This is a genomic window from Stenotrophomonas sp. STEN030, from assembly GCF_056759995.1.
Window position 1 is genome coordinate 1 of record NZ_JBRREB010000003.1, and the last position, 57671, is coordinate 57671.

Annotated in this window: 35 protein-coding genes (1 of these 35 running past the window's edge); 29 read left to right on the forward strand and 6 right to left on the reverse strand. The window is 63.6% G+C overall.

What is annotated here, in order from left to right; genetic code table 11:
* Positions 1–129: 129 nt before the first annotated feature.
* The gene (locus ACVOLR_RS01310) at positions 130–1602 is read right to left on the reverse strand and encodes a leucyl aminopeptidase (RefSeq protein ID WP_481534844.1); all 1473 of its coding nucleotides are present in this window, start codon (positions 1600–1602) and stop codon (positions 130–132) included.
* A 105-nt stretch (positions 1603–1707) separates the two neighbouring features.
* Between ACVOLR_RS01310 and lptF the strand changes: the two genes are divergently transcribed.
* Both lptF and lptG read left to right on the forward strand, forming a co-directional pair.
* Complete coding sequence (gene lptF / locus ACVOLR_RS01315; RefSeq protein WP_481534845.1) at positions 1708–2793, forward strand: LPS export ABC transporter permease LptF; 1086 nt, start codon at positions 1708–1710, stop codon at positions 2791–2793.
* Positions 2790–3896 (forward strand): LPS export ABC transporter permease LptG, encoded by a 1107-nt coding sequence (gene lptG, locus ACVOLR_RS01320; RefSeq protein ID WP_481534846.1) that lies wholly within the window; start codon positions 2790–2792, stop codon positions 3894–3896. The genes lptF and lptG overlap by 4 nt, the downstream gene beginning before the upstream one ends.
* Positions 3897–4050: 154 nt before the next feature.
* Here the strand turns inward: lptG and ACVOLR_RS01325 are convergent, their stop codons facing one another.
* A complete protein-coding gene (locus ACVOLR_RS01325) occupies positions 4051–4512 on the reverse strand; it encodes an RDD family protein (RefSeq protein ID WP_481534847.1) in 462 nt (153 codons plus the stop codon).
* 71 nt (positions 4513–4583) lie between these two features.
* Between ACVOLR_RS01325 and xerD the strand changes: the two genes are divergently transcribed.
* Positions 4584–5561: a site-specific tyrosine recombinase XerD gene (gene xerD / locus ACVOLR_RS01330; RefSeq protein ID WP_481534848.1), complete on the forward strand. Its 978-nt coding sequence runs from the start codon at positions 4584–4586 to the stop codon at positions 5559–5561.
* 269 nt (positions 5562–5830) lie between these two features.
* Entirely contained in the window at positions 5831–6610 is a 780-nt protein-coding gene (locus ACVOLR_RS01335; protein ID WP_481534849.1) for a DsbC family protein, read from the forward strand.
* Between the two features lie 80 nt (positions 6611–6690).
* Here ACVOLR_RS01335 and ACVOLR_RS01340 read toward each other — a convergent pair whose 3' ends face one another.
* The gene (locus ACVOLR_RS01340; RefSeq protein ID WP_481534850.1) at positions 6691–8829 is read right to left on the reverse strand and encodes a glycosyl hydrolase family 18 protein; all 2139 of its coding nucleotides are present in this window, start codon (positions 8827–8829) and stop codon (positions 6691–6693) included.
* A gap of 329 nt (positions 8830–9158) precedes the next feature.
* Here ACVOLR_RS01340 and purL point away from each other — a divergent pair, with 329 nt between their 5' ends.
* From purL to pncB, 19 genes are all read left to right on the forward strand, one after another.
* Positions 9159–13040: a phosphoribosylformylglycinamidine synthase gene (purL, locus tag ACVOLR_RS01345; protein ID WP_481534851.1), complete on the forward strand. Its 3882-nt coding sequence runs from the start codon at positions 9159–9161 to the stop codon at positions 13038–13040.
* A gap of 441 nt (positions 13041–13481) precedes the next feature.
* Positions 13482–20405 (forward strand): ESPR-type extended signal peptide-containing protein, encoded by a 6924-nt coding sequence (locus ACVOLR_RS01350; protein ID WP_481534852.1) that lies wholly within the window; start codon positions 13482–13484, stop codon positions 20403–20405.
* Between the two features lie 133 nt (positions 20406–20538).
* Positions 20539–22365 carry a S8 family serine peptidase gene (locus ACVOLR_RS01355; protein ID WP_481534853.1) on the forward strand — a complete coding sequence of 609 codons (1827 nt, stop codon included), beginning with the start codon at positions 20539–20541 and terminating at the stop codon, positions 22363–22365.
* A 713-nt stretch (positions 22366–23078) separates the two neighbouring features.
* Positions 23079–31472 carry an ESPR-type extended signal peptide-containing protein gene (locus ACVOLR_RS01360; protein ID WP_481534854.1) on the forward strand — a complete coding sequence of 2798 codons (8394 nt, stop codon included), beginning with the start codon at positions 23079–23081 and terminating at the stop codon, positions 31470–31472.
* A 155-nt stretch (positions 31473–31627) separates the two neighbouring features.
* Complete coding sequence (locus ACVOLR_RS01365; protein ID WP_481534855.1) at positions 31628–33511, forward strand: S8 family serine peptidase; 1884 nt, start codon at positions 31628–31630, stop codon at positions 33509–33511.
* A 123-nt stretch (positions 33512–33634) separates the two neighbouring features.
* Positions 33635–35362: a type II secretion system ATPase GspE gene (gene gspE / locus ACVOLR_RS01370; protein ID WP_481534856.1), complete on the forward strand. Its 1728-nt coding sequence runs from the start codon at positions 33635–33637 to the stop codon at positions 35360–35362.
* Positions 35363–35393: 31 nt separating this feature from the next.
* A complete protein-coding gene (xpsF, locus tag ACVOLR_RS01375; protein ID WP_481534857.1) occupies positions 35394–36611 on the forward strand; it encodes a type II secretion system protein XpsF in 1218 nt (405 codons plus the stop codon).
* A 28-nt stretch (positions 36612–36639) separates the two neighbouring features.
* Complete coding sequence (gspG, locus tag ACVOLR_RS01380; protein ID WP_282268242.1) at positions 36640–37068, forward strand: type II secretion system major pseudopilin GspG; 429 nt, start codon at positions 36640–36642, stop codon at positions 37066–37068.
* Positions 37069–37074: 6 nt separating this feature from the next.
* Positions 37075–37587, forward strand: coding sequence for a type II secretion system protein XpsH (xpsH, locus tag ACVOLR_RS01385; RefSeq protein ID WP_481534919.1), 513 nt, complete (start codon positions 37075–37077; stop codon positions 37585–37587).
* Positions 37584–37976 (forward strand): type II secretion system protein XpsI, encoded by a 393-nt coding sequence (gene xpsI, locus ACVOLR_RS01390; protein ID WP_481534858.1) that lies wholly within the window; start codon positions 37584–37586, stop codon positions 37974–37976. Before xpsH ends, xpsI begins: the two co-directional genes overlap by 4 nt.
* A complete protein-coding gene (locus tag ACVOLR_RS01395; protein WP_481534859.1) occupies positions 37973–38632 on the forward strand; it encodes a prepilin-type N-terminal cleavage/methylation domain-containing protein in 660 nt (219 codons plus the stop codon). The genes xpsI and ACVOLR_RS01395 overlap by 4 nt, the downstream gene beginning before the upstream one ends.
* On the forward strand, positions 38629–39483 hold the full coding sequence (locus ACVOLR_RS01400; RefSeq protein WP_481534920.1) for a type II secretion system minor pseudopilin: 855 nt from the start codon (positions 38629–38631) through the stop codon (positions 39481–39483). Before ACVOLR_RS01395 ends, ACVOLR_RS01400 begins: the two co-directional genes overlap by 4 nt.
* Positions 39480–40607 carry a PilN domain-containing protein gene (locus tag ACVOLR_RS01405; protein WP_481534860.1) on the forward strand — a complete coding sequence of 376 codons (1128 nt, stop codon included), beginning with the start codon at positions 39480–39482 and terminating at the stop codon, positions 40605–40607. The genes ACVOLR_RS01400 and ACVOLR_RS01405 overlap by 4 nt, the downstream gene beginning before the upstream one ends.
* Positions 40582–41190 carry a type II secretion system protein GspM gene (gene gspM / locus ACVOLR_RS01410; RefSeq protein WP_481534861.1) on the forward strand — a complete coding sequence of 203 codons (609 nt, stop codon included), beginning with the start codon at positions 40582–40584 and terminating at the stop codon, positions 41188–41190. Before ACVOLR_RS01405 ends, gspM begins: the two co-directional genes overlap by 26 nt.
* Positions 41180–41860, forward strand: a complete 681-nt coding sequence (locus tag ACVOLR_RS01415; RefSeq protein ID WP_481534862.1) for a type II secretion system protein XpsN — start codon at positions 41180–41182, stop codon at positions 41858–41860. Before gspM ends, ACVOLR_RS01415 begins: the two co-directional genes overlap by 11 nt.
* A 9-nt stretch (positions 41861–41869) precedes the next feature.
* Positions 41870–44101 carry a type II secretion system secretin GspD gene (gene gspD, locus ACVOLR_RS01420; RefSeq protein ID WP_481534863.1) on the forward strand — a complete coding sequence of 744 codons (2232 nt, stop codon included), beginning with the start codon at positions 41870–41872 and terminating at the stop codon, positions 44099–44101.
* A complete protein-coding gene (locus ACVOLR_RS01425; protein WP_481534921.1) occupies positions 44098–44967 on the forward strand; it encodes a glycosyltransferase family 2 protein in 870 nt (289 codons plus the stop codon). Before gspD ends, ACVOLR_RS01425 begins: the two co-directional genes overlap by 4 nt.
* Positions 44964–45797, forward strand: coding sequence for a glycosyltransferase family 2 protein (locus tag ACVOLR_RS01430; RefSeq protein ID WP_481534864.1), 834 nt, complete (start codon positions 44964–44966; stop codon positions 45795–45797). Before ACVOLR_RS01425 ends, ACVOLR_RS01430 begins: the two co-directional genes overlap by 4 nt.
* Positions 45798–45920: 123 nt before the next feature.
* Entirely contained in the window at positions 45921–47093 is a 1173-nt protein-coding gene (pncB, locus tag ACVOLR_RS01435; RefSeq protein ID WP_481534865.1) for a nicotinate phosphoribosyltransferase, read from the forward strand.
* Between the two features lie 76 nt (positions 47094–47169).
* On the opposite strand, the gene ACVOLR_RS01440 is transcribed toward pncB, so the two are convergent.
* Positions 47170–47532 (reverse strand): hypothetical protein, encoded by a 363-nt coding sequence (locus ACVOLR_RS01440; protein ID WP_481534866.1) that lies wholly within the window; start codon positions 47530–47532, stop codon positions 47170–47172.
* A gap of 442 nt (positions 47533–47974) precedes the next feature.
* On the opposite strand from ACVOLR_RS01440, the gene ACVOLR_RS01445 reads away from it, so the two are divergent.
* The 5 genes from ACVOLR_RS01445 (at position 47975) to ACVOLR_RS01465 (ending at position 53997) form a co-directional block, all read left to right on the forward strand.
* On the forward strand, positions 47975–48514 hold the full coding sequence (locus ACVOLR_RS01445) for a fimbrial protein (RefSeq protein ID WP_481534867.1): 540 nt from the start codon (positions 47975–47977) through the stop codon (positions 48512–48514).
* A 69-nt stretch (positions 48515–48583) separates the two neighbouring features.
* Positions 48584–49300 (forward strand): fimbrial biogenesis chaperone, encoded by a 717-nt coding sequence (locus tag ACVOLR_RS01450; protein WP_481534868.1) that lies wholly within the window; start codon positions 48584–48586, stop codon positions 49298–49300.
* 124 nt (positions 49301–49424) lie between these two features.
* Positions 49425–52001 (forward strand): fimbria/pilus outer membrane usher protein, encoded by a 2577-nt coding sequence (locus tag ACVOLR_RS01455; RefSeq protein ID WP_481534869.1) that lies wholly within the window; start codon positions 49425–49427, stop codon positions 51999–52001.
* Complete coding sequence (locus ACVOLR_RS01460) at positions 51992–53023, forward strand: fimbrial protein (protein ID WP_481534870.1); 1032 nt, start codon at positions 51992–51994, stop codon at positions 53021–53023. Before ACVOLR_RS01455 ends, ACVOLR_RS01460 begins: the two co-directional genes overlap by 10 nt.
* 188 nt (positions 53024–53211) lie before the next feature.
* Positions 53212–53997: a DUF3667 domain-containing protein gene (locus ACVOLR_RS01465; protein ID WP_481534871.1), complete on the forward strand. Its 786-nt coding sequence runs from the start codon at positions 53212–53214 to the stop codon at positions 53995–53997.
* Positions 53998–54030: 33 nt separating this feature from the next.
* Here the strand turns inward: ACVOLR_RS01465 and ACVOLR_RS01470 are convergent, their stop codons facing one another.
* Both ACVOLR_RS01470 and ettA read right to left on the reverse strand, forming a co-directional pair.
* A complete protein-coding gene (locus ACVOLR_RS01470) occupies positions 54031–55347 on the reverse strand; it encodes an NCS2 family permease (RefSeq protein WP_481515225.1) in 1317 nt (438 codons plus the stop codon).
* A 353-nt stretch (positions 55348–55700) separates the two neighbouring features.
* Positions 55701–57365 (reverse strand): energy-dependent translational throttle protein EttA, encoded by a 1665-nt coding sequence (gene ettA, locus ACVOLR_RS01475; RefSeq protein WP_481534872.1) that lies wholly within the window; start codon positions 57363–57365, stop codon positions 55701–55703.
* Between the two features lie 220 nt (positions 57366–57585).
* On the opposite strand from ettA, the gene ACVOLR_RS01480 reads away from it, so the two are divergent.
* Positions 57586–57671 carry the start of an RcnB family protein gene (locus ACVOLR_RS01480; RefSeq protein WP_481534873.1) on the forward strand. It continues 400 nt past the right edge of the window, so the window shows 86 of its 486 coding nt (coding positions 1–86); the start codon lies at positions 57586–57588; its stop codon lies off the right edge, out of view.

A 57671-nucleotide genomic window follows, 5' to 3' on the forward strand; every position in this document is an offset into this window, starting at 1 on the left:
CCGCCGTCCCAGCGCCGCCCTCTGCGGGCGGGGTGGCGACCACCTCGGGCCGTCCTTGCGGCGTTGGCGGCCCAAAAAACCGCCCCCACCCGCTCTGGGCCCCAAACCCCGGCTTCATCCAGCGCTTACTTAGGCAACGCGATCCAGCAGCCACTGGGTCAGCAGGCCGACCGGGCGACCGGTAGCCATGCCGCGCTTGCCTTCATCGCTGGCCACGCCGGCGATGTCCAGGTGCGCCCAGCGCTGGCCTTCAGTGAAGCGCGACAGGAAGCAGCCAGCGGTGATGGCGCCAGCCCAACGGCCGCCGATGTTGTAGACGTCGGCGAAGCTGGAATCCAGCATGCCCTGGTATTCGTCCCACAGCGGCAGGCGCCATGCGCGATCGAACACGTTCTCGCCAGCGGCGGTCAGTTCGTTGGCCAGGTCGTCGTGCTTGCTCATCAGGCCGGCGGTCTGGTGGCCCAGGGCCACCATGCAGGCGCCGGTGAGGGTGGCCACGTCGATCAGTGCAGCCGGCTCGAAGCGCTGCGCATAGGTCAGCGCGTCGCACAGGATCAGGCGGCCTTCGGCGTCGGTATTGCCCACTTCGATGGTCTTGCCTGACATCGAGGTGATCACGTCGGACGGACGGTAGGCGTTGCCGTCGATGGCGTTCTCCACTGCCGGCACGACTACCACGAGGTTCAAGGGCAGCTTGGCCTTGACCGTGGCGACGAAGGTGCCGATGACGTTGGCGCCACCGCACATGTCGTACTTCATTTCCTCGATGCCGCCCTGGGTCTTCAGGTTGACGCCGCCGGTGTCGAAGGTGATGCCCTTGCCGACCAGCACGTAGGGCTTGGCGTCGCCGCCGTTGCTCCACTTCAGCACCACCAGCTTGGGTCGGTTGGCCGAGCCACGGGCCACGGCCAGCAGCGAGCCCATGCCCAGCGCTTCCATCTGCGCCTCGTCCAGGATCTCGGCCTCGGCACCCTCGTGCTCGGCGGCGAACTTGACCGAGGATTCGGCTAGGTAGGCCGGGGTGCAGTAGTTCGGCGGCAGGTTGCCCAGCTCGCGGGCGTACTCCACGCCGGCGGCAATGGCCTGGCCCTGCAGCAGTGCGGTTTCGTCGTTGCTTGCGATGGCCAGCGACTCCAGGCCCGGCGCTTCCGGCTTCTTCTTGCCCAGGGTGGCGGTGTAGCGGTAGCTGGCGTGGTTGGCGGTGATCACAGCCTGACGGACGTTCCAGGCGGCATCGCGGCCGCTGACTTCCAGTTCGTTCAGGGTGAACAGCGCGCTGCGGGTATTGCCGGCCTTCAGGGCGCGGGCGGCGTCGCCGGCGGCCTTCAGGTACTGCACCACGCCAAATTTGGCCGGCTCGCCCAGGCCAACCACCAGCACGCGGGCGGCGCTGACGCCGGCCAGATCGTGCAACAGGGTGGTGTTGCCGGTCTTGCCGCCAACATCGCCGCGCTCGATCAGCGCGGCCAGGCGGCCGCCGGAAGCCGCGTCCAGGGCCTGTGCGGCCGGCGTCAGCGACTTGTCAGAGAAGGCGCCAACAATGACGCAATCCACCTCGGCGGAGACCGGGGCGGCGTGGTTCAGGGTGAATTCCAGAGACATTGATCAGATTCCGTTGCCAAATCCGTACAATCGCAGGCTGTATACGCAAGGCCATCGAGGCCGGGCGTTCTGCGGACTAAACCGAGAGTTTAAACCACCGACCCTATGGCGAAGCTTGACCGCTACCTTCTGAGTGACTTCCTCCAGAGCTTTCTGGCTACTTTGACCGTACTTCTGGTAGTCAGCATGGGTGGTGTGCTGGTCGACATCCTCGGCCGCATTGCCGATGGTCGCATCCCGGCCGGCCTGATGCTGTCCCAACTGGGCCTGCAGTTCATCGTCTACCTGCCCATCATCCTGCCCTTGGCGTTGATGCTCGGGCTGGCCTTGTCGATCGCGCGGCTGTACCGCGATTCAGAAATGGCGGTGCTGACCGGCGTTGGCGTCGGTCCCAAGCGCCTGCTCAAGCCGATCCTGCTGTTGACGGTGCCAGTGGTGGCGCTGGTCGCGGCCTGCTCGCTGTGGCTGGGCCCCTGGGCCGACCGCAACGCCGAACGGATGTTGCAGGAAGCCAGCCGCAGCATGGTGGTGGCCGGGCTGGAGCCGGGCCAGTTCACCCCGCTGGCCGGTGGCGGCGTGGTCTACCTGTCTTCGTTGACGGGCGACGGCACCAAGATGGGCAAGGTATTCATGCAGCGTCAGAAGGAAGGGCGTATCGACGTGGTATCGGCAAACAGCGGCGCGATGTTCTTCGAAGGCGAGCGCCAGCGCTATCTGCGGCTGGAGGACGGTTATCGGGTTGAAGGTCCGGAGAGCGGAACCCTGGATTACCGGCTGATGCGCTATGCGCGCAACGAAGTGGCCTTGCCGGACCGCGAGGAAGTGCGCGACGAGAATGATCCGGAGATGCTGACCACCAGGCAGTTGCTCGGCGATGACCGGCCGGAGGCCAAGGCCCAGCTGCACTGGCGTATCACCCCGCCGTTGCTGGCCCTGGCATTTGCCCTGCTGACCTTGCCGCTGGCCCGCAGCGCACCGCGCCAGCAGCGTTACGGCCGCATCATGGTGGCGTTCCTGGCCTATACGGTTGGCGTGAGCCTGAGCATTCTCGGCCGCCAGTGGCTGGCTGCGGGCAAGCTGCCGGTGGACGCCGGTATGTGGTGGTTGACCCTGCCGTTGCTGCTGTTGGCGCTGTGGCTGTACTTCCGTGATGGGCGCTTGAGCCGTCGCCGTATGGGGGCAAAGGCATGAGGTTGCTGCCACGGATTCATGACGTTTACGTAGGCCGTACCGTGCTGCTCACGGTGCTGGTGGTGTGGATGGTGCTGCTTGGCCTGGACGCGATCATGGCCTTGTCCGGCGAGGCCGGGAAGATTGGCCAGGGCCATTACAGCTTCGGCCATGCCTTGGCGTGGGTGGCTTACACCTTGCCGCGCCGTGCCTATACGCTCTTTCCGATGGCCGCGGTGATCGGCGCGCTGATGGGTCTGGGCCAACTGGCGGCGACCTCAGAGCTGACCGCGCTGCGTGCAGTCGGTGTGTCGCGGCGGCGGATCGCGCTGTCTGTCGCGATCGCGCTGTCCTTGCTGACCGTGCTGATGGTGGTCAATGGCGAAACCCTCTCGCCCTGGGCGCAGAGCCGCGCCGATGCCTTGAAGGCCAGTGCACGCTTCAACACCGATATGGCCACCGCCCGCTATTCGGGCCTGTGGGCGCGTGAGGGCGACACCTTCCTCAACGCGCTGACCGGCGAAGAGCAGCTCAGCGCCGACGGTCAGTCGACCTTGCTGCTGCATGACGTACGCCTGTATCAGCTGAGCGAAGACGGGCGCTTGCTGAGCCTGACCTACGCCAAGACCGCACGCCACGACACTCAGGGTTGGGTGTTGGAAAGCGTGCGCCGCGATACCTTCGGCGAGCGCTCGGTCGCGCGTCAGGAGCTGCCCAGCGAAAAGTGGGCCTCCCAGCTGGATGCGTCTGCGCTGGCTTCCGGCTTGGCCAAGCCCCGCAACCTAGGCGTCGGCGAGCTCAAGACCAGCATCGACTACCGCAAGCGCAATGGCCTGGACGCGCGTGAGTACGAAGACACCTATTGGGGGCGCTGGTTCTACCCCTTGAACGTGTTGGCGCTGTGCCTGGCCGCGGTGCCGTTTGCGTTTGGTTCGCTGCGCAGCGGTGGCATGGGCAAGCGCCTGTTCCTGGGCATGCTGTTCGCGTTGGGCTTCCTGCTGTTGCAGATGTTCTTCGGCCGCATGGCCGGCGCGCTGAAGTTTGATTACCGCATCGCCTATGCCTTGCCGCCGCTGTTGATGCTGGCGATCTCCGGCTGGTTGTCGCGACGACGGGTGGGCTGATCGCGCGATTGTTGTTGTGGGAGCGGCGTTAGCCGCGAAGCCGCCACATCATCAGATTGCGGGAATGCCGGTGATTCCAACATTGCCAGCTTCGCGGCTTACGCCGCTCCTACACGGTTTGTTGGTAATGCCCCTTGCCGAGCATGGCTCGGCACTACAGTTTCTGTAGGCGGGTGCCGCTCAGGCGGTCGTGCAGGGTCAGGCGCTCGCGGTCGAACAAGGCCCAGAAGAAGCCCAGTCCGCCCAGCAGCAGCGACAGCGTGGCCAGTGCATAGCGCTTCCACAGCAGGGCCCGGCTGGGTGCTTGCCCGTCAGCGGTTTGCAGGCGCAGCCGCCACGGGCGCATGCCCAGGGTCTGCCCGCCGCGCTTCCAGCTCTCGGTGGCGTAGAGCCCGGCAATCAGCCAGCAGCTCAGCCACAACAGCCATTGCAGGGTACTGAACGGATGGATGTTGTCGCGGCTGGCATGCCCGGCCAGCGCGTAGCCGACGGTGAATAACGCCGAGACCAGCATCCACAGCGCCAGCACTGGCCACAGGTCGTAGAACAGCGCGGCCAGGCGGCGCAGCAGCAACGCGGAGGGGCGGGGCGATTCGGCAAAAGTGGGTGCGCTCATGGGCCGAGCATACGGTTTGTGACGGCATGCGTGCATGGGCAGTCGTGGAAGCAGGGCTTATCCTTGTGCCGATGTCCGCGCCCCTGACCCCCGCCGAACGCCGCCAACTGGTGCAGCAATTGCCACCGTTGCGCGATGCCGATGACCGTTTGATCCAGCGGTTTCTGGACGCGATCTGGGCCGAGCATGGTTTGGCGCGTGCCTCGTTGGATAGCTATCGACGCGATCTGGAAGGCCTGTCGCGATGGCGCGATGGCGGCAACGATGGTCTGGCCGGGATAGATCGGGCTGGCCTGTTCGATTACCTGGCCTGGCGCACCCGCCACGGCTGGACCGCGCGCAGCAACGCGCGTTTGCTGTCGGTGCTGCGTGCCTTCTTCGGCCAGGTGCTGAAACGTGGCGAGCGCAGTGATGACCCTGCTGCGCTGCTGGAATCGCCCAAACTGCCACGCTCACTGCCCAAGGCCTTGGCCGAAAGCCAGATCGAGGCCTTGTTGGCAGCGCCGGACGTGGAAGGCCCGGTCGGCCTGCGTGACCGCGCCATGCTGGAGCTGATGTACGCCGCCGGTCTGCGCGTCAGCGAATTGGTCAATCTGCCAGCCAATGCGGTCAATCTGCGCCAGGGCGTGTTGCGGGTGACCGGCAAGGGCAGCAAGGAGCGGCTGGTGCCCTTGGGCGAGGAATCGCAGTACTGGCTGGAGCGCTATCTGGCCACGGCGCGGCCGGCCCTGACCGGAGGCAAGCCGGTTGCGGCGACGCTGGCCGGGCAGGTGCCGCTGTTCGTCGATGTCGACCGTACACCCTTGAGCCGGCAGCAATTCTGGGCCCTGGTGAAAACAAGTGCAGCGGTGGCTGGCATCGACCCGGGCAAGATCAGCCCGCACGGCTTGCGCCACAGCTTTGCCACCCATCTGCTCAACCACGGTGCCGATCTGCGTGCGCTGCAGATGCTGCTTGGCCACAGTTCGCTGTCCACCACCCAGATATACACCCTGGTCGCCCGCGAGCACCTGCAGAAGCTGCACCGCAAGCATCACCCGCGCGGGTGAGTCTCCCCGGCCTGTGGAAGCTGCGCCTTTTGTAGGAGCGGCGTAAGCCGCGAAGCCGGTAAATTGTCAGATAGACAGCTGACATGGGGTGCCAAAGGCCTGTGGGAGCGGCGTCAGCCGCGAAGCAGATGGACCAGGAGATTGCAGTTGGTGTCTGTGTTCAGGCATTGCTGGCTTCGCGGCTTACGCCGCTCCTGCAAAACAGCGCCGCTCCCACACCGGTTCGGGCGGTGTGCGAGAATCCCGCTGTTCTCTTTCGATGGGTCGCCATGTTCCGATTTGCCATTGCCGCGCTGTTTGGCGCGCTCAGCCTTACCGCCTGCGCGCAACAGCCCGCAGCACCCAAAGCCGCTGCCAGTGCCGCCGCCTCGCCGGCCGATGCCGCAGTCGAAAAGCAGGTGCGTGATGCCCTCAAGGAGCTGGATCCCAACCTGAAGCCGGAATACATCGGCGCGGCGCCGTTTGCGGGTTTCCGTGAGGTACTGGTGTCCGGACAGGTGCTGTACGTGACCGATGACGGTCGCTATCTGCTGCAGGGCACGCCCTACGACATCGAGAAAAAGGCCCAGGCCACCAGCCCCGGCCTGCTGGCTTACCGCCGCAACCTGCTGTCATCGCTGCCGCATGCGGACCGCATCGTGTTTGCGCCGCCGAATGCCAAGCACACCATCAGTGTGTTCACGGATATCGAGTGCGGGTACTGCCGCAAGCTGCACCAGGACATCGCCGAACTGAACCGTAATGGTATTGCCGTCGAATACCTTGCGTTCCCGCGCATGGGCTTGGCCAGCAAAGACGCTACCGACATGGTCTCGGTCTGGTGTGCCAGCGACCGCAAGGCCGCGTTGACTGCAGCCAAGACCGGCCAGCCGGTTCCGGCCAAGAACTGCACCAATCCAGTGGCCATGCAGTACAACCTTGGCCAGCAGCTGGGCATCAACGGTACCCCGGCGATCTTTGCCGCCGATGGCAGCCAGCTCGGAGGCTATCTGCCGCCGGCACAGCTGAAGGCAGCGTTGGACCGTATCGAAGCCGGCGGCAGCCGCTGATAGCGTTGCCCGCCAAGGCTTGAACAGACAACGCCCCTCCCGGTAACGCGAGGGGCGTTGTCGTTTTGGCTGTCACTTACTCACTTCAGCCCTTTGCTGACGCTATTGACCAGCGTGCCCTGAGCATCGTCACCGCTGAACTCCCAGAAGAACGCACCGCCCAAGCCTTGTGCTTTGACGTAGGCCATCTTGCGGCCAAGCATCTCCGGTGTATCCACGCTCCAGAAGGTGTTGCCGTCGTACAGCCAGGTGGCCTGCGCGACGGGGTCGGTGTACACCGGCCAGCCGAGGTTCTTGAGCACCTTCCAGTCCTCGATGCCGGTCTCGTACTTGCCAGGCGCTGGCCGCCCGTTCTGGTACAGCCCGTTGTTGCCGCGGGCCACTTTTGTCCAGCCACGCCCATAGAAGCCGACGCCCAGGTTCAACTTGGCGGCAGGCACGCCGCGTTGCAGATAGGCCTCGATGGCATCGTTGCTGTTGTACAGCGCGGCGTCACCGCTTGAAGGATCTGCCGGGGAGTGGAACAGGGCAGTGTGGTGGTTGGTGGCGCCGTCCCAGGCGCCATGGAAGTCGTAAGTCATCACGTTGATGAAATCCAGATGGCGGTGATAGACGGCAGGATCGGTTGGGCGGATCTTGTCGATGCCGGCTCCCACCGCCACGGTCAGCAGCAGGCCCGGACGTACCGCGTCCAGCTGGCGGCGGAACTCGGCCAGCAGGGCGGTGAAATTGTCGCGGTCGGCCGGTGTGCCGCAGCTCAGGCCGCAGGCGGCTGGGTATTCCCAGTCGATGTCGATGCCATCGAACACGCCAGCAGCTACACCTTTGCCGCCGGCATGGTCGGTGAACGGCAGGTTGCCCTTGATATAGGCATCAATGCAGGAGGCGACAAAGGCCTGGCGGTTCTCCGCGCGCGCAGCGCTGGAGAAGCCGCGTGACCAGGTCCAGCCGCCCAGCGAAATCAGGGTCTTCAACTGCGGGTGCTTGGCCTTGAGCTGTTTGAGCTGGTTCCAGTTGCCGCGCAGCGGTTGGTTCCACTGGTCGGCGACGCCGCTGACGCTTTCGCTGGAGCCAAAGCTGCGGGTGTAATCGGCATAGGCATCGCCGCCAGCGCCGCTGGCCGGATCGGCGGCCTGGGTGATGCCAACTTCGCAGCGGTTGTTGCGGACGTTGCCGAAGGCGTAATTGATATGGGTCAGGCGCGCCGCCGAGCCGCTGCTGTCGATGTTCTTGACCCGGTAATTGCGGTCATAAATGCCCCATTGGGTGAAGTAGCCGATCACCCGCTTGCTGCCGTTGCTCGGAGTGCCCGGTTCTTCAGGGTCGCCGCCGCTGTCCTCGGCCAAGGTGCTGGCGCTGACGATTGGGCTGAGTGCCGAAGCGTTGCCTGCCTTGTCGCGGGTGCGTACGGCATAGCGATAGCTGGTAGCTGGGGTCAGCGCGGTGTCGGTATGCCCGGTACCAGCAATGGCGGCGATCTGCGTGCCGTCGCGGTACAGGTCATAGGCGGCGATGCCGCTGCCGCCGGGGTTGTCGCTGGCAGCGTTCCAGCGCAAGACAATGCTGGTTGGGGTGCGCGCCTGCACGCTGAGCCCGTCCGGGATCGAGGGTGCGGTGCTGTCCTTGTCCGGCGCGGCGACAGTCACGCTGACCGTGGCCGAGGTGGTGCTGGCATTGCGGTCATCGGTGGCGATGGCGCTGAGCAGGTAGTTGCCGGCTGCGGCGTTATGCCAGGAGAGGTTGTAAGGGGCGCTGCTGACGCTGCCCACGGAGTGGCCGTTGCGGAAGAACTCGACCTTGCGGATGCTGCCGTCGCTGTCGGCCGCAGCAGCACTGAAGGTGATGGTGCTGCCGGCGCTGAACGTGCTGCCCGTGCTGGGTGAGGTCAGGCGGACCTGCGGCGGCTGGTTGGCGGCCGGCGTGCCGTCATCGCAGCGGCCCAGGTTTTCGTAATAGTGGCGGCCAGCCGGATGATCGGGTGGCGCGTTCCAGATGGTCTGGCGTGCCTGGTACAGCACGCCGTCCTTTTGCAAGGTGTCGCCGGACTGGTAGATCGTCGTTCCCAGCCAGGGTTTTACCCCCGCGCAGTTGGCTGCCTGAGCCGTCGGTACGACGCTGGCTGAAGCGAGTACCAGGGTCAGTGCCCAGCCCAGCCGCGCGCTGCGGCTCGGCTGGCGGGTGTATCGGGGCCGGAAAGGGCCTGCGGGATGGTCCTTCATGGTGGGTCTCCTTCTGCGGTTGGCGGATGCTTTTTCCGTTGGTCGTGCGGCTTTTGCGGCACGCCTTCGGCGAGGCGGACGCGGTTGCGCCCGGCCTTGCGGCGGCGGGGAATGCTTGTTTGGCCCGGATCTGGACAGCTGAACCGACACGCTGGTACCGGCCGGTTGAGGATAACGTTGTCAAAATCAGTGGCGCGGTTTACCCCGCGCGGCAGGCTGTCGGTGTGAACCGCGTCAAGGCTGAGGACTTCCGGTAGCCCGGGCGCTGAGGCTTGGGGCGGCCGAGTCCGGTACAATCGCGGGCCGATTCCCACCATGGTCTCCCGGACATGATCGTCCTCGAGGGCGCAGCTGCCCTTTCGCCGTTCCGCCGCGAACGTCTTGAATCCCGCCTGCAGTCCATTGCCGCCGATCTGCGCATCACCGGTGCCTGGCACGTCTACTTCACCCAAGCTGCCGATGCCGGCGCGGTCGACCTGACCACGCTGGGCCGCATCCTGCAGGGCCAGCCACAGGCCGCCGAGCGTGCCGAAGGCGCAATCTCGCGCTATGTGGTGCCGCGCCTGGGCACGCTGTCGCCGTGGTCGAGCAAGGCCACCGAGCTGGTGCGCGGCGCCGGCCTGCCGATCCAGCGCGTCGAGCGCGGTACCCGCATCGACCTGAGCGGCTGGCCAGCTGATCCGGCCCAGCAGGCCGCGTTGGCCAAGCTGCTGCACGATCCGATGACCCAGTCGCTGCTGGCCGACATCGACCAGGCGCAGGCGCTGTTCAACAATGTTGGCCGTGGCACTCTGGAGCGCATTGCGCTGAACGACCTGGAAGGCGCCAACAAGCGCCTCGGTCTGGCCTTGGCCGATGACGAGATCGACTACCTGCGCCAGCGTTACAGCGAGCTCGGCCGTGATCCGTCCGACGTCGAGCTGATGATGTTCGCGCAGGCCAACTCCGAGCATTGCCGGCACAAGATCTTCAACGCCAGCTGGACCATCGACGGCAACGAGCAGGAGCGCTCGCTGTTCAAGATGATCAAGTACACCCACCAGCAGACCCCGCAGCACACGCTCAGCGCGTACAGCGACAATGCAGCTGTGGTGGAAGGCGAGCCGGCTGCGCGCTATCGCCCGGACCCGGCCACCGGCAAATACCGCAGCGAAGCGGTGGTGCCCAGTGCCTTCCAGATCAAGGTGGAAACGCATAACCACCCGACCGCGATTGCCCCGTTCCCGGGTGCTGCGACCGGCGCCGGCGGTGAAATCCGCGACGAAGGTGCCACTGGCCGCGGCGGCAAGCCCAAGGCCGGCCTGACCGGTTTCTCGGTCTCGCACCTGCGCATCCCGACCCTGCCGCAGCCGTGGGAGGCGCCGCGCGCGCTGAACCCGCGCATGGCGCCGGCCCTGGACATCATGCTCGATGGCCCGCTTGGTGGCGCTGCGTTCAACAACGAATTCGGCCGCCCGAACCTGCTCGGTTATTTCCGCAGCTTCGAGCTGCCGGAAGACGGCATCACCCGCGCCTACGACAAGCCGATCATGTTGGCTGGTGGCCTGGGCGCGATTGACCGCGTGCAGGTCGAAAAGCTGCAGCTGCAGGCCGGCGACGCGGTGATCGTGCTCGGCGGCCCGGCCATGTTGATTGGTCTGGGCGGCGGTGCGGCTTCGTCGGTGGCCTCGGGCGAAAGCGCCGAAGACCTCGATTTTGCCAGCGTGCAGCGCGACAACCCGGAAATGGAACGCCGCTGTCAGGAGGTGATCGACCGTTGCGTGGCCATGGGCACGAACAACCCGATCAAGTTCTTCCATGACGTCGGCGCCGGTGGCCTGTCCAACGCCATTCCGGAACTGCTGCACGACTCCAATGTCGGCGGCGTGATCGACCTGGGCAAGGTGCCCACCGACGATCCCTCGCTGTCGCCGCTGGAACTGTGGTGCAACGAGTCGCAGGAACGTTATGTACTGGGCGTGGCGCAGGAGCGTCTGGCCGAATTCGCCGCCATCTGTGCGCGCGAACGCTGCCCGTTCGCCGCGGTCGGCGTCGCCACCAGCGAAGAACACCTGGTCGTTGCCTATGGCGCGACCCCGGGCAACACCCCGGCTGATGCGCCTATCGACCTGCCGATGGACGTGCTGTTCGGCAAAGCGCCGAAGATGCACCGCGATGCCGTGCATCCGCCGGCACCGCGCTGGCCGTCGCTGAAGACTGCCGGTATCGATCTGCACGATGCAGGCTTGCGTGTGCTTGCACACCCGACCGTGGCATCGAAGAGCTTCCTAGTCACCATCGGTGACCGTAGCGTGGGTGGTCTGACCGCGCGCGAGCAGATGATTGGCCCGTGGCAGCTGCCGATGGCGGACGTTGCGATCACCCTGGCAGGGTTTGATACCTACGCCGGTGAAGCGATGTCGCTGGGCGAGCGTACGCCGCTGGCACTGTTGAACGCCGCTGCATCGGCACGCATGGCGGTGGGTGAAGCCATCACCAACCTGTGCGCTGCACCGGTGACCGCGCTGGATACGGTCAAGCTCTCCGCCAACTGGATGGCCGCCTGCGGCCACAACGGCGAAGACGCGCTGCTGTATGACGCGGTCAAGGCCGTTGGCATGGAGCTGTGCCCACAGCTGGATATCAGCATCCCGGTGGGCAAGGACTCGCTGTCGATGCAGGCGCAGTGGCAGGCCGATGGCCAGGCTGAGAAGTCGGTGTCGCCGGTATCGCTGGTGATCACCGCGTTCGCGCCGGTCAGCGATGCCCGCCAGCAGTTGACCCCGCTGCTCGACCGCGAAACCGAAAGTGAGCTGTGGTTGATTGGCCTGGGCGCTGGCAAGCAGCGTCTTGGCGGTTCGATCCTGGCGCAGACCCAGGCCGATCACAGTGCGTTGCCGGCATTCGCCGGTGAAGTGCCTGATCTGGACGACCCGCAGCGCCTGCGCGCGTTCTTTGAATTGATCTGCGATGCACGTGAGTCTGGCCTGTTGCTGGCCTATCACGACCGCAGCGACGGCGGCGCTTTCGCAGCACTGTGCGAAATGGCGTTTGCCTCGCGCATGGGCCTGGACATCGTGCTTGATGCATGGGGCGATGATCCGTTCCGCAGCCTGTTCAACGAAGAGCTGGGCGCCGTGGTGCAGATCGCCAAGGAAGACCGCGCTGCGTTCGCCGACCTGGTCGAACGCCACGCGCTGACCGAATGCGCACAGCGCATCGCCCGCCCGACCACCGCACCGGTGGTGCGCGTGCAGCTGGCCGGCGACAGCGTTGTGGAATGGCGTTGGGAAGAATTGTTCGATGCCTGGTGGTCGGTCACCCACGCCATGCAGAAGCTGCGCGACAACCCGGATGCGGCCGATCAGGAGCGTGCGATTGCGCGCAACTTCAACGCCCCTGGCCTGAAGCCGAAGCTGGCATTTGATCCAGCCGACGATGTCGCCGCACCGTTCATCGCCAGCGGCGCACGGCCGAAGGTGGCGATCCTGCGCGAGCAGGGCGTCAACGGCCAGATTGAAATGGCCAATATTTTCGAGCGCGTTGGCTTCGACGCCTACGACGTGCACATGAGCGACCTGATCGAAGGCCGCGTGCAGCTGAGCGACTTCCGCGGCATCGCTGCCTGCGGCGGTTTCAGCTACGGCGACGTGCTGGGTGCGGGCCGTGGTTGGGCAACCTCCATCCTCGAGCGTCCGGCACTGCGTGAGGCCTTCGCGGCCTTCTTCGCCCGCCCGGATACCTTCGCGCTGGGCGTGTGCAACGGTTGCCAGATGATGAGCCAGCTCAAGGACATCATTCCCGGTGCCGAGCACTGGCCGAAGTTCCTGCGCAATGCCGGCGAGCAGTTCGAAGCACGCACCGCATTGCTGGAAATCGTAGAGTCGCCGTCGATCCTGCTGCGTGGCATGGCCGGCTCGCGCCTGCCGGTTGCGGTGGCACACGGCGAAGGCCGTGCCGAGTTCGACAGCGCGGTGGATCAGGCCGCCGCCAGCATCGCGCTGCGCTACGTTGACGGTGACGGCCGCGTGGCTACCCAGTACCCGCTCAATCCGAACGGTTCGCCGGACGGCATCACCGGCCTGACCACGACCGATGGCCGCGTCACCATCCTGATGCCGCACCCGGAACGCACTCCGCGTACGGTCAACCTGAGCTGGGCACCGGGCAGCTGGGGCGAAGATTCGCCGTGGCTGCGGATGTTCCGCAACGCAAGAGTATGGTGCGGCTGAACAGGCAAAAGCACCGAAAGATAATTTCAGTACATACGAAAACAAAAAGCCCGCAGGCCAACGCCTGCGGGCTTTTTCCGTTCTGGAATGTCGATTCATGTCTAGTCGCTCTGCTGTATCCAATGACAGACAAACAGAGTTGTTTGTCAAAAAAAACCGTCGATGAAATCTCGCTCGCAGCCCCATTTGTGCGCTGTATCTCGCAGATTCTCGGATCAGTCAGAAACTTGACGATCAAAAACCAGGCTGCCAACACTCGCGCCGTTCAGTAGGCCCACTTATCGCAGTGCGCTGCGTGGTGCCGACGACAGGGGCGCGTCTGCCGTCGGCAGACGATGCGGGAAATTGGGAAGAACACACGTCGGGAAACCACCGCCGCTACCTCGCCTGGTAGTGCGGCTGCGGCGCAAGAAAATTCAGTCCACTTCAGGAGCAGTTTCGATGAATCGGATCTATCGCAAGGTGTGGAACAAGGCGTTGGGACAGTTGGTTGTCGCATCGGAACTGGCGAGCTCCAACGGCGCTGGAGGTGTGGTGGATGCGCGCGGTGGTGGTTCGCAACGGGTGCAGCTGCTGGTGCTGGCGATCGCTCTGGGGCTTGGACTGGGAGCGCCTGCCGCATCATTGCAGGCACAGTCCGTAGCGGTGGGCGGTAACGCCAAATGCATCGTGCTCGGCAGTGCAAATCTGGCTGATTGCGCGCTGCAGGCGGATGCGAGTGCTGCTGGTGCGAGTGCAGTTGCCATCGGCGCGCGCAGCGTCGCTTCCGCGGCAGGCAGCGTGGCGTTGGGCAATGCGGCGATTGCCAGTGGCAGCAACAGCGTTGCCTTGGGCACCAATGCAGTGGCTGCACGCGACAATGTGGTGTCGGTTGGCGATGTCGGAAGCGAGCGGCAGATCAGCAATGTCGCGGCCGGCAGCGAAGATACCGACGCGGTCAATGTTGCCCAGCTCAATGCTGTCGCCGATGAGGCTGCGCAAACCAGCCGTTACTTCACTGCCAATGGGGCAAACGATGGTAGTGACGACGCGGTGGCCAGCGGCACCGGTGCTGCTGCAGCTGGCGTCGGCGCAGTGGCCAGTGGCGCGGAAAGTTTGGCAGTTGGTAGCGCCAGCAGCGCCACCGGTGATTACTCAAGCGCGCTTGGTTACGTCAACACTGCAACGGGTGAGAATAGTTCGGCAGTCGGCAACTTCAATCAGGTCGATGGTGACGATGCCAGCGCGTTTGGCTTTGCCAATTTTGTTGAAGGCGAAAATGCGCTGGCAATCGGTAGTAACAGCATCGCGTTGGGTGCCGGTAGCATCGTCATCGGTGATGGTGCTGTAGCCGACAACGTATCCGGCATCGCGCTCGGACAGACAACGATGGCATCAGGTGCCAATGCAGTTGCGCTGGGCAAGGATGCGACTGCCACACACGACAACAGCGTGGCACTGGGTTCTGGGTCGCGGACTGATCGTGACAACAGTGTGGCCGTTGGCGATGCCGGTAGTGAACGCCAGATCACCCATGTCGCTGCCGGCACCGAAGCAACCGATGCAGTGAACAAAAGGCAGCTGGATGAAGTAGGGGCTATTGCGCAGAACACGGACAAGTATTTCAAGGCTGGTCGCATGGTCGGCAGCGATGTTGGCGCATTGGCTGCAGGTACCGGCTCGGTGGCGGCCGGTGAGGCGGCTGCGGCGGCGGGTGATTACAGCATGGCGCTCGGCGCCCAGACGTCGGCAACGGGTAGCAGTGCGGTCGCCCTCGGTGGCCCGGCGCTGTTGTCCGCGGACCTTGGTGACTACGTTGCAACCAGTGCCAGCGGTGATGCGAGCACTGCAATGGGTGCTGGCGCCAATGCCAGCAGGCAGTTTGCGGTGGCGGTTGGCGCATTGAGCCAGGCACAGGCGGTAGCAGCTACCGCGATTGGTAGCGAGGCTCGGGCGTCGCGGCTCAATGCCAGCGCCTTTGGCGCATCCAGTTGGGCAGCCGGAGATAACAGCACCGCGGTGGGTCATGAAAGCGCAAGTCGAGGCCGAAATGCCACCGCACTGGGCGCGGACGCGCAGGCCATCGCCGTCGATAGCGTGGCGCTGGGTGCAAGTTCGCTTGCGGACCGTGCCAATACCGTATCGGTCGGAGATGAGGGCGCAGAACGGCAGATCACCAACGTTGCCGCAGGCACTGAAGGCACCGACGCGGTGAACAAGTCGCAGCTTGATGAAGTGGCTGACGAGCTTGATACGGTTGCGGACATTGCGACGAAGACCGATCGCTACTTCAAAGCCGATGGCGCCAACGACGGTACGGATGATGCGCAGGCCAGTGCCGAGGGCGCCACTGCAATCGGTGCTGCCGCGAACGCTGCAGGGCAGAACAGCACCGCGTTGGGACGCTCATCAGTGGCATCTGCGCTGAACAGCGTGGCGCTGGGAGCTGGTTCGATTGCAGATCGCAGCAACAGCGTGTCGGTGGGTAGCGTTGGCGCAGAACGGCAGATCACCAACGTAGCCGCAGGCACTGAAGGCACCGACGCGGTCAACCTGGATCAGCTCAGCGCAGTGGCCGCCGTCGCAGCGAATACCAGTAAGTATTTCGTGGCCACTGGTGGAGCCGGTGGAGATATCGGTGCCTATGCCGAAGGCGAGTTGGCTACCGCATCAGGTGAGGGCGCCAACGCGATCGGTGAGGGTGCGTCCGCTTATGGTACGGGTGCCACTGCACTGGGAAACGCCACGACTGCTTCAGGCCAGGCGGCGACCGCGCAGGGTGAGTTTGCTTCGGCTTTCGGGGCAACGGCCAATGCGCAAGGCGTCAACGCCTCTGCTTACGGCATGGCGGCCAATGCGCAAGGTGCCGATGCCTCGGCTTATGGCGCAGGTGCCGATGCACAAGGCATTGGGGCTGCGGCCTTCGGAGCGCGCGCACTGGCCGTCGATGAGGCTGCGCTGGCAGTTGGTCAAGCTGCCAGCGCGAAGGGTGTCGGTGTGGTCGCTCTCGGTTATCAGGCTAAGGCGACGGAAGCCGGTGCAATCGCGTCGGGCCATAAGGCCGCTGCGTTTGGTGAAGGAGCTGCTGCTTACGGCCATGCCGCATTGGCAATGGCGAAGGGAGCTTTGGCGGTGGGCCAATGGGCCGGTGCCATCGCTGAAGGCGGCGCTGCGTTCGGCAATGGCGCCGTTGCGTACGGCATTGGATCTGTTGCCGTTGGTAGAGGCGCTGGTGCTATGGGTGACGCTTCAGTCGCGCTAGGGTTGAATGCGCTTGCAAGTAGCGGCAATAGCGTGGCGCTGGGTGCCAACTCGGTTGCACACCGCAGCAATACGGTATCGGTTGGTGATGAGGGCGCAGAACGGCAGATCACCAGCGTTGCCGCAGGCACTGAAGGCACCGACGCGGTGAACAAGTCGCAGCTTGATGAAGTGGCTGACGAGCTCGATACGGTTGCGGACGTTGCGACGAAGACCGACCGCTACTTCAAAGCCGATGGCGCCAACGACGGTACGGATGATGCGCAGGCCAGTGCCGGGGGCGCCACTGCAATCGGTGCTGCAGCGAACGCCGCAGGACAGAACAGCACCGCGTTGGGACGCTCATCAGTGGCTTCTGCGCTGAACAGCGTGGCATTGGGCGCCGGCTCGGTGGCAGATCGCGACAATACCGTGTCAGTCGGCACTGCTGGAGCGCAGCGGCAAATCACCAATGTTGCTGCAGGTACCGAAGGCGCCGACGCGGTCAACCTGGATCAGCTTAACCTCGTCGCTGACGCGGGCCAGCAGACCAGCCGCTACTTCGTCGCCAACGGTGCGAGTGACGGCAGCGATGACGCGCATGCCGATGGCGCTGGTGCAACTGCAGCAGGTGTGGGCTCGCTGGCCAGTGGTGAACAGAGCACGTCCGTTGGTAACTACAACGTTGCCGCTGGTGATTACAGCAGTGCGCTGGGCTATGTGAATACCGCAAATGGAACCAATAGCACGGCGGTAGGTAACTTCAACCAAGTGGATGGTGAAGACGCTAACGCTTTTGGCTTCGCCAACTTCGTGGATGGCAATGGCGCAACCGCGATCGGTAGCAACAGTTTTGCCGGTGCTGATGCGAGCTTCGCAGGAGGCTTTGGCGCCGTTGCCAGTGGCCTGGCAACAGTGTCCTTGGGCAGTGCCAGTGAGGCGTCCGGTGAACAGGCAGTCGCGATAGGTGCCGATGCGGCTGCGCAAGGCCAGAATGCTGTGGCCTTGGGTGCGCAGAGCGCCGCATCCGGGAGCGGCGCAGTAGCCATGGGCCATAAGGCCAGCGCAGAGGCTGATGCGTCCACAGCGTTTGGTGGCGCGGCGCAGGCAAACGCGCAGGGTAGTACTGCACTAGGCAACTCTGCGGTCGCGTCTGCATTGAACAGCGTTGCGCTGGGAGCTGGTTCGGTCGCGGATCGCAGCAACAGCGTGTCGGTGGGCAGCGTTGGCGCAGAGCGGCAGATTACCAACGTCGCTGCAGGAACCGAAAAAAGCGATGCGGTGAACAAGTCGCAGCTGGACGAAGTGGCCGAGCAGCTTGATACGGTTGCGGAAGCTGCGACGAAGACTGATCGCTACTTCAAGGCCGATGGCGCCAACGACGGCACGGATGATGCGCAGGCCAGCGCCGCGGGCGCCACTGCAATCGGTGCTGCGGCAAGCGCTGTAGGGCAGAACAGCACCGCTCTTGGAAGCTCATCAGTAGCTTCTGCGCTGAACAGTGTGGCATTGGGCGCCGGCTCGGTGGCTGATCGTGACAACACCGTATCGGTCGGCAGCGCCGGGGTGGAGCGGCAGATCACCAATGTTGCTGCAGGTACCGAAGGCGCCGACGCGGTCAACCTGGATCAGCTCAACCTCGTAGCTGAGGCTGGGCAGCAGACCAGTCGCTACTTCGTCGCCAACGGAGCGAGTGACGGCAGCGACGACGCGCATGCCGATGGCGCTGGTGCAACTGCAGCAGGTGTGGGCTCGCTAGCCAGTGGTGAACAGAGCACGTCCGTTGGTAACTACAACGTTGCCGCTGGTGATTACAGCAGTGCGCTGGGCTATGTGAATACCGCAAATGGAACCAATAGCACGGCGGTAGGTAACTTCAACCAAGTGGATGGTGAAGACGCTAACGCTTTTGGCTTCGCCAACTTCGTGGATGGCAATGGCGCAACCGCGATCGGTAGCAACAGTTTTGCCGGTGCTGCTGCGAGCTTCGCAGGAGGCTTTGGCGCCGTTGCCAGTGGCCTGGCAACAGTGTCCTTGGGCAGTGCCAGTGAGGCGTCCGGTGAACAGGCAGTCGCGATAGGTGCTGATGCGGCTGCGCAAGGCCAGGATGCTGTGGCCTTGGGTGCGCAGAGTACCGCATCTGGGAACGGCGCAGTAGCCATGGGCCATAAGGCCAGCGCAGAGGCTGATGCGTCCACAGCGTTTGGTGGCGCGGCGCAGGCAAACGCGCAGGGTAGTACTGCACTGGGTAACTCTGCGGTCGCGTCTGCATTGAACAGCGTGGCGCTGGGTGCTGGTTCGGTCGCGGATCGCAGCAACAGCGTGTCGGTGGGCAGCGTTGGCGCAGAGCGGCAGATCACCAACGTAGCCGCAGGCACTGAAGGCACCGATGCGGTCAACAAGATGCAGCTGGATGCCGTTGCCGGCGTCGCGGGTGAGGCCAGCAAAATAAGCAAGTACTTCCAAGCCAGCGGTGCCGGAGTGGCAAGTGCGACCGGCACCAACGCCGTCGCAGCGGGTTCGGCTGCGGCCGCCAACGCGGAGCGTGGCACTGCGGTAGGTGCTGCCAGCGCGGCCGCGGCGGTGGGTGCAACCGCAATCGGTGCGGATGCAGCGGCGCGCGCCAGCAACAGCTCGGTGCTGGGGCGACAGGCCTCTGCTACTGCGGTTGGTGGTGTAGCTATTGGCTATACCGCATTTGCCAGCAACGGCGTGAATGGTGTCGCAATCGGTGCCGCTGCTGGTGTGTCCGGTGCCAACTCCGTCGCCTTGGGTGCGGGCGCGCGTGCCACTGAAGCCAATGTGGTGTCCGTAGGTAGTGGCAATGGTGCCAATGGGCCCGCGACGCGGCGGATCATCAACGTGGCGGCGGGTCGCATCATCGAAGGCGGTACCGACGCAGTCAATGGTGGCCAGCTGTACAGCACCAATCAACGCGTTGGCGCAGTAGAGACACGAGTGAATGATATCGATGATCGCATCGGCGACGTCGAGACGGTCACCGCCAACGTTGTGTCCTATGACGATGGTGAGCGCAGCAAAGTGACGTTCGCAGGTATCGAGGGCACCACCCTGGACAATGTGGCTGCGGGCAGCATCGCCATCGAGAGCATGCAGGCGATCAACGGTGGGCAGCTGTATCAGTCGCTCAGTTCCATCGCCAGCATTCTTGGCGGTGGCGCAGCACTGGGTATGCAGGGCTTGCTTGTCGCGCCGACCTACGTGGTCCAAGGTGCCAATTTCGACAATGTGGGGGATGCACTGGCGGCGCTGGATACGCAGATAAGCACAATCAACTCCCGCTGGCCGGCGGTGGATTCCAACAGTGGTGGTGCCGGTGGTATGGCCGATGAAGGGGATGTGGGAGGCGTAGTGCTGGGCAACGATGCCAAAGCGCCCGACCAGGCGGGTACGGGGGTTGGTCATGGCGCGTATGCGGCAGGCTTGAACGACACCGCACTAGGCAGCAAGGCGCGTGTCGATGCCGATGGCAGCACCGCTGTGGGTGCTAACACGGTGATTACCGTAGCTGCGACCAACGCTGTCGCAATGGGCGAGGGTGCCAGCGTCAGCGCAGCATCTGGCACGGCAATCGGTCAGGGCGCGCTGGTAAGTGCCGGCGGAGGTACCGCAATTGGTCAGGGCGCCAGCGTGCGCGCAGAAAAGGCGGTTGCCATCGGCCAGGGATCAGTGGCTGATCGGGCCAATACCGTCTCCGTTGGTAGTGCAGGCAACGAGCGGCAGATCACCCATCTTGCCGAAGGCACGCAGGCGACTGATGCGGTCAACAAGGCGCAGCTGGATAGAAGCTCGGTAGCAGCCAATGCCTATACAGATGGCAAGTTTGGGGCGATGGCGGACAGCTTCGAAGTGCTGCGCAGCGATATGGGGCGGCGTCTGCAGAACATCGATGAACGTATTGATCGTCAAGGCGCGATGAGTGCAGCGATGTTGAACATGGCCACCAGTGCGGCGGGCGTACGCACCGAGAACCGGGTTGGCGTCGGTGTTGGCTTCCAGGGGGGAGAGTCGGCGCTGTCGGTGGGTTACCAGCGTGCATTTGGTGATCGCGCAACTGTGACCTTTGGGGGGGCGTTCAGTAGCGATGACAGTTCGGTGGGTATTGGTGCCGGCTTCGGTTGGTAAACCGTGGCATTGATTGGTGGCCTGTCCCTCCTGGTCGGATCTGGCAGCAATGCGTTGCGGGCCATCGGTCACATGTGGATTTTTGTAGGTGGTGGTTTGGGCATCATTCCTTTCTTGCGAAGAGACAACCAACATGAAGAAGCAGAAACATCTTTTTTTTGCACTTGCGGGGATGTCGCTGGCGTTTTCAACAATGACTACGGTGGCGCTCGCAGTTGATATTGCACCGGCGGTGCCTGCTAACCCAGTAGCGTTGGCTGGCAATCAGCGCTATCTGGTGAAATACCGTGCGGGAATGCCTGAGCTTCGCGATGCGAGCAGGCTGACTCGTGGCTTGGATGTGGCACTGGGGCGCGCGCAGCTGAACAGAGCAGTGGCGGTAGAGGGAAGCTCGGCTACAAAACCTGCAGTAGCAGCAAGGTTGGTGCGTCGCTCTGCGATTGCAAGCTGGAATGTGGTGGCCACGTCGCGGTTGTTGGACGGTAAGGAGGAGGAGGATTTCCTGCGGGAGTTGAAGAGCGACCCGGCGGTGGAGAGTGTGGAGGTCGATCACATGTACCAGCACATGGCGTTGGAGCCGCGTGTGGTAACGCCCAATGATCCCTCCTACGCGCAGCAGTGGAATTTGTCCGGTCCTGGAGGAGTACATGCTCCGGAGGCATGGGCCATCACGCAGGGAGAAGGGGTGGTGGTGGCGGTGGTGGATACGGGAATCGCGCAAGGCAATCCGGATCTGATGAACAATGTCCTTCCCGGGTACGACATGATCAGTGAAAGACGGGCTTCCCGCCGTGACAGCGATGTGCGCGTACCAGGGGGGTGGGATATGGGTGACTGGTTTGAGGTTGGCTATTGCAGGTCTTGGGCCGCCAATCAGAGCATCTTTTCTGCGTCGAGTAGCTGGCATGGTAGTCATGTGGCTGGCACCATCGCGCAGGAAACGAACAACGGACTGATGGTGGCCGGTTTGGCAAACAAGGCAAAGGTATTGCCGGTGCGGGCGCTTGGTTCCTGCGGTGGCTACACCAGCGACATCGCTGACGGTATTGTCTGGGCTGTGGGAGGCGAAGTGCCTGGTTTGCCATTGAATCCGCACCCCGCTGAAGTAATCAATATGAGCGTGGGAAGCGGGGCGCATAGGAAGTGCCCGTCGCTGTACCAAGAGGCGATAAACAAGGCCAACAGCGTCGGGACAATTGTTGTTGTTGCAGCCGGGAATTCCAACGATAGTGCAGTTCTTTACACCATGTCTGGATGTAAGGGGGTGATCAGTGTTGCAGCCACCGGTCCAGGACGAAAGAAAGCGAGCTTCTCCAATTACGGTGAACGGGTAGATATCGCGGCGCCAGGCGAAAACGTGAAGCAGGTGAAGAACACCAGTACCACCCGCCCGGGTCCGGATTGGCAAGTGGTGGCGAGCGACGGTACATCGATGGCAGCTCCGCATGTGGCAGCCGCTGTGGCGATGGTGCAAAGCGTCGTCAAGACGCCACTGAGCCTGCAGCAGATGCGCGACCTGCTCAGGGAGACTGCTACGCCATTTCCGGCCGTGACAGCGGATGCGACACCGATTGGTCCAGGCGTCCTCAACGTTCACGCCGCCTTGGTGCGGGCTATGGCGGCATGTGACCCCGCGGAGAAAGTTTGTCCGCCGGAGGCCACGCCGCTGTTCAACAAGCTTGTCGAAGAAGTTGAAGGGCGCGCGCTTAGTAACCGTTTGTTCCGCTTCAACGCTGAAGCTGGCAAAGTGTTGAGCTTCATCACGCTAGGCGGTAAAGGGGATGTGTCGCTATATGTAAGCCACGGGAAAGAGCCGCTGCCAGGGCAGGCGGACGCGTTTTCCAAGCGTTTGGGGAACAACGAAACCGTACGCTTCACCGCACCCAAATCGGGGACCTATTACGTCAAGTTGGTCGGGGAAAGTGCTTATACCGACGTATCGCTGGTCGCGCGACAGTAATCGGCTGCTTTGCGCCTGGTTCAAACGAAGGCCCTGGATTTTCCAGGGCCTTTTTCTTCGGGCGTGTGATTGACAGCGGCATCGCGTGCATAGCAGATCATGCGTTGAAGTGGACTTGTCCCTGGGGATTGAGAATCACTTTGAGCGATCGTCTGCTAGGCGCGTCATCTACTTGACGCTGCTCGGAGACAGACCCGATCCGCTGATGTGTCGACTGGTAGCTGTCAGCGCAAACCGGGTTGCTGCAATGCAACTGTTTCCGGCTTTCAAGCAAGATCGAGTCGGCCGCTTCCGTGGGATCGTGAAAATCATTAAAAAGGCCCGCAGCCCAAGGCTTGCGGGCTTTTTTGATTTCTGCCGGGGCGATCCGGCTGGATCCGGCGACCTCAGCGTAGGGGCGCGCTAGGCAACTGTTTCAGAAGTAATTTTCCGGAAGATCTCACTGAAATGAGAGATTTGTGAGACTCATCCCGAAATGGGAGGTAATGGCCAAATATTTGACGAATCATGAATCGTCGATTAAGACTCCATCCATCCCGTAGTCACCCGACAGGTATGGAACAAGGGGGGTAGACCGCGACAGGCGTGAGCCTCACGTGCCCAGCTGTATCGGGACCGGGACCACAACACCACAGGGGGATCGTTGGGCACACCAGTCCAGCGATGGGGTTTTCTGCAAGCGAAAAAACCCGTCCACTTGAGGAGCAGCAGCGATGAACCGGATCTACCGCAAGGTATGGAACAAGGCATTGGGGCAGTTGGTGGTGGCGTCGGAGTTGGCATCGTCCAGCTCGGCCGGTGTGGTCATGGATGAGCGGCATAGCGCCGGGTTGCGCCTGCAAGCCTTGTCGGTTGCCGTTGCGTTGGGTCTAGGAGCAGGTGCCTGGGTAACCGCGGCACAGGCACAGTCGGTGGAAGTGGGCGGCAACGCGCAGTGCATGGTGCTTGGCAGTGCGACCTTGGTGGATTGCGCCATCGCCAGCAGCGCCGATGCCTCGGGTACGAATGCAGTCGCCATTGGCGCTGGAACGGTGGCATCGGCCGCAGGTAGCGTGGCACTGGGTGCAGGCTCCATCGCTGATCGCGCCAACACGGTATCGGTAGGCTCGGCTGGAAATGAGCGTCAGATCAGCAACGTCGCCGCCGGTACCGCCGGTACCGATGCGGTGAACCTCGATCAACTCAATGCAGCCGCAGACGGCGCGCTGCTGGCCGGCCGCTATTTCAAGGCCAACGGCGCTGCCGATGGCAGTGACGATGCAGTAGCCAGTGGCCAAGGTGCGATGGCTGCGGGTGTTGGTTCGCTGGCAAGCGGTGTGGAAAGCACTGCGGTGGGCAGCTACAACGTGGCCGCTGGCGACTACTCCAGCGCGGTTGGCTACGTAAACACCGCCAACGGTGAGAACAGTTCGGCAGTCGGCAATTTCAACCAGGTTGATGGCGCCAACAGCAGTGCCTTCGGGTCCGGCAATCTGGTGGATGGTGCCAATGCGATTGCGCTGGGTAGCAACAGCATCGCCAGTGGCGAAGGCAGTGTGGTGATTGGTGATGGCGCCTATGCGGCAGCCGATGACGCCACCGCCGTGGGTTCACGCAGTGTGGCCAGCGAGCAGGGCAGCACGGCCGTTGGTAGCGATGCTGAAGCCTCGGGCGCCTTTGCAACCGCGCAGGGTAGCCAAGCGCTCGCCTCCGGGCAGCAGGCAACGGCCAACGGTTTCCGTGCCGATGCCAGTGGTCGCGGCACCACCGCGCTTGGTGCCTACAGCTCAGCTTCCGGCGACCTCGCTTCCGCAGTTGGTTATGGCGCTGATGCCAGTGGCGACTACGGTGTTGCGATGGGTCTGGGCGCTTCCGCGTCGGCTACCAGCACCACGGCGGTAGGCGAATCGGCGATCGCTTCGGGTGAAGAATCCACTGCGGTCGGCGGCACCACTTTCGGTGGCTTCATCAGCACCGAGGCGTCGGGCACCGGCGCGTCGGCATTCGGCAATGGCGCGTGGGCGATAGGTGAGTACGCCACCGCGATTGGCTTCAACAGCTGGGCCGATGCTGACAACTCCACCGCGCTTGGTCAGAGCGCCACCGCGGCAGCGGTCAACAGCGTTGCCATCGGTGCCAATTCCTGGGCGGATCGCGAGAACAGCGTGTCGGTGGGTGATGTCGGCAGCGAACGGCAGATCACCAATGTCGCTGCCGGCACCGAAGACACCGACGCGGTGAACAAATCGCAGTTGGATGAAGTCGCAGCGGTTGCAGAAAACACCAGCAAATACTTCACCGCAACGGGCAGCGTCGACAGTGATGCCGGTGCGTATGCGGAAGGCGACGCAGCGACGGCGGCGGGTGAAGCCAGCAATGCGATCGGCAATGGTGCATCGGCCTATGGCAACGGTGCCAATGCTGTCGCCAACGGTGCAACCGCAGTCGGCATGAACGCTTTGGCCACGGGCCAGAACAGTGCCGCGTTTGGCCAGAACGCTGAGGCCACCGGCCCGGCAGCAGTCGCCGTCGGCGGCAATGCAGTGGATGCCGATGGCAATCCATTGATCACCTTTGGCGGACAGCCGGTAACGACGGGTGCGACCAGCGCCGGTCTCGGCGGTACCGCCCTTGGTGCCAGCGCCAGCGCGGAGGGCTTCGCCGCCACCGCCGCCGGTCTTGGCGCATTCGCGCAGGGCGCGCAGTCCTCCGCATTTGGTGCCGTAGCCAATGCAACCGGCGACTACAGCACGTCGGTAGGTAGCCAGAGTGCGGCGTCGGGCACCAGCAGCGTCGCCGTCGGTGGCCCGATCGATCTCATTCCGGGTCTGGGCTTCTTCGTTGATACCCAGGCCAGTGGTGAAGCGTCCACGGCGCTGGGTGCTGGCGCAATTGCCTCCGGGGATTACGCGCTGGCATCAGGCGCGTTGAGCGAAGCCGCAGGGGCAGAAAGCACCGCTGTCGGCTACTTCGCCTATGCGGCAGGCGACAACGCCAGTGCGCTGGGTGCGGAGAGTTGGGCCAGCGGCGCCAACAGCACGGCCGTAGGCTTCTACAGCACCAGCCTTGGCGCAGACAGCACCGCGCTGGGCGCAAACGCCACCGCCATCGCGACCGCCACCAACAGCGTTGCCTTGGGCGCGAACTCGCTGGCGGATCGCGCCAACAGCGTGTCGGTTGGTGCGGAAGGCGCAGAGCGGCAGATCACCAATGTTGCTGCCGGTACCGAAGGCAGCGATGCGGTCAATGTCGACCAGCTCACTGCCGTCGCTGATGGCGCGGAGTTGACTGCGCGCTACTTCAAGGCCAACGGCGCAGCCGATGGCAGTGACGACGCGGTGGCAAGCGGCGATGGTGCAACCGCCGCCGGTGTGGGATCGCTGGCCAGCGGTGCGCAGAGCACTGCCGTGGGTAGCTACAACGTCGCAGCCGGTGATTACTCCAGCGCGGTCGGTTACGTGAACACCGCCAATGGCACGAACAGCTCGGCGGTAGGCAACTTCAACCAGGTGGATGGCGAGAACAGCAGTGCGTTCGGCATGGCCAATCTGGTCGATGGTGCCAATGCAATCGCGCTGGGCAGCAATAGTGTCGCCAGCGGTGACGGCAGCGTGGTGATCGGCGATGGCGCCTTGGCTGATGCAGACGACGCAGTTGCGATTGGCTCCGGAAGCGTCGCCAGTGGCGACAGCAGCAGCGCCGTGGGTGCGGGTGCGGAGGCTTCGGGCGCATTTGCTACGGCGCAGGGTGCGCAGGCGGTCGCGTCCGGTCAGCAGTCACTGGCCAGCGGCTTCCGTGCCGAGGCCAGTGGCCGTGGCACCACGGCAGTTGGCAGCTATGCGGTTGCCTCCGGAGACCTCGCCTCGGCGGTGGGGTATGGCGCGCAGGCCACTGGTGATTACGGCGTTGCCATGGGTCTGGCTGCAGAGGCATCCGGCGCCAGCACCACCGCAGTGGGTGAATCGGCGATTGCATCGGGTGAGGAGTCGACCGCAGTCGGCGGTACCACCTACGGCGGCTTGATCAGCACCGAGGCCTCCGGCACCGGCGCTGCGGCATTCGGCAATGGCGCCTGGGCCTTGGGTGAATATGCAACTGCAATTGGTTTCAACAGCTGGGCCGATGCGGACAATTCCACCGCACTGGGCCAGAGCGCGGTGGCCGAAGCGGTCAACAGTGTCGCCATCGGTGCCAACTCCTGGGCCGATCGTGAGAACAGTGTGTCGGTCGGTGATGTAGGCAGCGAACGTCAGATCACCAATGTTGCCGCGGGTACCGAAGGCACCGATGCGGTCAACAAGAATCAGCTGGATGAAGTGGCTGCCGTGGCTGGAAACACCAGCAAGTACTTCACCGCCACCGGCAGCGCCGACAGTGATGCCGGCGCCTATGCAGAGGGCGACAACGCCACTGCCGCTGGTGAAGCCACCAATGCGATTGGCAATGGCGCATCGGCTTTCGGCAGTGGTGCCAATGCCGTGGCTGATGGCGCAACCGCGGTCGGCATGAATGCCTTGGCCAGCGGCCAGAACGCAGCTGCGTTCGGCCAGAACGCGCAGGCAATGGGCCCCGGTGCGGTGGCCGTGGGTGGTAATGCGGTGGATGCGAACGGTGATCCGCTGATCAACGTGGGTGGTGAGCCGGTGCAGACCGGTGCCACCAGTGCCGGTGTCGGCGGAACCGCGTTGGGCGCCAGTGCAAATGCCGAAGGCTTTGCGGCAACGGCAACCGGCGTTGGTGCCTATGCCAAGGGCGATCAGTCCACCGCCAGCGGTGCGGTTGCCAATGCACTGGGCAATTACAGCACCGCGACCGGCTCGCAGAGCTATGCCGAAGGTGCAGGCACCACCGCGGTCGGCTACAACGCGGCAGCCTATGAAGACGGCAACGTTGCCGTCGGTCGCAATGCGTCGGCCTTGGGTGCTGGCAGTCTGGCGATTGGTGATGGTGCCGAAACCGGCTTTGGTTTGTTCGGTATCGGCGCGACCAATGCGGTAGCGATCGGCAGCGGTAGCTGGGCCTTCGGTGACGATGCAACCGCAGTTGGTGCCAACGCCTGGGCCTTCGGTCAGCAGAGTACCGCCATCGGCACCGGCGCTGAAGCAGGTTCCACCAATTCGGTGGCACTGGGCGCAGGCTCGATTGCTGGACGCGACAACACCGTGTCGGTGGGCGATGTGGGCGCCGAACGGCAGATAACCAATGTGGCTGCTGGTACCGAAGGCACCGACGCGGTCAATCTGGATCAGCTCAATACCGCAGCCGAAGGAGCACTGCTGGCCGGGCGTTACTTCAAGGCAAACGGCGCAGCCGATGGCAGTGACGACGCGGTCGCCAGCGGTGACGGTGCAACCGCCGCGGGTGTTGGCTCGGAGGCTTCCGGTGCACAGAGCACCGCAGTGGGCAGTTACAACGTCGCCGCCGGTGAATACTCCAGCGCCGTTGGCTATGTGAATACTGCCAACGGCAGCAACAGCTCGGCGTTCGGTAACTTCAACCAGGTGGACGGCGCCAACAGCAGCGCGTTCGGCTTCGCCAATCTGGTTGATGGCGACAATGCGATTGCATTGGGCAGCAACAGCGTGGCCAGCGGTGAAAGCGCCATCGTGATCGGCAACGGCGCCTATGCCTTGGCCAGCGGTGCGGCAGCAATCGGCATGAATGCAGTAGCCAGCGGTCAGAACGCAGCGGCCTTCGGCCAGAACGCACAGGCCACCGGGCCGGGCGCGGTGGCGGTGGGTGGTAACGCTGTAGACGAAAATGGCGATCCGTTGATCACCTCCAATGGCCAGCCGGTGCAGACCGGTGCCACCAGTGCCGGTGTCGGTGGCACCGCGCTCGGTGCCAGTGCCAATGCCGCAGGCTTCGCCGCCACCGCAACCGGTGTTGGCGCATGGGCGCAGGGTGATCAGTCCACTGCCAGTGGTGCGGTCGCCAATGCGGTTGGCGACTTCAGCACCGCCACTGGTTCGCAGTCATATGCGGAAGGAGCAGGCACCACCGCCGTCGGCTACAACGCAGCTGCTTATGAGGACGGCAATGTTGCTGTCGGTCGCAATGCTTCTGCATTGGGTGAAGGCAGCCTGGCGATTGGTGATGGTGCTGAAACTGGCTTCGGCTTGTTCGGTATCGGTGCAACCAACGCCGTCGCCATTGGCAGCGGCAGCTGGGCCTTCGGTGACGATGCAACCGCGGTTGGCGCCAATGCCTGGGCCTTCGGTCAGCAGAGCACGGCGATTGGCACGGGAGCGGAAGCCGGTGCCACCAACTCGGTGGCGCTGGGTGCAGGTTCGATTGCCGGCCGCGACAACACGGTGTCGGTAGGTGATGTGGGTGCCGAACGACAGATCACCAACGTGGCCGCCGGTACCGAGGGCACCGATGCGGTCAACAAGGACCAGCTTGATGAAGTGGCGGCGGTGGCTGCGGAAGGGCAGACCACAGCCAAGTACTTCAAGGCTACCGGTAGCGCCGACAGCGATGCAGGTGCCTACGCGGAAGGTGACAACGCAACTGCCTCCGGTGAAGCGACCAATGCCATCGGCAATGGCGCCTCGGCCTTCGGTAGTGGTGCCAATGCGCTGGCTGATGGTGCTACCGCAGTCGGCATGAATGCCTTGGCCAGCGGCCAGAACGCAGCTGCGTTTGGCCAGAACGCGCAGGCAATGGGGCCAGGTGCGGTGGCCGTGGGCGGCAATGCGGTGGATGCGAATGGTGATCCGCTGATCAACGTGGGCGGTGAGCCGGTGCAGACCGGTGCCACCAGCGCTGGTGTTGGCGGTACCGCGCTCGGTGCCAGTGCCAATGCCGAAGGCTTTGCGGCAACGGCAACCGGCGTTGGTGCCTACGCCAAGGGCGATCAGTCCACCGCCAGCGGTGCGGTGGCCAATGCACTGGGCAACTACAGCACCGCTACCGGCTCGCAGAGCTATGCCGAAGGTGCGGGCACCACCGCAGTCGGCTACAACGCAGCTGCGTATGAAGACGGCAACGTTGCGGTCGGCCGCAATGCCTCAGCTCTTGGCGAGGGTAGTCTGGCGATTGGTGATGGTGCCGAGACCGGCTTTGGCTTCTTCGGCATCGGCGCGACCAATGCGGTAGCCATTGGCAGCGGCAGCTGGGCGTTTGGCGATGACGCAACTGCAGTTGGTGCCAATGCCTGGGCAGTTGGCCAACGCACCACCGCGATTGGCATGGGCAGTGAGGCCAGTGGTGAGAACGCGGTGGCCTTGGGTGCCGGTTCGGTGGCCAGTCGTGATAACGCGGTGTCGGTTGGCGATGTAGGCGCAGAGCGTCAGATCACCAACGTCGCTGCTGGTACCGAGGCAACCGATGCGGTCAACAAGTCGCAGCTGGATGCCGTGGCAGGCGTTGCCGGGGAAACCAACAAGTACTTCCGCGCGACCGGCGATGGCGTAGCTACCGCCAGTGGTACCAATGCGCTCGCTTCGGGTTCGGCTGCACTTGCCAGTGCCGAGCGCAGTACCGCGCTGGGCGCTTCCAGCACCGCCAGTGCGAACGGGGCAACGGCGGTGGGTGCGGATGCCGCAGCGAAGGCCAGCAATAGCACCGCACTCGGCCGGCAGACCTCGATCACCGCGGTCAACGGTGTCGCCATCGGCTACGGCGCGTTTGCCAGCAACGGTGTCAACAGCGTTGCTATCGGTGCAGGTGCCGGCGTCTCTGGTGCCAACTCGGTGGCATTGGGCGCAGGCTCGCGTGCGGTGGAAGCCAATGTGGTGTCGGTGGGCGGTGGCAACGGGACCAATGGACCGGCAACCCGTCGCATCGTCAATGTCGGTGCTGGGCGTATCGCCGAAGGCAGCAGCGATGCGGTGACCGGTGGCCAGCTGCATGTCACCAACCAACGCGTCGGTGCGGTGGAAACCCGCGTTACCGACATTGATGGGCGCATCGGCAACATCGAAGGCGTAACTGCCAATGCGGTGACCTACGACGATGCCAGCCGCGACAAGCTGACCCTTGCAGGAGTCCAGGGAACCACGCTGGATAACGTGGCAGCCGGTGCCATCGCCGCTGGCAGCATGCAGGCCATCAACGGCGGGCAGCTGTTCCAGTCGCTGGGCAATATGGCCAGCTTCCTAGGTGGCGGTGCCGGCGTTGGCATGCAGGGCATGTTTGTAGCCCCGACCTATGTCATCCAGGGGGCCAGCTACAACAACGTGGGTGCAGCGTTGTCGGCGCTCGATGGTCAGGTCACGTCCCTCAACAACCGTATCGCCAGCAATGGAAACGGAAACGGAAACGGGCATGGCAATGGTAATGGGAACGGTCATGGCAACGGCAACGGCAATGGCAATGGCAACGGCAATGGCAATGGCAATGGCAATGGTCCGCGCGGAGAGACCGCTACACCGGCGGGTAGCAGTGGCGTAGCGCTGGGCGAGCAGGCCAAGGCCAACAACGTCGCGGGTAGTGCCATCGGCAATAACAGCTATGCACATGGCCCGAACGACACCGCGATAGGCAGCAATTCCCGCGTCAACGCCGACGGCAGCACCGCGGTAGGCGCTAATACCAGCATCGCTGCGGCGGCCACCAATGCGGTGGCGATGGGCGAAGGAGCCACCGTCAGCGTTGCCTCGGGTACGGCGATTGGTCAGGGCTCCAGCGTCACCGCAACCGGTGCTGTCGCCTTGGGGCAGGGGTCGATCGCCGATCGTGCCAACAGCGTGTCGGTCGGCAGCAGCGGTCATGAGCGGCAGATCACCAGTGTTGCCGCTGGTACGCAGGCCACCGATGCGGTCAACAAGGCGCAGCTGGATAGCGGCATCACCGCCGCCAATACCTATACCGATACCAAGTTCAGCAGCATGGCTGACAGCTTCGACATCTTCCGTGGGGATATCGACAAGCGTCTGCGTCATGTCGACCGTCGCCTCGATCGTCAAGGTGCGATGAGCGCGGCCATGTTGAACATGGCCACCAGTGCAGCGGGCGTACGCACGCAGAACCGGGTTGGCGTAGGTGTCGGCTACCAGGGCGGCGAATCGGCGCTGTCCGTGGGTTACCAGCGCGCCATCAGTGATCGCGCCACCGTCACCTTTGGTGGTGCATTCACCAGTGACGACAGCTCGGTTGGTGTCGGCGCTGGTTTCGGCTGGTAAGCGGTTTGGTTTCGCCCCCGCCTGCTGCGGCGGGGGCTTCCAGGTTCATCGGTAGTGGCCGTGCTGCCCCCGCAGTACGGCTATTGCGAGCCAGGACGGCAAAGCGATGCAGCGTTGAGGTTCCATCCCTGTTCCATAAAGACGAGAGATCCGACATGAAGAAGAAGACCCAGCTTGGTTTGGCGATTGCCGGTGCCGTACTGATGGCTTCGATCGGCGTGCCTGCCGCATCTGCTGCAGAAATTGGACCTGCGAAAGTAATTGGCTTGAGTTCGTCCGCGGTGGACAGCAGCGGTGGCTATCGGTTCGTGGTGAAGTACCGCGCCGGTAGCAGCGAGTTGCGTGATGCGGCGACGCTCAATCGTGGCCTTGGCGCAGCGGCATCGCGCGCCGGCCTTGATCGTGTCGTAGCCAAGACCTCGCGTGCTGCGGCCCAGCCAGCGGTCCAGGCCGCGCTGCTGCGGCGCATGGGTGCGCCGGGCTGGAGTGTGGTGAAGACCTCGCGTGCGCTCAACGCACAGGAGGCGGCCGACTTCGTCCGCGAGCTCAAGGCTAATCCAGCGGTGGAACGTGCGGATATCGATCGCATGTATCAGCGTACGGCCAACGTCGCTCCGTCGATGGTCCCAACCGATCCGAACTACGCGCAATACCAATGGAATTTCTTCAATGCGACCTCGGGCGTACGTGCGCCGCAGGCCTGGGACCTCTCGCAGGGCGAAGGCGTGGTGGTGGCGGTGATCGATACCGGCATTACCCAGGGCAATCCGGACCTGCAGAACAACGTCATTCCCGGCTACGACATGATCAGCGACAAGCGTGTCTCGCGCCGCGACAGCGACGGGCGTGTAGCAGGTGGTTGGGATGTCGGCGACTGGGTGGAAGCCAACTACTGCACCGGCTGGGCGACCGGCGGCTCGCATGCGGCCGACGTCAGTTCCTGGCACGGCAGTCACGTCTCCGGTACCGTCGCCCAAGAGACCAACAACGGCCGTGGTCTGGCCGGCCTCGCCTACAAAGCCAAAGTGATGCCGATACGCGTGCTCGGTTCCTGCGGCGGCTTCGGCAGTGATATCGCCGACGGCATTGTCTGGGCCGCAGGCGGCGAGGTGCCGGGGTTGCCGCTCAATACCAATCCTGCCGAAGTCATCAACATGAGCCTGGGCAGCGTATCGCCCGCGACCTGCCCGACTGAGTACCAGGAAGCCATCGATCTTGCCAACAGCAAGGGTGCCATCGTGGTGGTTGCGGCGGGCAACGACAATGCCAACGCTGCCAGCTACACCATGTCTTCCTGCAACAACGTGATCAGCGTCGGCGCCACCGGTATTACCGGTGCCCGTGCCTACTACTCCAACTATGGTGCACGCGTGGATCTGTCTGCGCCGGGCGGTGGCGGCTCAGTCGACGGTAACCCGAACGGCTATATCTGGCAGGTGATGAACGGCGGCGAGAAAGGGCCGGAGCCGAGCAACTGGATTCTTGGCGGCATGGGCGGCACCTCGATGGCATCGCCGCATGTGGCCGCTGCGGTAGCAATGGTGCAGAGCGTGGTGGACACGCCGCTGACCCTGAACCAGATGCGTGACCTGCTGAAGAAGACCGCCACGCCGTTCCCGGTGGCGATCCCAGCCAGTACCCCGATCGGCGCCGGCATCCTCAACATCAACGCCGCATTGGTAAAGGCAACCACGCCGCCATGTGATCCCAACGTGGAGCAATGCGGTCCGGACGCGACCCCCTTGGTCAACAAGATCGCCGTGACCGGCATTGCCGGCAGCAGCGGCAGCGAGACGGTGTACAGCTTCCAGGCCGAGGCCGGCAAGGTATTGACCTTCATGACCTACGGCGGCAGCGGCGATGTGTCGGTGTATGTCCGCTACGACGCGGTGCCGAGCAGCACCGCATTCGACGCCAAATCGACCCGCGCCGGTAACAGTGAAACGGTGCGCTTCAACGCGCCGCAGGCCGGGACCTACTACGTCACTCTGGTGGGAGCGAGCTCCTATAGCGGCGTCAGCTTGGTTGCCCGCCAGTAATTCTGACCTTTGGGTCAGCTTGGAACCCCGGCATTGCCGGGGTTCTTTTTGCGTGGAATGCGGATTCATGTGCACGACCTGCGGGTACGAACTGCTAAAGTTCGGCCAACACAGGAGGATTGCGTGAACGCGGTAGCCCACGACGCCCAACTTGCGCCATCGCCTGCCGACCGCATCGTCACCGAACTGCTGGCGCAGGGCCGGTTGAAAGAGGCGGACCTGCAGCGTGCCCGCCAGCTGCAGCGTGAATCCGGCGGCGACCTGCTTGTATTGCTGGCACGGCTGGGGTTGGTGTCCGAGCGCGACCATGCTGAAGTCTGCGCCAAGGTATTGGGGCTGCGGCTGCTTGCCGCCCGCGAGCTGCCCGAACACCCACCGGAACTGGTGGAGGGTGCCGAGCCGGTGCCGTTGCGCTTCCTCAAGCAGTTCCTGGTGCTGCCGCTGGGTGAGCAGCGCGGGCGCATCCTGTTGTGGATGGCTGATCCCCAGGATGGCTACGCGATCGACGCGATCCGCTTGGCCACCGGCTGCGAGGTGGCGCCGGTGGTCGGCGTGCGCAGCGAAGTGGATGAGTTGATCGAGCGCTGGTACGGACAGGGCCGGACCGCGATGGGCACCATCCTGGAGACCACCGACGGCGAGCTCGCGCCGTTGGACGACATCGAACACCTGCGCGACCTTGCCTCCGAAGCGCCGGTCATCCGTCTGGTCAACCTGTTGATCCAGCGTGCGGTGGAACTGCGCGCATCGGACATCCACGTAGAGCCGTTCGAGAACCGCTTGAAGGTGCGTTATCGGGTTGATGGTGTGCTGGTCGATGGCGAAAGCCCGCCCGTCAATCTCACCGCGGCAGTGATCAGCCGTATCAAGATCATGGCCAAGCTCAATATCGCCGAGCGCCGCCTGCCGCAGGATGGTCGCATCATGCTGCGGGTACAGGGCAAGGAACTGGACCTGCGCGTGAGCACCATGCCAACCGCACACGGCGAGAGCGTTGTGATGCGTCTGCTCGACCGCGAAGCGGTGGTATTTGATTTCCAGCGGCTGGGCTTCAGCGAGGATTTCCTCCCGCAATTCCGTAAGGTGTTGGAGCAGCCGCATGGCATCCTGCTGGTCACCGGCCCCACCGGCTCGGGCAAGACCACCACGCTGTACACCGCGTTGAACCAGCTCAATACCGACAAGGTCAAGATCATCACCGTCGAAGACCCGGTGGAGTATCAGCTGGAAGGCATCAATCAGATCCAGGCCAAGCCGCAGATCGGGCTGGATTTCGCCAACGCCTTGCGCAGCATCGTGCGCCAGGACCCGGACATCATCATGATCGGCGAAATGCGCGATCTGGAAACCGCGCGGATCGCCATCCAGTCCGCACTCACCGGCCATCTGGTGCTGTCCACCCTGCACACCAACAACGCAGCCGGCGGCATCACCCGTCTGCTGGACATGGGCGTGGAAGACTATCTGCTCACCTCCACCATCAATGGCATCCTCGCCCAGCGCCTGGTGCGCAGGTTGGAGCCGACCCATGCGCAGCGCTACCGCGCATCGGACGAGGAAGTGGAACGCTTCGGCCTGCGCCGCTTCCAGCCGCAGGGCGATATCCATCTGTACCGTGCACAGCCATCGGCACAGGCGCCGACCGGTTACCTGGGCCGCACCACCATCGTCGAGTTCCTGGTGATGGACGATGCCTTGCGCAATGCGGTGATGCGCAAGGCCGGCATGGGCGAGATCGAACAGCTCGCGCGCAAGGCCGGCATGCGCACCATGTACGAAGACGGCATCGGCAAGGCCCTGCGCGGCGAGACCACGCTGGAAGAAGTACTGCGGGTGACGGAGGACGCATGAGCCATGGCGTTTACCCGGAGCGGCGCTGCTGATGCCGCGTTACCGTTACAAGGCACTGGATGCCCGTGGCGACCTGCTCGAAGGGCAGATGGATGCGGCCAGCGAAGGCGAGGTGATCGCGCGCCTGCAGGAGCAGGGCCATCTGCCGGTGGAAGCCAAGCCGGCGACCGGCTCGGCATTCGAGGGCGGCGGGTGGAAGCAATGGCGGCAACGCCCGTTTGCAGGCGCCACCCTGGTCCAGTTCACCCAGCAGCTGGCAACCCTGTTGAGCGCCGGGCAGCCCTTGGACCGGGCCTTGTCGATCCTGATGGAAACGCCGGAAGACCAGCGCTCGCAACGGGTGGTTGCCGACATCCGCGACAGCGTGCGCGGCGGCGCGCCACTGTCGCAAGCGTTGGAGCGGCAGCACGGTCTGTTCTCACGCCTGTACGTCAACATGGTGCGTGCTGGTGAAGCTGGCGGCAGCCTGCACGAAACCCTGCAGCGCTTGGCCGATTATCTGGAGCGCAGCCAGGAATTGAAGGGGCGTGTCATCAACGCCCTGATCTATCCAGCCATCCTGCTGGTGGTGGTAGGTCTGGCCCTGTTGTTCCTGCTTGGCTATGTGGTGCCGCAGTTTTCGCTGATGTACCAAAGCCTCGATGTGACCCTGCCGTGGTTCACCCAAGTTGTGCTGGAAGTCGGCCTGCTGGTGCGTAAAGGCTGGCTGGTTTTCATCGTGGTGCCGGCGCTGTTGCTACTGTGGGTGGAACGCAAGCGGCGTGATCCGGTATTCCGTCTGGGCTTTGATACATGGTTGTTGAAGCGGCAGATGATTGGCGGACTGGTTGCCAAACTGGAGAGCGCACGGCTTGCGCGCACGCTTGGCACCTTGCTGCGCAACGGCGTGCCGCTGTTGGCTGGGCTGGGTATTGCCCGCAACGTGCTCAGCAACCGCGCCCTGGTCGCTGATGTGGGTGAAGCCGCCGAGGCAGTGAAGAACGGTGCTGGGCTGGCTTCGTCGCTGGGGCGCAATGGGCGCTTTCCGCGCCTGGCCCTGCAGATGATCCAGGTCGGCGAAGAGTCCGGCACGCTGGAAAGCATGCTGCTCAAGACTGCCGATACGTTTGAGCAGGAGACTGCCCGCGCCATCGACCGCTTGTTGGCGGCGCTGGTGCCGGTGATCACCTTGTTGTTGGCGTCGGTGGTCGGCATGGTCATCATCGCGGTGCTGGTGCCGCTGTATGACCTGACCAACGCCATCGGTTAACCCCTGATTTTTCGCAAAGGATGAAGAAATGAGGCGAACCCTGAAACAACCCATGTCACGCGCACGCCAGGCTGGCATGAGCTTGCTGGAAATCATCATCGTCATCGTGCTGATCGGCGCGGTGCTGACCTTGGTTGGTAGTCGCGTGCTCGGCGGTGCCGATCGCGGCAAGGCCAACCTCGGCAAGACCCAGATCCAGACCCTGGCGAGCAAGGTGGAGAACTACAAGCTCGACACCGGCCGTTTGCCGAGCAAGCTGGAGGATCTGTCCACCCAGCCCGCAGGTGTCGCCGGTTGGCTCGGCCCGTACTCCAAGCCGGCGGAGTTCAATGACCCGTGGGGTAATCCGGTGCAGTACCGGGTGCCGGGCGAGGGACGTCCGTTTGACCTGATCAGTCTGGGCGCCGACGGTCAGCCCGGCGGCGAAAGCTATAACGCCGATATCCGCTACGAATAAGCCGTGATGGTCGCGCCGCGTCTTCCGCTTTCGTTTGCCGCCGCGCGTGCCGTATCCGCGCGGCGCGGCGCAATGCGCGGCATGTCGCTGCTGGAGATGGTGCTGGTGCTGGCACTGGTTGCTGCGCTGGCCTTGATGGCGACAATGGCGATGAGCGGCGGCATGGATGGCATGCGTCTGCGCTCGGCCGGCAAGGCTTTGGCGGCCGAGCTGCGTTACACCCGCACCCGCGCGATCAGTACCGGCGTCGTCCAGCAATTGCAGATCAACCCGGGCACCCGGCGCTGGCAGGGCGCGGATGGCCATCATGGCGAGCTGCCACAGGCGCTGACGGTGAGCTTCACCGGCGCCGGCCAATTGCAGACGCGCAGGGACGAAGGTGTCATACGCTTCTTTGAGGATGGCGCCTCCAGCGGCGGCCGTATCGAACTGCGTGCAGGCAATGCGGTATGGCGTATTGATGTGGCGTGGATCACCGGCGAGGTCAAGGCCGGTCCGCTGCGCGAGGGCGCTGGATGAAGCGCCAACGCGGTTATTCGCTGATTGAAGTGATCGTCGCCTTCGCCTTGCTGGCCTTGGCGATGACGCTGTTATTGGGCAGTCTGTCTGGTGCGGCGCGTCAGGTCAGCATGGCTGACGGCTATGGCCGTGCCGCCTTGCACGCACAGTCGTTGCTTGCACTGGCAGGCGTAGAGGCGCCATTGAGCGCAGGCCGCCAGCAGGGCGAATGGGAGCAGGGCCGCTATCACTGGAGTCTGCAGGTCTCGCCCTATGTGGAGCCACGTCAGCAACAGGCGCGGCTATGGTTGCTCGATCTGCAGGTGCGCTGGGGCGACAGTGCGCAGGAACAATTGCGTTGGCGCACGCTGCGGCTGCGTGGCAACGCGCCGCTGGAGGCGCCGCCATGAAGCGTTCACTGCACCCATGGCGTCCAAGACGTGTGAGTGGCTTCACCTTGATCGAGGTGCTGCTGGCCACTGTGTTGCTCGCCGCCGGCATGGCGCTGGCGTTCGCTGCGGTGCGCTCGACGCTGGCCATCAGCAGCCGTGGTGAGGCGATTGCCAGTGGCAATGAACGCATGCGCGCGGTTGAGGGATTCCTGCGCAGGCGGCTGGTCTCGGCGATGCCATTGCCAATGCAGCGCGATGCGTTGAGTGGCACTGCCAAGGTGTTTACCGGCACGCCGCAGCAGCTGCGATTTGTAGCCAATGTGCCAAATTATCTGGGCCGCGGTGGGCCCTATCTGCACACGCTTGAAGTCAGCGGCAGCGGTGACAAGCAGGAGCTGCGGATCGGGCTGACCCTGCTGCAGAACGGTGAGCTGCTGGAGGAAAATCCACCGCGTGGCAGCGAGCTGCTGGCCGACGATCTTAAGCAGGTGAAGCTGCGCTATCGCGGTACCGATCCGAATACCGGCGCAATGGGCCGCTGGCAGGACCGCTGGGATTCTCCGGGGCGCATGCCGGCCTTGGTCTCCATCGAGATCACCCCCGCAGGTGGCCCGGCGTGGCCGCCGCTGGTCGTCGCATTGCCGCAGCACGGCGTTGCCGGGAGCTGGCGATGAAGATGCGCGGTGCGGCCCTGGTGTTGGTGCTGTGGGTGGTGGCGCTGTTGACCACGGTCATCGCGGCGTTTGCGCTGACTGCGCGGGTCGAGCACCTGCAGGGCCGGGTGACTGGCGACCTTGCCGGAGGTGAGCAGGTCGCCCATGCCGGGATCGATTACGCGCTGTCGCGGATGCGCGCCACCCCCACCCAGCCCAGCTGGCACGCCGACGGGCGCCCTTATCGCTGGCAGTTTGATGGCCATGCGGTGGAGCTGCGTATCGTTGATGAGACCGGCAAGGTTGATCTGAACAAGGCCGATCTGGATCTGTTGCAAGGCCTGCTGCGTGCACTCGGAGTGGCACCGGACAAGGCTTCGCAAATGGCTGGAGCCATCGTCGATTGGCGTGACGTCGATTCGCTGCTGCAGGTCTCCGGCGGCGCGGAAACCGCGGATTATCAGGCCGCTGGCCTGCCTTACGGCGCCAAAAACGCGCCGTTCGACAGCATCAGCGAGCTGCAGCGCGTGCTCGGCATGGAGCCCGCACTTTATGCACAGCTGGCACCGCTGGTGACGGTGTACGGTAATGGCCGGCCCAGTCCACGTTTCGCGGCGGCGCCGGTGCTGACTGCGATGGGGATGGATGCGGCGCTGATCATCGCCCAGCGTGAGCGTGCAGACGGCAGTGCGGGGATGGGCGAAACTTCACCCATGGGAGGTGACAGCGGCACTTATAGTGTGGAAAGCAGAGCGCAGCTGGTAGCCGAGCGGCAAGCGGTGACCCGCGCCGTGGTTCGTCTTAATCCCGGTGCTATGGCCGGTGCGCCGTATACGGTGCTGCAGTGGGAACAGGGAGCGATGTCTAGATGACGGGGTTGCGTGAACGACTGGGGCAGGCAAGCGCTCGCATCTTGCCAGGTGCCAGTGGCTTCTGGGCGTGGTGGACACAGGCGTTGCTGTCGTGGCTACCGTCACGTTGGCGGGCCCTGCTCGGCGTGTCCGATGCACGCTTGCTGCTGGAGCTTGTCGACGGGCAGCTGACCGTATCGCTGTTGCAGAGCGGCCAACGGCAGTTGCTGCAGACGCTGCCTGGCGGCTCGACGCCCAATGCAGTGGACGCGGCCTTGCCTCCGCGCGTTATGGGTCTGCCGCGTTTCGGGCTGTTGTCGGCCAGCGCAGTACTGCGCAAGCCCCTGCGCCTGCCGGCCGCAGCCGAGGCACGCCTGCGCGAAGTACTGGGTTTCGAGATTGACCGGCAAACCCCCTTCAGCACTGCGCAGGTGTATTACGACGTGCGCCTGTTGCAGCGCCGCGATGACGGTCAATTGGATACCGAACTGGTGGTCGCGCCGCGGCCTCTGGTGGACACCTTGCTGGGCCCGGGCGAGGCATGGCAGCAGCAGCTTGACGGTGTGGACGCGGTCGACGCTGAAGGTCAGCCCTTGGGTGTGAACCTGTTGCCGCAGGCGATGCGTAGGCAGCGGCATGACCCCATGCGCCGGCTCAACCGGCTGTTGTTGATCGCCGGCCTGGTGATGATGGTATTGGCTGCATGGCAGCTGCTGGACAACCGCCGCGCTGCGGCCAGACAACTGTCGGTGCAGGTGGATGCCGCCGCAGTGCGCGCACGTGCGGTGGCCGCGCAGCGCCAGCAATTGCAGGATCTGGTCGATGGCCAGCAGTTCTTTACTGCACAGCGTGCCCTGCAGGCTTCTGCCACCGAAATCATCAACGAGCTCAGTCAGCGGCTGGGCGATGACACCTCGCTGGAAAAACTGTCGATCGAAGGCGGGCGCATGCAGTTGATCGGCATGAGCAGCAGTGCCTCCTCGCTGGTCTCCAAGCTGGAGGGCTCCAAGCTGTGGAAGACGCCGTCATTGACCGGCGTGCTGCAGGCTGGCCAAGGTGCCGGGCGTGAACGTTTCACCTTGACCGCAGAACTGCGCGGCCCCAACCAGGAGGCTGCCGATGGCACCGCACCCCCCGCGCCGTGACCGCTGGTTGGCCCTTGGCCTGCTGCTGGCCGTACTGGGCGTGATCTATCTGTTGCTGGTGCAGCCCTTGTGGACCCGGCCGATGCTGGCGGTGGAAGCAGAAATAGCGGCCTTGCAGGAGCGCCAGCAGCGCATCGGCATGCAGTTGCGGCAGGCACCGCAGGTGGCGCAGCGGCTGCAGCAGGCGCAGCAGACGCTGGCCGATCAACCGGGCTTCATGGCTGAAAGCTCGGCCGAGCTGGCTACCTCCAAGCTGGTACAACGACTGGAGGAGGCTGCACGCCTGGCCAGCCCGGATCAGCGCAGCTGTGCGATCAGTGATCGCTCGCCATTGCCGGCCGACAGCACTGGCCGCTTCCCGCGGGTTGCGGTGCAGGCGCGGCTGCGTTGCGGCATGAGCGAATGGATGAGTGTGTTGCAGACGTTGGAAACCGGAACCCCGCAATTGCGCGTGGACCGGCTCGACATCTTGTCCGCGGGCATGGGCGAAGGCGGCGGCGGGCTTGATGTGAGTTTTGAGCTCAGCGGTTACCTGCGCCCCGGCGTAGTCGCAGCGGCCACGGAGGTTGCCAATGCGCAATGACGTAGCGGGCCTGCGCACCTGGTTGCTGGGAGTATTTGCTGGTTGGGCGCTGCTGGTCTGGGCCGCGTGCCTGTTTGGCCTGGGCAGCCGGATTGGCAGCAGCAGTGCCGCGTTGGAAGTGCCGGCCTTGCCAGCAGTGCCGCAGGCTGCGCAGCTGGCAGTTGCCGACAATGGCGAGGCCTTGAGCCGGCCGCTGTTTGCCAGCGATCGTCGGCCGCACCCGTTTTTCATCGGCGAAGCTGGCGAACCGGCAGCAGCCAGTGTGCGCTTGACCGGCGTGTTGATGACGCCAGGTCTGGACATGGCCACCTTAACCACCGAGCAAGGCAAGTCGCTGCGCCTGCGTCTGGGCGGCGAGGTGCAGGACGGTTGGCAGCTGCTGTCGCTACAGCCACGTAGCGCTGTGGTCAGCGGGCCAGCGGGTACGCTGAATCTGGAGCTGCAGGTATTCAGTGGTGGGCCAAAACCGCAGGGGGAAGGCGGCGTAGCGCCTGTACCTGGCAGTCCGCAGCCCATTGCTCAGCCCGTTACCGCGCCCGCCGCGCCGCCGTCAGCCGAAGCGGTTACGCCGTCGGCTGACCAGATCAAGGCGATCCGTGAACGCATCCAGGCCCGCCGCAGGCAGGCACAACAGAATCAGAACGGCAGCCCCGGCAGCCAGAACCCGTAGAGTGAGCGTATGACATCACGCATAGTTGCAGTCAGTCTGCTGATCGGTGCCTTGAGCGGCTGCGTCACCACGCCGTCGCCGGATATCCGCCGCAATGCTGCGCCGGACACACGCACGCCGGCCCCCGGCGAGGCGGCCAGTACCAATCCGTTGAGTATCGAAGAAGCGCCCAAGCCCGACGACAACCAGGGTCGGGCGGTGATCCGCCGTGGCAATGGCACGGTGATCAACCGCGCGGCTGCTTCGGCACCTGCGCCTGCCTTGAGCGCTGCTGGCAATGGCACGGCAGTGTTCAACTTTGAAGGCGAGTCGGTGCAGGCGGTCACCAAGGCCATCCTTGGTGACATGCTCGGCCAGAACTACGTCATCGCCCCGACCGTGCAGGGCACAGTAACCCTGGCCACGCCCAAGCCGGTATCACCGGCGCAGGCACTGAACCTGCTGGAGATGGTGCTGGGCTGGAACAACGCACGCCTGATCTACAGCGGTGGCCGCTACAACGTGGTGCCGGCCGACCAGTCGCTGGCAGGTACGGTTGCACCGAGCACCGCGCCGGCCTCGGCCGCGCGCGGTTATGAAGTTCGGGTGGTGCCGCTGCAGTACATCTCCGCTAGCGAAATGGAAAAGGTGCTCAAGCCCTATGCCAGACCCAGCGCTATTGTAGGTATCGATAGTTCACGAAACGTGATCACCTTGGGTGGTACACGCACCGAGTTGGAAAACTATCTGCGCACGGTCGAGATCTTCGACGTGGATTGGTTGTCGGGCATGTCGGTGGGCGTGTTCCCGATCCAGTCCGGCCGCGCTTCGCAGGTAGCCAATGATCTTGAAAAGGTGTTCGGCGAAGCCAGCAAGACGCCGAGTGCGGGCATGTTCCGTTTCATGCCGCTGGACAACGCCAACGCGGTGCTGGTGATCACTCCGCAGGCACGTTATCTGGATCAGATCCAGCAGTGGCTGGATCGCATAGACAGCGCCGGTGGCGGTGCGCGGCTGTTTTCGCATGAGTTGAAGTACATCAAGGCCAAGGACCTGGCTGAACGCCTGGCCGAGGTGTTCGGCGGCGGTGGCTCGCGCGGCGGCCAAGGTGGGCCGGCCTCGCTCGCCCCCGGCGCCAGCCCGATCAGCCTGCAGGGCGGCGGCACTGTCGATCCTTCGGCTAACGCCGACGATACTTTGGGCGATGGTGGTGGCTCGTTCGGTAAAGACGGTGGCAGCACCAGCACCAGCAACAACGGTATGGGGGAGGGCATGTCCTTGCCGCAACGTAGCTCCGGCAATGGCAGCGTGACCCTGGAAGTGGAAGGCGACCGCGTCGGCGTCTCGGCGGTGGAAGAAACCAACACCTTGCTGGTACGCAGCACCCCGCAGGCCTGGCGCTCGATCCGTGAGGTGGTGGAAAAACTCGATGTGATGCCGATGCAGGTGCATATCGAGGCACAGATTGCCGAGGTCGCCTTGAGCGGTGACCTGAGCTACGGCGTCAACTGGTATTTCGAGCAGGCTGTAAATGCCGCAGTCGACAAAGGTGGAGCTGGCCTGCCGTCGGCGCTGGGGCGCGGCATCTGGGGCGATATCGCTGGCTCGCTGATTCCCGGTGATGGCCAGGGTGGCGGCGGTTTAAGCTGGACCTTCCTCGGTAAAAATGCCGCTGCAGTGATCACTGCGCTGGACCAGGTCACCGACGTACGCCTGCTGCAGACGCCGTCGCTGTTTGTGCGCAACAACGCCGTGGCCACCTTGAACGTGGGCAGCAAGATTCCTGTGTACTCGGTGTCGGTGTCGGGCATCAACGACAACCAGTACGCGCAGGTGCAGTACCTGGAAACGGGCACCATCCTCAAGGTGCGCCCGCGCGTCACCCGTGACGGCATGGTGTTCCTGGACATCGTGCAGGAGGTCAGCTCGCCGGAGGGTAAGGCCGATGACAACGGCAACGTACGCATCAACACCCGCCGCATGAAGACCGAAGCGGCGGTCAATGCCGGTGACACGGTGATGCTGGCTGGCCTGATCGAAGACAGTGCCACCAAGGGCTCGTCCGGTCTGCCCGGGTTGAGCCGACTGCCGGTGATCGGTGGCCTGTTTGGCCGCAAGACCCAAAGCAGTCGACGCAGCGAAGTAATCGTGTTGCTGACCCCGACCATCGTTCGCAACCCGCAGGAAGCGCGTAACCTCACCGACGAATACGGCAGCAAGTTCCGTGCGCTGGATCCGATCAACGCACCGAAGGGTCGCTGAACATGGCGCTGCCGGTCATTTTGTTGCCGGTGGGCGTGGATGACGCGGCGCTCGATGCCTGCCTCGCGGCGTTGGAAAAACACACGCCGGCGGGTACGCCGGTGTGGCTGGCCGATGATGGCCAGAGTGGCCCGCGTGGGCAGGTGGTGATCGAGCACTGGCTGGCGGGCACCCGTCTGCAGGCCGAGTACACACGCCGTCCACGCCCGCTCGGCGAGGCGGCGCATCTGGATCAGATGTTGCAGGCCTGTGGCGACGCCGACGTGGCAGTGCTCGCTCCGGACGCACTGCCTACGGCGGGTTGGTTGCAGCAGCTCAGTGACTGTCTGGCGCGTGATGCCTCCATCGCTACCGCCACGCCGTGGAGCAACGCCGGCGAAGCCGTATCGTGGCCGCGTGCCGGTGAACTCAATCCGATGCCTGCCGATCCGGCCCGGTTGTTGCAGGCCTTGGCGGCAATGCCCTTGCTGCAGCCGGAGCTGCCCTCGGCAGTTACCCATGCGGTGCTGATACGCGGCAGTGCGCGCCGGCGCGCCGGCGGTCTGGATATCCACAGCTACGGTTCGTGGTATGCCGCGCTGGTAGATCTGAGCCTGCGCATGAGTGGGCTGGGCTGGCGCAATGTGCTGTGTGACAACGCCTTTGTCGGCCGCCAGAGTGAAGGCCGGCCGGGCGAGGGCGACATGGAAGTGCTGGCCAATCGCTGGCCGGTATGGACCGCGCGGCTGGCCGCATTCCTGATGAATGACCCGCTTTATGCGCACCGCCAGCAACTGCAGCAGCTATGCGAGCAGGCGATAATGCCGCAAGCCCAGCCCGACCTGTTCGACGCCTGTGCATCCCTTCCAGGCGCGGAGCCGGTGTGAGCGATTCAATTGCGGTGGTGGTGGTCAGTTATGAGAGTGCGAGCACGCTGGATGAGTGTCTGCAGCGGCTGCGTGCGGCCGAGGATGTAACCGAGATACGGGTGGTGGACAACGCGTCACGCGACGGCTCGCTGGCTATCGCGCAGCGCCACGCCTTGGCCGATGCGCGGGTGCGTTTCATCGCCAATCCGGACAATCCCGGCTTTGCCACCGCCTGCAACCAAGGCGCACGCGAATGCCATATGCCGTGGCTCGCTTTCATCAACCCGGACCTGATGGTCGAGCCGCAGACCTTGTCGCAATTGCGTCGCTTGGGCCAGCCTTTGGGCGATTGCCTGCTCGGCGTCGAACAGGTGGACGAGAACGGCGTGGCCGATGCAGCCGTGCGCCGACGCGATCCGGACTTCGCCGCGATGCTGCGCAATCCCGGTGCGGGCTCGCGTCTGGCAGTGGACGTGGATCATTCCATGCCACTGCAGCAGGTGCAGGCCTTGTCGGGTGCCTTGCTGCTGATGCCGCGAGGATTGTTCGACCGCCTGCATGGCTGGGACGATGGCTACCGGCTGCATGCCGAAGATCTGGACCTATGCCGACGCGCGCGTCAGGCCGGGGCGGTGGTGGCCATCGCCAATGATCTGAAGGTGCTGCACGTGCGCGGTGTATCCAGTCGCTCGCGGCCGTTCTTTGTGGAATGGCACAAGCATCGTGGGCTGTGGCGTTACTTCCGCAAGTTTGAAGCCAGCCAGCGCAGCGTGCCGGTGCGCGTAGGGGTGTGGTGCGCGATCTGGGCGCACGCGCTGATGCAGGTGCCTCGGTTGTTGCTGAAGTAAGGCCGGATCTCGCGGCTTTTTTGAGCCAGGCCAGTGGCCCTGGCCGCCGCGCCTGCCACAGACCATGAACAAGTCCCCGCGCCTGCCTGAACCCGGGCCGCCAGCCAGCGCATAATGCAGGGCATGATCATCCAATCCCTGCTCGACACCGACCTCTACAAATTCACGATGATGCAGGCGGTACTGCACCAGTACCCCGGTGCGCTCGTCCAGTATCGGTTCAAATGCCGTACGCCGGGGATTGATCTGGCTGCGTACATGGACGAGATCAGCACCGAGATCGATCATCTGTGTAGCCTGCGCTTCACCGCCGACGAGCTGGAATACATGCGTGGGCTGCGCTTCGTGAAACCGGACTTCGCCGACTTCCTGGGCCTGTTCCATCTGGACCGCAAGTACATCAGCCTGCGTGCATCGGAAACCGTGCCTGGCGAAATCGAGCTGGATATCACCGGCCCGTGGCTGCACACCATCATGTTCGAAGTGCCGCTGCTGGCGATCATCAACGAGGTCTGGTTCCGCAATACCACCACCGCTGACTTCGCCGAGGGCGAGCGCCGCCTGCAGGCCAAGACCGCGTTGCTGCGTGACACCGCCGGGTTCGAGAACTGCCGCATCGCCGATTACGGCAGCCGTCGTCGCTACTCACGGCAGTGGCACGGCACCATGTTGCCGATGCTGCGTGATGCGCTGGGCCCGCAGTTTGTTGGTACCAGCAACGTGTACTTCGCGCGCATGTACGGCATGACCCCGCATGGCACCATGGCGCATGAATATCTGCAGGCCTTCCAGGCGCTGGGGCCGCGTCTGCGCGACTCGCAGGTGGCGGCGTTGGAGTCCTGGGCGCGCGAGTACCGCGGCGACCTTGGCATCGCCCTGTCCGACGTGGTGGGTCTGGAAGCCTTCCTGCGCGACTTCGATATGTACTTCTGCAAGCTGTTTGATGGCGTGCGCCACGATTCCGGCGACCCGGTTGTGTGGGGTGATCGCATGCTCGCCCATTTCAAGGCCAATCGCGTTGACCCAACCAGCAAGGTGTTGGTCTTCAGCGATGGTTTGAACATCGAAAAGGTCATGCAACTGTATGACCACTTCCGTGGTCGCTGCCAGGTCGCCTTCGGTGTTGGCACTCATCTGACCAATGATCTGGGCCCAACGCCGCTGAACATCGTCATCAAGATGGTTCGCTGCAATGGTCAGCCGGTGGCCAAACTCAGTGACTCGCCGGGCAAGAGCATGTGTGACGATCCGGGCTATCTGTCGTATCTGCGCCAGGTGTTTGAACTGGAGCAGTGATGCCCTCGCTTGAGAGCATCACTGTCGGCCGCTGCGATCTGGTTTGAATCAGGGGCGAGCCGCAATCTTGATTGGATCACGGATAGTTAATGACAATCAGGTAGCTGCTCGCCGTTGTTGGCTGGCGCCGTGTATCCACCCGGTACTGCTGCGAGAACACCCGTGCGTCGGAATGTGCAGCAGACTTGGTCAGTGCATGTGTGGCTAGAACGCTATTGCCGTGTGCTGAACTGTCCACCTCCATTGCGGACACACTTACCTCTGCACCCTGCGCTGCCAACGGGCAGCGTTCCAGACGCAGTTGTTGCTGGGCTACGGCAAGACTGGTGTTGCAGCCGGGATCAACGATGCGACCACTGAAGCGGACGGTGCCGGTACTGGCATGTGCCAGTGTGGTGAGCGAAAGCAGTGCCACACCCAGCAGGAAATATCGGGTCATGGCGGTTCTCCGCGTTGAGGGACTTCAGTAAGCACCAATCATCGGTCGACGATAAGAGGCAAATAACCGTTCTGCCCGGACGCATCACGCGTTGATAGTGACCCGCATCAATCTTGATATTGGATTCGCATTCAATGCTTATCGACGTGGATGAAAGTGCTTATCCAACGCGGATAGAAAACCTACTTTTGCGCCGCGCTATCTGTACCCAAATTGATATCAACACATCTGCGGGCTGAACGGTGCCGCTGTCCCTTCGGTGCGGGCGTTCCAAATCACAAATTTTGTGGAGCAAGTCACGCTTTGTGTCGCTAACTTGCGCATCAAGGTCAGTGCGAATGCGACTGGCTTTTACACGGATGCGACGCAAGGATGGGCTTGAGTCCGCGATGTTCCTTGCTTCCTCCGCCGCATCTTAATTCTACAGGGCTGGGTACAAGCAATGCGCACTATCAAAATTCTTTCAGTTCTCGCGTTGGCGGTTGCGTCGTTCGCTGCCAATGCCGTCGATGGGACCATCACCTTCAATGGCGAAGTGACCGACAAGACCTGCACCATCGTCACCCCGCAAGGCAAAGACTTCACCGTAACCCTGCCAACCGTATCGAGCAGTACGCTCGCTGCCGCGGGTCAGGTGGCAGGCCGCACGCCGTTCTCAATCAACCTCTCGCAATGCAATCCAGGCAATGTCGCTACTTACTTCGAGCCAGGCGCCACTGTTGATCTGGGCAGCGGGCGTTTGAACAATGTTGCTGCTGCCAGTGCCGCGACGCAGGTGCAGCTGCAACTGCTGGGTAGCAATAATCTGTTTCTACCGGTGGTAACTGCCGGTGCCGGCAGCACCCAGGCCAACTCGCAGTGGGTGACGGTCAACGCAGGCGGTACCGCGGATCTGAACTACTTCGTTGAGTACTACGCTACCGGTGCTTCGACGCCGGGCGAAGTGACCAGCAGCGTGAAGTACACGATCATCTACAACTGACCCCTCGACGCTTGCATCACCGGCTGGCTGCTGGGTCGGCCGCCGGTGTTTCCTACGGGTGTTCACTCTGTGACCAGGATTCTTTCGAGAACACTGCTCTGCGCCGGTTTGCTGTTTTCCACGCCTTTGCTGGCCGGTGTAGTGGTCAACGGCACACGGGTCATCTATCCGGCGCAGGCGCGTGAGGTGACTGTGCAGGTGGACAACGTTGGCGACGCGCCATCACTGGTGCAGGCTTGGGTGGATGGTGGCGATCAGACGCAGACCGCCGAGAGCAGCGATGCTCCGTTCATGCTGACGCCACCGATCAGCCGTGTCGAGCCAGGCCGTAGCCAGGCGCTGCGTCTGGTGTTCACCGGGGCGGACCTGGCTGCTGACCGCGAATCGGTGTTCTGGCTCAACGTGCTGGATGTGCCGCCTTCGCCGCAGGCTGGTGGGGAAGAACAGAACTACCTGCAGGTGGCGTTTCGCTCGCGGATAAAGCTGTTCTACAGGCCGCGCGGTTTGAAGGGTAGCGCCAACGACGCGCCGCAGGCGTTGCGCTGGCACTACCAAGGTGGGCAATTGCGGGTAAGCAACGCGACGCCTTATCACGTCACTCTGGCAGAAGTGTATGCGCTGGATACCAACGCGGAACGTGTGCTGGAACGGCAAGGGAAAATGATCGGCCCACAGCAGGATCTGCAGTTCGACGTCAGCGGCAAGGTCGAACGCGTGCGCTTCGTCAGCATCAATGATTACGGCGGGCGGGCCGAACATACCGCCAGCGTCGACGCGGGCGGTTGAACCAGAGGCACGGGTGCCAAGGTGGCCGTTGACAAGCAGTCGTGCGCAATCGTCCTGAAGGAATATCAGTGTGATTGAGAGCAGAGGGGGAACATCAGTCCAACCTATTCCTGTACGCAGGCCGATGACGCTTGTGCCGCGTTTGTGCCTGATGGTCGGCACGATATGCCCGCTTACGGTGATTGCGGCGCCAGCTGCAACGGCGAATCTCGGCGAGCAGGTGTTGCTGGCACAAAGTGCAGCTGGCAAGGCGGCCGCGCCCGCGCAGGCGCAGTTCGACTCCGATTTCCTGTCCGGGCAAGGCCAGAGAATTGATCTATCGGCATTTACCAGTGGCAATCCGATGGTGGCCGGCGCCTACCGGGTGGATATTTACGTAAACGGCAGTTGGCAGGGGCGCCGCGATCTGCAGTTCAAGGCCGATTCGGAAGGCGTGGTTGGTGCCTGTCTTGGCATCGCCCTGTTGGAGGAACTAGGTGTGGACACCGGGCTGCTGCAGACCGGGCTGCAAGCGCCCGCTGTTGCTGATGCGGCTGATTGCGTGCAGGTACAGCAGCGCATTGCCAACGCCTTTGGCAGTTATGACAGCGCCGCTCTGCGCTATGACTTGAGCATCCCGCAGGCGTTCATGCGTCGGGAGGCGCGCGGCTACGTCAATCCAGCATTGTGGGACCGTGGCGTCAACGCAGCTTTCATCGGTTACAGTTTCAACGCGATGGATAGTGATATCCGCCTGCCTGGTGGCAGCCGCAATCGCAATGCCTACCTCGGTTTGAACATGGGCTTGAATCTTGCTGGTTGGCAGCTGCGGCAGGATGCAAATCTGACCTGGAACGAGGCGGATGGCGATGGCAGCCATTGGCAGCGCATCGCAACGTACGCTCAACGCGGCTTCCCGCAGGTGCGTGGGATGCTGACCATTGGCGAGGCTTTCAGCAACGGCGAGTTGTTCGATTCGATCGGCTATCGCGGTGTCAGTCTGGTCAGCGATGACCGTATGCTGCCAGATTCGCTACGCGGCTACGCGCCGGTGGTACGTGGCATTGCTGAAACCAATGCGCGGGTGGAGATCCGCCAGAACCAGCAGTTGATCTACTCGGCCACCGTATCGCCTGGCAATTTCGTCATCGAGGATCTCTACCCGACTGGCTATGGTGGTGATCTGGAGGTCACGGTGATCGAGGCCGATGGACGGCAGCGGGCGTTCAAGGTGCCATTCGGCTCGGTGCCGCAGATGCTGCGTCCAGGTGTGTCGCGCTATGCGCTGACTGCGGGGCAGGTACGTAACGAGCGTCTGCTCGACGAGCCGTGGTTGTTGCAGGCGACGTATCAGCGGGGTGTGGGCAATCAGCTGACGTTATATGCCGGTAGCGCACTGAGCGAAGGCTATACGTCGGTGTTGTATGGCGCGGGTGTGGCAACGGCGCTGGGAGCGTTCGCAGCCGATGTCACCCATGCACGTACCCAGCTGCAAAGGGCTGGCAGTCGCCAAGGCACAAGCCTGCGCTTGAGCTACAGCACCTTGTTCGGCGATGCCGGCACCAATCTGACCTTGGCTGCTTATCGGTACTCGACGCGCGGTTTCTACGGGTTGCAGGACGCCTTGTACGCGCGCGATGCCATCGATAGAGGCTTTGCAACGCTGCCAACTGGACGCCAGCGCAGTCAGTTCCAGCTCACATTGAACCAGCCACTGGGGCAGCGTTGGGGGGCGTTGTATCTGACTGGCGCGGTGCGTGATTTCTATGATCTTCCCGGCACCAGCACGCAGTACCAGTTGGGGTACAACAATGCCTGGCGGTCACTCAATTTCGGTTTCTCGGCGTTGCGCACCGAGGATGGGCTGTTCGGCAACAAGGACACGCAATATCTGTTGAGCATCAGCATGCCGCTGGGCCGCAAGGCGGGGCCGTTGTCGGTCAGCGCGGACCTGGGCATGCGTGATCAAGGTGGCTATGACAGCAGTCGCCTTGGCATCACTGGCAGTGCGGGCGTGGACAACAGCCTCAGCTACGGCGTGACCTTGTCAGACAGCCGCGATGGCGGTAGTAGTGCCGCGGCCAATGCCAGCTATCAGGGGCGCTATGCGGCGTTGAATGCCTCCTACGGTTACTCCAACGACTTCCGTCAGTTCTCTGTGGGCGCGACCGGTAGTCTGGTTGCCCATGCTGGAGGGGTGACGCTGACGCCTCAGCGCGGCGACACCTTGGTGGTGGTGCAGGCCGATGGTGCGCGTGATGCACGCTTGACCAACGCCAGTGGCGTACGCATCGATGGCCGTGGTTTCGCGGTTGTGCCGTATGCAGCGCCTTACCGGCTCACCACGGTAACGCTGGACCCGCAGGACATGTCGCGTGAGGTGGAGCTGGAGAGCAGCAGTCAATCGGTGGCGCCGTATGCCGGTGCGATCAGTTTCCTGCGCTTTGATACCCGCAAAGGCCGAGCTGTACTGATCCAAGTACGTGGCGCAGATGGCTCGGTGCTGCCGTTCGGCGCGCAAGCCAAGGATGCACGCGGCCAGCCGGTTGGCATGGTCGGCCAGGCCGGGCGCTTGTATATGCGTAGTGAGCTGGAGCGCGGTCATCTGCAGCTTGCCTGGGGCGAGGCGGAAGATCAGCAATGTGGTATCGACTATCAGTTGCCTGCGGTTACTGATGCGTCGCCGATGGGTTTCATCAAGGTGGAGGCAACATGTCGTTGATCAATTTTTTGTGGCGCAAACCCCTTTTTGTTGCCTGTGCGGTCGTGGGTTCATGGATAGCGCTACCCGCGCACGCCAGGTGTGCGCTTACTTCGCCTGCTTTCCTGCCGCAGGATGTACAAATGGACATGGGGCAGGTGGTGATCCTGCCTAGCCTGCCGATAGGTGGGCTTATCAAGGAGTTGGTGGTCGGCATTGATCAGCGCGACAGCGTGGCCGGATGTACGAATGGTGGCAGTGCCATTGGGATTTACAACAATGCCAGGCAGCAGGTGCCGGTGCCCGGCTTCAAAGACGTCTACGCGACGGATGTTGCCGGCATAGGTATTCGCGTCTATCGCGACTCTGGACAGATCCAGACGTACTATCCGCATACGCTGGTGCTCAACGGCAGTAGTGCTGTGAACCTGGCGGGAGGACGATTCCGCGTGGAGTTGATCAAGACCGCGGCTATCACCGGGTCCGGCTTGATCGCACCCAGCGGTAGATTTACCACCTATTACTATGACGGTGATGGCGCCAGCAAGCCCGTGTTGATTTCGACCTTCAAAGGTTCTGGAACTACCGTGGTCAACCCGACCTGTTCGGTGCAGGCGGGCAGCCGCAATATCGTGGTCGAGTTCGGATCGGTACCTGCCAGCACCTTTACCGGCGTGGGTACGCGCGCGATCAATCGCGACTTTGATATCCGCTTGGATTGCCAGGGCAGCAATGTCGCGCAGTATCAAAGCCGGATCGGGATCCGGGTGGATGCGCTCCAGGACAGTTCCAACCTGCCGGGCGTATTGCCGCTGACTGTTGCTGCGGGTGCGGCTGGTGGCATCGCGATCGAGCTGGTACAGCGCAATGGCATTGCCGAGAAAGCGGTGCGGTTTGCCGAGAACATTGATCTTGGCGCCAGCGTGGCCGGTGCCAGCACCATGAGCCTGCCGTTGCGCGCCCGCTACATCCAGACCCGGGCGGGCAGGGTGACTCCCGGTAAGGCCAACGGCACGGCGACGTTCACCATTCAATACAACTAGGGCGGCATCGAACTGGCGCCGGCTGCCGCGGATTTCCATCCGCAGCCTCCGGCGCGCATGCTCGGCGGTGGCCTTTGCGAGCGGCGAAACCGCTGCAGGGCGCTCTATCGGATAAGGGTTCCCCGTGGCGATGGCGAAGATTCTCCGCCTCGTTCTAGAATGCTGGCTTGCCATCAAGAGGGCGATGCATGGGGATGCACGTCGACACCACCTGTATCAATTGCGATCGCGTAGCCGGCGGTCCTGAGCAGAAGTATTGCCCGAACTGCGGGCAGCCGACTCCGGTGCACCGGATTGATTGGCATTTCCTGAGCCATGAGCTGGAGCACAGCGTGCTGCACATGGACCGGGGCATTCTGTATTCGCTCAAGCAGTTGATGCTGCAGCCGGGCCGATTGCTGCGTGACTATATCGAAGGGCGGCGTGGTAATCAGGTCAAGCCGCTGCTGCTGATCACGATGATGGCGGCGGCGGTGGTGCTGTTGAATCGCCTGATTGCCGGCGGCAGTATGATGGATGTTGGTGCAAGCGAAGCAATGGCAGCCGCACAGGCAGTGCCTGCCGAGGTGATGAGGGTGATGGCGGCCTATCGCACGGTCGGGGCCTGGGTCGATTCCCATTTTGCCGCGTTCACACTGATGTTGCTGCCAATTGAAGCGCTGGTGTTCTGGCAGGTGTTCCGTCGCTACAGCCAGTTGAACTATCCCGAATGGCTGGTGATGATCACCCTGCTGACCGTGCAGGTATTCGTGATCTGGTCGGTGCTGGTGTTGCTGCACCGCTGGTTGCCGCACGCACAGCTCATGGCGGCGTTGCTGGGCATGATCTACAACGTCGTTTCGTTGCTGCAGTTCTTCCAGGATCGACCTGTGTGGTCGACGGTATGGCGGGCCGCGGTATCGCTCGCGGCGTTCTCGTTGATCAGTTCGTTTGCGGTCATGGCTGCTGCGCTGGTCGTGATGCGGGTCGGATGACCCGCTCACGCCTGCGTTGAGCGGGGCCTGCGCTCACTCCAGCGCGTAGCGCAGCACAAATAGACTTGCCACCAGCCACACAGCCGGGTGCACTTCGCGCCAGCGGCCGGTGCCTGCCTTCAATGCCGCGTAGGCGATGAAGCCGAAGGCCAGGCCGTTGGCGATGGAGTAGGTGAATGGCATCGCCAGCGCACACAGGGCGGCCGGTACCGATTCGGTCAGGTCATCCCACTTCACTTCGACCAGCTCGCGCAGCATCAGCCCGGCGACGAACAGCAGCGCCGGCGCGGTGGCATAGGACGGCACCATCGCCGCCAGTGGCGAGAACAGAAGCGCGGCCAGGAACAGCGCGGCAACCACCAGCGCGGTCAGGCCGGTACGGCCGCCCACCTGCACGCCGGAGGCGCTTTCGGCAAAGGCGGTGGTGGAGCTGGTGCCCAGCAGTGAGCCGGCGACAATCGCACTGCTGTCGGCGAGCAGGGCGCGGCTGAAGCGCTTCTTGCCATCTTCCAGCTTCAGCAGCCCGGCGCGGCCGAGTACGCCGTACAAGGTGCCGGTGGCATCGAATACTTCCACCAGCACGAACACCAGCACCACCTGCAGCAGCACCGCCAGCGGCGCGCCGCCGTCGTGGTGCAGCAGACCGGGCAGGTCGAGCTGCAGGAAGGTCGGGGCCAGGCTTGGCGGCAGTGAGACGATGCCCTGGTACTGCACTGAGCCGATCGCCCAGCCAATGCCGGTGACGGCGAGGATGCCGATCAGGATCGCGCCGCGTACCTTGCGCGCTTCCAGGATGGCGATCAGCAGGAAGCCAGCCAGTGCAAGCAGCGGTGGCGCCGTGTTGAGCGGACCCAGGGTCAGCATGGTGTCCTGGTTGGCGACGATCACGTTCGACTTCTGCAACGCGATGATGGCCAGGAACAAGCCGATGCCCGCGACAATAGCCGAGCGCAGCGAGGCGGGGATGCCGGCCACCAGCCAGGCGCGGATGCCGGTCAGTGACAACACCCAGAACACGATGCCGGAAATGAACACCGCTGCGAGCGCTTGCTGCCAGGGCAGCCCTGCAGCACCGACCACGGTGAAGGCGAAGAACGCATTCAAGCCCATGCCCGGCGCCATGCCGACCGGATAGTTGGCTGCCAGCGCCATCACTGCCGAGCCGATTGCTGCCGCCAGGCAGGTCGCCACGAATACTGCGCCCGGGTCCATGCCGGTGGTGCCGAGGATTTCCGGATTGACGAAGACGATGTAGGACATCGTCAGGAAGGTGGTGATACCGGCCAGCACCTCGGTGCGGACGCTGGTGCCGTGCTGTTGCAGTTTGAAGATTCGGTCGAGCAGGGACATGGGGGAATTCCGTGGGTTGCAGGCTGTGTCCTCTCGCTGGGCGGGAGAGGGGGCCGGAGGCGGGAGCGGGGCGTGCTGCCATCCGTCGCAGGAACCGAAAACGGAGTCCTGCCTTTTCTTCTCCCGCGTGCGGGAGAAGGTGCCCCGAAGGGGCGGATGAGGGGGAGCTTCACCCGCTCTTCAGCTCTTTGAGCTTTTCTGGCCAAAGCAAACGATGCCAGTTTCCTGCACAGAGCTTGCCCTCACCCCAACCCCTCTCCCGTGAACGGGAGAGGGGCTTCAAAGCGCATGGCGCGCTGTCCAGCGCCGTCGTCAAAAGCAGACGGCCGCACTGGGCGGCCGTCTGTCGGGTATTACTTCAGCGCCTTGAAACGCAGGCGCTTGGGACCGGCATTGTCGCCGAGGCGACGCTTCTTGTCGTCCTCGTACTCGCGGTAGTTGCCCTGGAAGAACTCGACGTGCGAGTCGCCTTCGAAGGCAATGATGTGCGTGGCGATGCGATCCAGGAACCAGCGGTCATGCGAAATGACGAAGGTGTTACCCGGGAACTCCAGCAACGCATCTTCCAGCGCACGCAGGGTTTCGATGTCCAAGTCGTTGGACGGTTCGTCGAGCAGCAGCACGTTGCCACCCTGCAGCAGGGTCTTGGCCATGTGCAGGCGACCACGCTCACCACCGGACAGCGAGCCGACCATCTTCTGCTGGTCTTGCCCCTTGAAGTTGAAGCGGCCGATGTAGGCGCGCGACTGGATCTCGACACCGTTGATGTTGAGGATGTCCAGGCCGCCAGCGATTTCCTGGAACACGTTGTGGTTGCCCGTCAGCGCGTCGCGGCTCTGGTCGACGTAGGACAGCTTGACGGTCGGGCCGACCACGATCTCGCCCGAATCCGGCTTTTCCTGGCCAGTGATCATCTTGAACAGGGTCGACTTACCGGCACCGTTCGGACCGATGATGCCGACGATGGCACCCGGCGGGATGATCATCGACAGGTTGTCGAACAGCAGGCGCTCGCCGAACTTCTTGGAGACGTTCTTGAACTCCATCACCGAGTTGCCCAGGCGCTCGCCCGGCGGGATGAAGATTTCATTGGTCTCGTTGCGCTTCTGGTAGTCAACGCTCTGCAGCTCTTCCAGGCGGGCCAGACGGGCCTTGCCCTTGGTGCGGCCACCCTTGGCGTTCTGGCGCGACCATTCCAGTTCCTTCTGGATCGCCTTCTGGCGGGCCTTTTCCTGGTTGTCTTCCTGCTTCAGGCGCTCGTCCTTCTGCTCCAACCACTGGGTGTAGTTACCCTTCCACGGAATGCCGCGGCCGCGGTCAAGTTCCAGGATCCACTCGGCGGCGTTGTCCAGGAAGTAGCGATCATGGGTGACGGCCACCACGGTGCCGGTGTAGCGCGCCAGGAACTGCTCCAGCCATTCCACCGACTCGGCGTCCAGATGGTTGGTCGGTTCGTCGAGCAGCAGCATGTCCGGCTTCTGCAGCAGCAGGCGGCACAGTGCCACGCGGCGCTTTTCACCGCCGGACAGGTTGCCGATCACCGCGTCCCACGGCGGCAGGCGCAGGGCGTCGGCGGCCACGTCCAGCTGGTTCTCCAGCGTGTGGGCATCGCCAGCGGCCAGGATGGCTTCCAGCCGTTCCTGTTCCTTTGCCAGTGCATCGAAGTCGGCGCCTTCCTCGGCATATGCGTCGTAGATCTTGTCCAGCGCAGCCTGGGCCTGCAGCACTTCGCCCACGCCTTCCTCGACCGCTTGACGCACGGTCTGGGCCGGGTCCAGACGCGGTTCCTGCTCCAGGTAGCCGACCTTGATGCCAGCCTGCGGGCGGGCCTCGCCCTCGAAATCGGTGTCCACGCCGGCCATGATCTTCAGCACGGTGGACTTGCCGGCGCCGTTCAGGCCCAGCAGGCCGATCTTGGCACCGGGGAAGAACGACAGCGAGATGTCCTTGATGATCTGCCGCTTGGGCGGGACCACCTTGCTGACGCGGTTCATGGTGTAGATGTATTGCGAGGACATGACGTCTCCGTAGCGCACGCCTGCGCCCGGTCCAGATAAGGACAAGGCCCAAGGCAAAAGGGAATCCCCCATTATAACCGGAACCCCGGCATGGCCGCCGGAGGTGATTGGGGCGCTTGCTGCTTTATGAATGGGAAAGGCCGTAACCGTTTCCAGCCGGAAACCGTTCAGATCAAGTGAGCATTATGGAAACCGTCCACCAACCCAGTGAGGGCCACCCATGAAGATGAACCGCTTTGTTGTCGCTGCGATGACCACCGTATTGGCGTTAGGTGCCACCGCCCCGGCCTTTGCGGCGGGTGACCG

Excerpts from the sequence above, each read along its gene's own strand:
- ACVOLR_RS01465 (WP_481534871.1), top strand. The coding sequence starts at position 53,212 with ATGGGGATGCACGTCGACACCACCTGTATCAATTGCGATCGCGTAGCC.
- ACVOLR_RS01365 (WP_481534855.1), top strand. The coding sequence starts at position 31,628 with ATGAAGAAGAAGACCCAGCTTGGTTTGGCGATTGCCGGTGCCGTACTG.
- purL (WP_481534851.1), top strand. The coding sequence starts at position 9,159 with ATGATCGTCCTCGAGGGCGCAGCTGCCCTTTCGCCGTTCCGCCGCGAA.
- ACVOLR_RS01335 (WP_481534849.1), top strand. The coding sequence starts at position 5,831 with ATGTTCCGATTTGCCATTGCCGCGCTGTTTGGCGCGCTCAGCCTTACC.
- ACVOLR_RS01395 (WP_481534859.1), top strand. The coding sequence starts at position 37,973 with ATGAAGCGTTCACTGCACCCATGGCGTCCAAGACGTGTGAGTGGCTTC.
- lptG (WP_481534846.1), top strand. The coding sequence starts at position 2,790 with ATGAGGTTGCTGCCACGGATTCATGACGTTTACGTAGGCCGTACCGTG.
- ACVOLR_RS01400 (WP_481534920.1), top strand. The coding sequence starts at position 38,629 with ATGAAGATGCGCGGTGCGGCCCTGGTGTTGGTGCTGTGGGTGGTGGCG.
- ACVOLR_RS01360 (WP_481534854.1), top strand. The coding sequence starts at position 23,079 with ATGAACCGGATCTACCGCAAGGTATGGAACAAGGCATTGGGGCAGTTG.
- ACVOLR_RS01355 (WP_481534853.1), top strand. The coding sequence starts at position 20,539 with ATGAAGAAGCAGAAACATCTTTTTTTTGCACTTGCGGGGATGTCGCTG.
- ACVOLR_RS01415 (WP_481534862.1), top strand. The coding sequence starts at position 41,180 with ATGCGCAATGACGTAGCGGGCCTGCGCACCTGGTTGCTGGGAGTATTT.
- gspD (WP_481534863.1), top strand. The coding sequence starts at position 41,870 with ATGACATCACGCATAGTTGCAGTCAGTCTGCTGATCGGTGCCTTGAGC.
- xpsH (WP_481534919.1), top strand. The coding sequence starts at position 37,075 with ATGGTCGCGCCGCGTCTTCCGCTTTCGTTTGCCGCCGCGCGTGCCGTA.
- ACVOLR_RS01445 (WP_481534867.1), top strand. The coding sequence starts at position 47,975 with ATGCGCACTATCAAAATTCTTTCAGTTCTCGCGTTGGCGGTTGCGTCG.
- lptF (WP_481534845.1), top strand. The coding sequence starts at position 1,708 with ATGGCGAAGCTTGACCGCTACCTTCTGAGTGACTTCCTCCAGAGCTTT.
- ACVOLR_RS01440 (WP_481534866.1), bottom strand. The coding sequence starts at position 47,532 with ATGACCCGATATTTCCTGCTGGGTGTGGCACTGCTTTCGCTCACCACA.
- ACVOLR_RS01455 (WP_481534869.1), top strand. The coding sequence starts at position 49,425 with ATGACGCTTGTGCCGCGTTTGTGCCTGATGGTCGGCACGATATGCCCG.
- gspG (WP_282268242.1), top strand. The coding sequence starts at position 36,640 with ATGAGGCGAACCCTGAAACAACCCATGTCACGCGCACGCCAGGCTGGC.
- ACVOLR_RS01350 (WP_481534852.1), top strand. The coding sequence starts at position 13,482 with ATGAATCGGATCTATCGCAAGGTGTGGAACAAGGCGTTGGGACAGTTG.
- xpsI (WP_481534858.1), top strand. The coding sequence starts at position 37,584 with ATGAAGCGCCAACGCGGTTATTCGCTGATTGAAGTGATCGTCGCCTTC.
- xerD (WP_481534848.1), top strand. The coding sequence starts at position 4,584 with ATGTCCGCGCCCCTGACCCCCGCCGAACGCCGCCAACTGGTGCAGCAA.
- ACVOLR_RS01340 (WP_481534850.1), bottom strand. The coding sequence starts at position 8,829 with ATGAAGGACCATCCCGCAGGCCCTTTCCGGCCCCGATACACCCGCCAG.
- xpsF (WP_481534857.1), top strand. The coding sequence starts at position 35,394 with ATGCCGCGTTACCGTTACAAGGCACTGGATGCCCGTGGCGACCTGCTC.
- ACVOLR_RS01325 (WP_481534847.1), bottom strand. The coding sequence starts at position 4,512 with ATGAGCGCACCCACTTTTGCCGAATCGCCCCGCCCCTCCGCGTTGCTG.
- pncB (WP_481534865.1), top strand. The coding sequence starts at position 45,921 with ATGATCATCCAATCCCTGCTCGACACCGACCTCTACAAATTCACGATG.
- ACVOLR_RS01460 (WP_481534870.1), top strand. The coding sequence starts at position 51,992 with ATGTCGTTGATCAATTTTTTGTGGCGCAAACCCCTTTTTGTTGCCTGT.
- ACVOLR_RS01405 (WP_481534860.1), top strand. The coding sequence starts at position 39,480 with ATGACGGGGTTGCGTGAACGACTGGGGCAGGCAAGCGCTCGCATCTTG.
- ACVOLR_RS01310 (WP_481534844.1), bottom strand. The coding sequence starts at position 1,602 with ATGTCTCTGGAATTCACCCTGAACCACGCCGCCCCGGTCTCCGCCGAG.
- gspM (WP_481534861.1), top strand. The coding sequence starts at position 40,582 with ATGGCACCGCACCCCCCGCGCCGTGACCGCTGGTTGGCCCTTGGCCTG.
- ACVOLR_RS01470 (WP_481515225.1), bottom strand. The coding sequence starts at position 55,347 with ATGTCCCTGCTCGACCGAATCTTCAAACTGCAACAGCACGGCACCAGC.
- ettA (WP_481534872.1), bottom strand. The coding sequence starts at position 57,365 with ATGTCCTCGCAATACATCTACACCATGAACCGCGTCAGCAAGGTGGTC.